We start from the raw sequence: 57,671 nt of genomic DNA, 5'->3' as shown, positions 1-57,671 counted from the left end.
TCTTCAGGCACCCACCGCTCTGTGCGACTTCGCGCGGCACAGCATTACGCAAGCGTTTGACGGTGAAACCAATCATCAGGCGCTGCATACGATGATGCCTGTTGAAGAATTCGTGACGCTGGTTACTCGCCTCAAGGGACAGTTCACTAACTGCCTGGAGGTCAAGGATATGATCCGCCGTTTCGTTGTGGAAATAGGCGCCGACCCTGCTGAATATCTATTTGATGTGCCGCGTATTCGTGTTGTGCCCAATTACAACTATCTCCATGCAGGTGTCAGCTACGCCTACAAACCGCATCGGGATACGTGGTATGGCAGCCTGGCTTGTCAAATCAACACCTGGATGCCGGTTTATACGATCCAGCCGGACCAGACGATGATGATCAACCCTGGGTACTTTTCCACCCCGGTAAAAAACTCTTCTGCCGAATGGAATCTGTCCGACTGGATCAATGTCCAGCGTTTCCTCGCCAAGGAAAACGTGAAGGAGGAAGTTCGCGTTCATCCGGTTCCTCTTGAAGAGATATCCACTCTTTCCGAAATCCGGATTGCTGCCAACGCTGGTGAGATTATTACGTTTTCGGGCGCGCATCTCCATGGCACGGTAGCAAATCACACCGAACAGACCCGTTTCAGTGTCGACTTCAGGCTCGTTCATATTGGTGACCTGCTCGCTGGAAACGGTGCGGTGAATGTCGATAGTGGCGTTAAAGACACCGAAGCAGGATTCAAAGATCTTATTCATGTCAGCGATTTTTCGCATTTTCAGGGAGTCAACCAATGACCAAGCGGCGCCTAACGGGACCCGAGGCCGAGTACAACGAAAAACGTGCTGACGTACTCAAGCGGGTAGATTCCCAATACGTGGCTGATGCACCTTTTGTGTTTGCCAACCGAATTGCCGTAACTGCTGCATTGTCGCGAATCGAGTTGTTCAAGATGGTCCAGGATATTCCGGGCGCCATCATCGAGTGCGGTGTGTACAAGGGCAACTCGTTGATGCTGTACATGCAGCTGTCGATGATTCTTGAACCCTACGCGATCAATCGTTCCATCATCGGTTTTGATACCTTCTCCGGTTTTGCGAGTATCGATGCTAAAGAAGATCCGACTGACATCAATGAGAGCATGTTTTCTGATACCGATGAGTCAATCATTCAGGACATGATCGATGCCAATGACCTGGTGCGCCCGGTCAACCGCATCCCGCGTTGCGAGATCATCAAGGGTGACATCATGGAGACCGTTCCGGCGTTCCCCAAGACGCGCCCGGACCTGGTGGTGGCAATGCTGATTCTCGACACCGATCTCTATTCATCCACGAAAGTGGCTCTGGAAACGTTCCTGCCTTTCATGCCTAAAGGTGCCATCGTGGTGCTGGATGAAGTTGCCTATCGGAACTTCCCCGGTGAAACGAGCGCGCTGCGTGAAGTGCTGGATCTGAACAAGGTCGAACTCAAGCGCCTGCCGTTTGACTCGTGTGTCGGGTACTTCCGGATCTGATTCAGCGGTCCTGGCTCCTTGACCTCTGCGTCGAGGAGCTCCGGATCAATACCCAGGCAAATCAAAGTCAATCAGGCCGCTCGGCATTCATCCAGATGTACCCCCTTCAGCACCCATTCCCGCAGCACCTGTCGCTTCGCCGGGGAACTACAGGCTCCGTATTCCAGCAGTTGGAGGCCCCAGCGCCACTGGTTTTTTGGCGTATGTTCGCTGCTCCGTTTGCCTGAAGTCTTGTAGACGAGCATTGAGTGCTTGAAATTCCGAACGGCTGGTGCGTATTTTGTACGCCTTGCCGCAGAGTCGGCCTGCACAAAAACGAAGGATTCGAGTCATGACCAGCGATGGCCACATTTCACTCGCGAAGCGATTGATGGGCATTGATGAAGTTGAATGTGTTACTCCCGATTTGAATGGCATTGCCCGCGGCAAGGTGATGACTGGCGAAGGGTTTCTGCAAGGGCGCAGATTGCAAATGGCCCGAGGTGTATTGCTGCAATGCATCATGGGCGGCTATCCGCCGTCGCGGTTTTACGGCAGCGATGATGGTGACGTGGCGATGATCGCCGACCCGCAGCAGATTCATCGCCTGCCGTGGAGCGCAGAGCCGCGAGCCTTGGCGATCTGTGATGCTGAAGAACTGAGCGGGCAGCCCTGCAGTCTGTCGACACGAGGGCAATTGAAGGCGGTGATCGCGCGCTATGCCAGGCACGGTTTGTCGCCAGTGGTGGCAACTGAACTGGAATTTTTTGTCTTCGCTCCCAATCCGGATCCGACTCACGCGTTTGTGCCGCCAGCCGGTCTGGATGGTCGCCGGGAGGAAGGTTTTTCCGCTTTCAGCATCAGTTCAAATAATGGCTTGCGGCCGTTTTTCACTGAGGTTTATGCCTGCATGGCCGCGCTGGATTTGCCCCGCGATACGTTCATGCATGAAATGGGTGTGAGTCAGTTCGAGATCAACCTGTGGCACGGCGATCCTTTGCTATTGGCCGATCAGACATTCCTGTTCAAGCATCTGCTCAAGGAAGTGGCACTCAGGCATGGCTTGATCGTGGTGTGCATGGCCAAGCCGTTGGCGCATACGCCGGGCAGTTCGATGCACATCCACCAGAGCGTCGTGGACTCTGCGTCGGGCCGCAACGTGTTCACCTCGGATGATGGCTTGCCGACCGACATGTTTCGGCATTTTCTGGGTGGTCAGCAGGCCTGCATGGCGGATCTCACGGCATTGTTCGCGCCCAATGTGAATTCCTACCAACGACTGTGTCATCCATTCGCGTCGCCCAATAACGCGTGCTGGTCCCATGATAATCGTGCCGCCGGCCTGCGCATCCCCGCCAGTACGCCAGACGCACGACGCGTCGAAAATCGCCTGCCAGGGGCTGATGCCAATCCGTATCTGGCGATTGCGGCGAGCCTTGCTGCAGGCCTCTATGGCATCGAGCACGGGTTAGAACCTGAGGCCGCCGTGCAAGGGGAAATTCATGTGCCTGACCATCTGTCACTGCCATGTACCCTGCATGCTGCTTTGGAACGTCTGAAACGCAGTCAGTTGGCCAAGGAACTGTTTGGTCATGAGTTCATCGAAGGCTACATCGCTTCGAAGACGATGGAGCTGACCAGCTTTTTCGACGAAATTACCCCCTGGGAGCGGCGTGTTCTGGCCGCCCAGGCTTAAGAATCGCTGTTTTGCGGTCACCCCGTGCGGGTGACTGCTTATTTTTGGAAAGTCGATGCGCCAAATCTGGAAATCTTTTCAAGGGCTCTACTTTGCTTCGCTGATGATGTTGATCGGCTCGGGTCTTTTAAGCACCTACCTTGCGTTGCGACTGGCGGCTGATCAGGTGGACAGCCTGTGGGTCGGTGCGCTGATGGCCGCCAACTATTTTGGTCTGGTGCTGGGCGGCAAGATTGGTCACCGGCTGATCGGCCGGGTTGGCCATATCCGCGCGTATGCAACCTGTGCGGGCATTGTCGGCGCAGCCGTCCTGGGCCACGGATTGATCGATTACCTGCCCGCTTGGCTGTTTCTGCGGATGATTGTCGGCCTGGGTATGATGTGCCAGTACATGGTCATCGAAAGCTGGCTCAACGAGCAGGCAGAAGCCAGGCAACGGGGCAAGGTGTTCAGCGGTTACATGATCGCCTCGTACCTTGGCCTGGTACTCGGCCAGTTGATCCTCGTTATCCATCCACAACTGGGCCTTGAGCTGCTGATGCTGGTCGCCATGTGCTTTGCGCTGTGTCTGGTGCCGGTGGCCATGACCCGCAGCATTCACCCGGCACCCATGCACCCGGCGCCGTTGGAGCCACGGTTTTTCATCGGACGTGTGCCGCAATCGTTGACCACGGTCTTGGGGGCTGGATTGATCATCGGCTCTTTTTACGGTCTGGCGCCGGTGTATGCGGCGGAGCAGGGGTTGTCGACCGAGCAGGTCGGTTTGTTCATGGGCTTCTGCATTCTGGCCGGGCTGTTGGTGCAGTGGCCGCTGGGTCTGCTGTCTGACCGTTATGATCGTGCAAGGTTGATGCGCGGTTTTGCCGGCGTGCTGGCTGTCGCCGCATTGCCGTTGGCGGTACTGCCAAGCGTGCCAATCGAAGCGCTGTTCATCATTGGCTTCGTTGCCTCACTGGTGCAGTTTTGCTTGTATCCACTGGCCGTGGCCTTTGCCAATGACCACGTTGAGGGCGAACGCCGGGTGTCGCTGACGGCGATGCTGTTGATGACTTACGGTATCGGCGCGAGCATCGGTCCGCTGGCAGCAGGCGTCTTGATGAAGATGTTCGGTGGCAACATGCTTTATGCGTTTGTCAGTTTTGCCGGGCTGGTTCTGGTGGTGCTGATCCGGCCGAAGGCTGTGACCCACATTCACCAGGTCGACAATGCTCCGCTGCACCACGTGGCAATGCCGGACAGCATGTCCAGTTCGCCATTGGTTGTGGCACTTGACCCGAGGGTTGATGAGCAGGTGGTTCAGGACCAGATGCAGACGACGGTCGATCCGGACGTTACGCCCGAAGAGCCTGTCGAGTCGGCAACTGAAACTGCTGCGCAGGACGAGCCTGCAACGGCAGCTAAACCGCAAGCAACGGCAGAGCTGGAAGGCGAGGAGATCAATCGGCCTTGAAGCAAAAGGCGCCGTCTGATGGGCGGCGCATCTGCTGATTTGAAGGCACAAAAAAAGGCGATTGCGGATGGAGCGCAATCGCCTTTTTTATGCTGCGTGTTTCGCCCGGAAAGATACTGCTCAGAAGTCGTCGTCTTTGTCGAAGCGGCGCGCTTCACGCTGCAACTGGTAGACAAAACGTTCGACCTGGCGCTGTACCAGCCCGCTCATATTATGGAAGCGCACGCCGGCGAAAGTGATGTTGACCCTTTCTTCATAATGCAGGTAACGCAGTTCCACAGGCGCAGTCATGGTGCCAAAGGGCAGTTGCGCAGCAAACCGCTCATAGACCTGGCCCAGCTGTATGCGTTCCGAGATGTCGCCTTCAAAGCGCAGCTTGCAGCCGGTCGCGGAAATATCCAGCAGTTTACCGCCCAGAGGCGACTTGAGCCTGTCACCGCCGATTTCAACGTTAACCAGTGAGGCGAGCTTGAGCGCTGCACGAAAGGCGTTGCGACGCTGGTGATAAATGACTTCGTCAGGCAGCGCGCCGCGGTAAAGTCGCTGGCCGTCATTGTCCGATATGGTCAATTGGCCACTACTTTCCCAGGCAATCCGCACGCCGTCATGAAAGCCCTCGACACGAAAGGGCTCGCCGCTGGTCAGGAAGCGTTCACCGTCACGAGGGATCATTTCGTCCAGGGCCATGGTGTTGGCTTCGCGATCTACCTCGATCAGGTAGCTTTGAAAACGCTGGGTGCGCTCATGAAAGGTAATGATCAACGGATCATGACTTTCAAGTAACTGCCGCAGGTTGGCGGCAATTTCCAAAGGTGTAGTTAAAACCTTTGGGGGCTGCGGAGCATCTTCCGCGCTTGAGCCATTCACTTTTTTCCATCTCCAGGCAAAATACGACAGCAACGCAATGATGGGCATTTTGCCAGCATGCAAAGCGCCTTGATACAGAAATTACGCTTGGCTTAACGGTCTTGGCTTGGCGCGCCCTGATGTCGAACCGCGGCTGTCATAAAGCGTTGGGGTATCGCCAGTCAGGATTCGCAACTGATGAGCCGTAGTGATTTGCTGATGCTGAATCGAGCCACCATTATTTTCGTTTGCCGCCTGACATTGCACAATCAGCGCGCTCAGTTCATCGCCGGCCTTGACCAGTTCTTCGCCGACCGCCGAATGACTTGCCAGCTCGACCAATCCTTTGCGATCCGGACTCAAGCCCATGGCGACCAACAACTGACTGCGCTTGCGGCCATGCTGCTCCAGCAGGATCACCATCGCCTGTTTCTGCGCGAGGATATGCTCCATCTCGGCCATGTCGCGACCGTGGAGGGCAATCGATTCGGCCTGCAAAAGCTCCAGCAATTGCCGGGCGGGCACAAAATCATCGGTGATCAGTTGCAGCAAAGTAGTGTCTTGCATCGCATGCTCTGGTTTTTAAGCGTCCAGAAAATCCACCGCGAGCACCGGGCTAGCGTTGGGCTTCGAAATTGAGCAGCTTGCTGGCTACCCGATTGCTGTCCACCTGATAACTGCCATCTGCAATTGCCTGCTTCAATTCCGCCACTCGGGCGCTGTTGACAGCAGGCTGATCGCGCAACGTATCGGTGATTTTTTTCAACTGCTGAGCCTCGCCGCTCAAATGAACGGATTCTCCGGTTTTGCCAGCTTCAACTGCTGCGCCGGTAGAGGCAGATTCGGTCTTGCCGGTTTCCTTGGTGTTGCTGGTGCGCGATGTACTGCCCACCGATGGCGCGTTGTTCAGCCTGCTGAAATCAATGACCATGATAAAAAACCTCTGGGTATTTGGACGCTTGCCATGGTTTCGACCAAATCCACGAAAACTTTAGTCCGAATGCGAAATGCATGTGAAACGCACGTGAGAATGGACCTCACATCACGGGACTTGTTTCGCAGTCTAGAAAAAACCAGCGTTCTCTACCAGCAGTCAGTTATTTCACCTGCTATTTACATAGGCACTTCCACTTGGCCGGGGCCGGTGACGCTGGCTTTTATGACCCTTTTCGAGTTGAGGTTGCGCACGCGAATCTGCTCGTTGAGTCCGCCGTCCGACAAGGCTTCGCCTGGCATGCGTACCGCCAGGGTGCCGCTGCGCGCGATAATTACCACCTGATCGCCTTTATGGATGAGTTGCGGCTGTTCCAGATAGGTCGGGGAAAGAACCTGATCCATAACCGCCGGTCGGACAGTTTTTTGCCCGACGGCCTGATCCAGCGAAGTGAGAAAACCTTGCCCGAGTTGGCCGATGTCGCGCTCGCGCAGGGCGACATCGTCTTCGCTGACCAGACTGTCACGCTTGAGCGGGCGCACAGCCGTCACGACGTTGCGAAACAAATGCACCTGGGCGGGCACGAACACCGTCCAGGGCGACGTGCCTTCGCAGCGAACCTTGACGTTGACGCGACCCACGGGCTTCGGGCTTTCCAGTGATGCTGTCAAATCCTTGTCGCAAAAAGGCATGCGTGTACGAGGATCCAGCTGCTTGACCTCGATTTCCGAACGGCCTTCGATTTGATTGGTCGCAAGATAGTCTTCAACAGTGAATTCAAGAAACCCTTGAGTGACGCCGATAAGCTGTTCAGGCAGTGTGAAAGTGTCGGCGCGGCTGAAACCGGCCAGACTAAACAGGCACAATGCTGCCATTACACAGAGCAGGCTGCGTTTTCTGAAAGATATGTGTCGGGAAATTGTCGTTTCTGTGTTCATAACGTATAAAAAGCAAGGGCCGTGCCGCTTCCCAAATGGGGTGGAGTGGTGATCGGTTGCTTTTGAAGGGGAGTCGGAGCATGGCCGGTGTAATGGATTCGGTGAACCAGCGCACACAGCTGGTTGGGCAGAATCGCCTTGAGCTGTTGTTGTTCCGTCTCGACGGCAAGCAACTGTATGGGATCAACGTGTTCAAGGTGAAGGAGGTGCTGCAATGCCCCAAGCTCACCGTGATGCCCAAATCCAACCGCATCGTGCGTGGCGTGGCAAGTATTCGCGGGGGAACGATTCCAATCCTCGATCTGGCCATGGCGACAGGCTCGTCCGGACAAATGAGTCTGGACAATACCTTCGTGATCATTACGGAATACAACACCAAGGTTCAGGGTTTCCTGGTGCATTCGGTCGAACGCATCGTGAACATGAACTGGGAAGAGATTCATCCGCCACCCAAAGGAACGGGTCGCGATCATTACCTGACGGCCGTTACCCGGGTCGATAATCAGTTGGTGGAAATTATCGACGTCGAGAAGATTCTTGCTGAAGTGGCGCCGATTTCCGAGGCGGTTTCTGCCGGTGTGATCGATACGGAAACCCAGCACAAGGCTATTTCGCTCAAGGTTTTGACCGTCGATGATTCTTCGGTGGCGCGCAAACAGGTCAGTCGTTGCCTGCAAACGGTCGGTGTTGAGGTCGTGGCGCTGAACGACGGTCGACAGGCACTGGAATACCTGCGCAAGCTGGTCGATGAGGGCAAGAAGCCCGAAGAAGAATTTTTGATGATGATCTCCGACATCGAAATGCCGGAGATGGACGGTTACACACTTACTGCCGAGATTCGTAATGACCCTCGGATGCAAAAGCTCCACATCATTTTGCATACTTCTCTGTCCGGCGTGTTCAATCAGGCTATGGTGAAGAAGGTTGGTGCAGATGACTTCCTTGCCAAGTTCCGACCTGATGATCTCGCAGCCAGGGTTGTGGATCGGATCAAGGCAGCAGATAACAGTTAAGGTTGGCGCTTTGGCCCGGCCCGGCGACGCGGCTTGTGCTGAACGGCAACAGACCCTGGGGACGTCGTCCCTGGTGGTTCACATGATTTGAGAGGCGGCATCTTTGTCTACGGGTAATTTGGATTTCGAACAGTTCCGGGTCTTTCTGGAAAAAGCCTGTGGCATCCTGCTGGGTGAGAACAAGCAGTACCTTGTTTCCAGCCGTCTCAACAAGCTGATGGAGCAACAGGGCATAAAATCCCTGGGTGAGTTGATTCAGCGCATTCAGGCCCAGCCTCGCAGCGGTTTGCGCGAGCAGGTCGTGGATGCCATGACCACCAACGAAACCTTGTGGTTTCGGGATACCTATCCGTTCGAAGTCATGAAGAACAAGGTGCTGCCGGAGTCCATCAAGGCGGCCCCCGGCCAGCGTTTGCGTATCTGGTCGGCAGCCTGTTCGTCCGGTCAGGAACCGTACTCGCTGTCGATGACCATTGATGAGTTCGAGCGCAGCAATCCGGGGCAACTCAAGGCGGGTGTGCAGATCGTTGCCACCGATCTGTCCGGTCTGATGCTCACCAATTGCAAGTCGGGCGAGTACGACAGCCTGGCGATTGGCCGGGGCTTGTCTCCGGACCGCTTGCAGCGTTATTTCGATGTCAAGACTCCGGGTCGCTGGGTGATCAAGGCGCCGATCAAAAGTCGCGTCGAGTTTCGCGCCTTCAATTTGCTGGACAGCTACGCGAGCCTGGGCAAGTTCGATATCGTGTTTTGCCGCAACGTGTTGATCTATTTCTCTGCCGAAGTGAAAAAAGACATCCTGTTACGCATTCACGGCACGCTCAAGCGCGGCGGTTATCTTTTTCTGGGCGCCTCCGAAGCGCTCAACGGTTTGCCGGATCATTACCAGATGGTTCAGTGCAGCCCGGGCATCATCTACCAGACCAAGTAGATTGGCCTGATCGATTAAAAAGGGGACCTTCGGGTCCCTTTTTCTTTCGCCGGATCCTGTTTGTTGGAGCGAGTGCGGCAATGGCAAAATTACGGCGCTCGGTTTGCCGCATTTGCCCCGGATAGCGGAAACACCTTGCCGCTTTTCTGACATTGCCGTGCCATGACAGGCCTCCGGCCCTTGGTTTACGGGGATTTCAGAACTGGCACGCTGATTGCTTTGTCACTGATACGAAAATCTGGTCAACCGGTAAAGGTTTCCCGACATGAGCATCAGCTTCGATAAAGCGTTAGGTATCCATGAGCAGGCCCTCAACTTCCGCGCCAAGCGTGCTGAAGTGCTGGCCAATAACATCACCAACGCCGATACGCCAAATTACAAGGCTCGTGATCTGGAGTTCTCTTCCGTGCTGGCCGCTGAAAACGACAAGGTCAAGAGCGGCACCTTTGCGCTGAACAAGACCAACAGTCGCCATATCGAAGCTGACGGCGTGGGCAACACCGACGGTTCGCTGATGTACCGCACACCTTCGGCACCGTCGCTGGATCAGAACACCGTGGACGCCCAGGTCGAGCAGGCCAGTTATGCCGAGAACGCCATTGGTTTCCAGGCCAGCTTCACCTTGCTCAACAGCAAATTCAAAGGGCTGGTTGCAGCCCTTCGCGGAGAGTAATTCATGTCTCTAGCCAACGTTTTTAACATCGCCGGCAGTGGCATGAGTGCGCAGACCACTCGCTTGAACACCACCGCCAGTAACATCGCCAACGCCGAAACCGTGTCTTCGAGCATGGATCAGACTTACCGGGCGCGTCACCCGGTGTTCGCCACCGTGATGCAAGGGCAGGGCAACAGCGGCGGCGGTTCGTTGTTTCAGGATCAGGGCGAAGCCGGGCAGGGCGTGCAGGTCTCCGGAATTATCGAAGATGCCTCCAACCTCGAAGCGCGTTACGAGCCAAATCATCCTTCCGCCGACAAGGACGGGTACGTTTACTACCCCAACGTCAATGTCGTCGAAGAAATGGCTGACATGATTTCTGCCAGTCGGTCTTTCCAGACCAACGCGGAACTCATGAATACCGCCAAAACCATGATGCAGAAAGTCCTGACCCTCGGTCAGTGATAAGGGGCGAAACAAATGGCCGTTGAAGACGTATCAAGCAGTTTTATCAGTGCATTGCAGAACCCCACGCCGACCGCGACCAACTCCGGTACCGCGCTCGGCAAGGATGCGTTCCTGCAGTTGCTGGTGACGCAGATGAAGAACCAGAACCCACTGGATCCGCAGGACAACACGGCGTTCGTCGCCCAGCTGGCGCAGTTCAGTAGCCTGGAAAGCATGCAGAACCTGACCTCGACGGTCGATTCGATTGCTACCAGCTACAAGTCGTCGCAAGCCTTGCAGGCGTCTTCCCTGGTTGGCCGTTCGGTGATCGTGGAGGCAGGTTCCACAGCGGTCGACACCACCAAGGGCATGACCGGTTCGGTTGTGGTTCCAGCGTCTTCTACCGCCACGACGGTCAAGATTTACGACACCAGCATGAACCTGGTCGACACGGTGGACTTGGGTACCCAGCCCGCCGGCAAGACGAGCTTCACGTGGGATGGCACCAACAGTGACGGCGTAGCGGCACCTGCCGGCAACTACAGCTTTGTCGCGAGCGGCAGTATTGATGGCAAGGGCACTTCGTTGGCCACTTACTTGCCGGCCACGGTCAATAGCGTGACCACTTCCACCAATGGTGGGGAAATGACTCTTAATCTGGCGGGCGGTAGCAGCATCGCTTTGTCCAAAGTGCAAACAATCGGAATTTAGAGCCGACTAGACGGCGTAGGAGTGTTACATGTCATTCAATATCGGTCTTAGTGGGCTCTATGCGGCAAACAAAAGTCTCGACGTCACCGGCAACAACATTGCCAACGTCGCGACCACCGGCTTCAAGTCTTCCCGTGTGGAATTTGCCGACCAGTACGCGCAATCCATTCGTGGTACGTCCGGCCAGACCAACGTCGGCAGCGGCGTAACCACCGCCGCCGTGTCGCAACAGTTCACCCAGGGTTCCCTGACCACCGGTACGGCCAACAGCCTGGACCTGGCGATCAACGGCAATGGTTTCTTCATGCTCAGCAACAACGGTGAAAAGCTCTACACCCGTGCCGGCGCATTCCATACCGACAAGGAAGGTTTTGTCGTCAATAGCTCCGGGCAGAATCTGCAGGGCTACAACGTCGATGCCAATGGCAACGTGGTGGTGGGTGCGTTGAGCAATCTCAAGGTCGACTCGTCGAATCTGGAGCCCAAAACAACCACTACGATCACCAACAAGGCCAACTTCAACTCGTCGGAAGCGATTCCAGCGGTGGCCACGTTCGATCCGACCGACACCAAGAGCTACAACGTTAAATACAGCACCCCGATTTACGATACCCAAGGCAATGCCCACACCCTTGATCAGTATTTCGTGAAGACTGACACCAATAAGTGGACCATGTACTCGCTGGTCGACGGCCGAAATATCACAGACCCGACTACTGCGGTTAATCCCCAGACCGACAAGGTTGAATTGACCTTCGATTCGTCGGGCGCATTGATCACCAGTGGCACCGGCGCGCCTGTCGTCGCCGGTGCCATGGGTCTTAACACCGATGGTACCTTCAAGGTGACTGGCTGGGTTCCTGGTGTTCAGGTCGGTACCGGCACGACCGCTACCTGGGCCAAAAACGGCGCTGACGGCGCAGCCAGCATCAAGCTGAACATGATGGCCTCCACTCAGACCGCTTCGGCATCGGGTTTGATCACTCAGGATCAGGATGGTTATGCCACTGGCCAGATCAGCGCCATGAGCGTTGATAACACCGGTAACCTGTTCGCGACCTACACCAACGGCAAATCCAAGGTGATCGGCCAGGTTTCCCTGACCAACTTCGCCAACGTGCAAGGCCTGGCGCCTGCCGGCGGCACCAACTGGCGCGAAACCTTCGCTTCGGGCGTACCGGTCAGCGGTGTGCCGGAGTCGGGCACGCTGGGCTACCTCACCGGTCAGGCGCTGGAAGATTCCAACGTCGACCTGACCGGCGAGCTGGTTAACCTGATCAAGGCGCAAAGCAACTATCAGGCGAACGCGAAAACCATTTCGACCCAGAGCACCATCATGCAGACCACTATTCAGATGACCTGATAACAGGGTTGTACTGATGGACAAAGAGCCCCTCTTCGGAGGGGTTTTTTTATGGGTGCTAGTTGCAGATATCAATAAAATAATAATCAGTCATTCATAAAGAAATAAGTGTCTTAAGTTATGGAGCTGTCGCACAATTTATATGGAAATTTCCTACTTGCGTTACTGCGAGAATAAAAACTCCTCAATGAAAGGCCGCGATTGCGGTTCGGGAGTTTTCATGTCGTTCAATGTTGCTATCAGTGGTATTCATGCTGCCAATAAAAGGCTTGAGACAGCGGGCAATAATATTGCCAACGTCGGGACACTCGGTTTCAAGTCATCTCGCGCAGAGTTCGCCGCGCTTTATTCCTCTGCACATTTGAGTAATGGGCGCAGCGCCGTAGGCGACGGCGTGCGCCTGGCCAATGTGTCGCAGAATTTCAATCAAGGCACTTCCATGACTACCGAGGGCAGGCCGCTGGACATGCGTATCCAGGGCAACGGCTTTTTCGTGGTCAGTGATGGCGGTGCCCTGGCGTATACGCGCGCCGGGGCGTTCCTGAAGGATGCCGAGGATTTCATTGTCGACAGCGAAGGCGGGCGCCTGCAAGGCTACGCAGCCAATGAGAAGGGCGAGATTATTGATGGGGTGCGTAGCGATCTGCGGATCGACACTTCCGCCATGGCCCCCAAGTTCACGACGCGGATATCGGACACGATCAATCTGAACGCTTCATCGCAATCTTTGGCAGCGCTGCCCAAGTTTGACGCAGGGGATGCGACCACTTATACCAAGGTGACGCAAACAACCGTTCAGGACAAAGGAGTCGGTGCAGTACCGCCCGCTGATCATCAACTCAGCCAATACTTCGTCAAGACGGATGAAGGTCAGTGGTCAATGTATGTATTGATCGATGGCCGCAATCCAATTGATCCTGCCAGTACCAGCGCGCTGCACGTTACGTTGAATAAAGCAGCGGATGGGACAGTCAGTTATTCCGGCAATACCGAACATATCAGGAAGCTCTCGGACACAGAGTTCACATTGAATGGCTGGAAGCCCGCGCAACAAACAGGTGGTTCATGGGCTGCCAGTCCTGCGCCAGCCAATGGGTCTGTTTCCCTGTCTCTGGAAAATGGTGCGCTCAATGCGCTGGATGATACTGACCCGGTAATGGTGCGCCCCGTTCCGGTGTTTGATGCCTCCGATATCAAAACCTACACCCATACGTTTCCTGCTGGCATCTTTGATAGCCAAGGCAATAAACACGAGCTCAAGCAATACTTCATCAAGGATGGCGTGAACAGTTGGCAGATGCAGCTCCTGGTCAATGACCGTAATCCCATGGACCCCGGCTCTAAACAACCGTTGACGGCGAATATCGTGTTCAACACCGACGGGTCATTGCGGTCGATCACTGGTTCTCCGGGATTGACTGCCAGCGGCGACGGCAAGCTTGAGCTGCAAGGCTGGGTGCCGGCCAAGGTGCGGGATCGTGGCACCAGTCGCGAGGAGTGGATATCCAATGGCGCGGTTGCCGGTGCGAACGGCATCACTCTCGATATGAGCAAACTCAGCCAATACAGCGCTGTAACGGCAAGGACTTCGCCGCAGGCCGATGGTCATGCGGCGGGTGCGTTGGCAGGGCTCAATCTTGAGCGTGACGGCACTCTGCGGGCCTCGTTCAGTAACGGGCTGACCCGCAACATCGGGCGGGTCATGCTCGCCAGTTTTGCCAACGAACAGGGTTTGCAACCGCAAAGCGATTCGCGCTGGACCGCAACCAATGCCTCCGGCATCGCCAATTACGGCACCCCTGGGGTCGGTACGCTGGGCAGTATTATCGGTGGGGCGCTGGAGGGTTCAAACGTCGAGCTCAGCGACGAGCTGATCGCGTTGATTCAGGCGCAAACGGCGTATCAGGCGAACTCCAAGTCGATCTCGACGGAAGTCACGGTGCTGCAGACGTTGATTCAGTCAACCTGATGAACAGGCAATGAGCCCTGCGGCAATCAGATTGAACAATCGGACTTGATAAAGGCGCCGTGCAAGCGAGTCCAGCCCTTCCCGGGGCTGGTTTGCGCGCAGACGACGCGGTCCGCACCCTGCCATTTGTAATAGCGGGCGTTCTGGGCCTGGGCGCTTATTGGGCCCAGCACCAGCAGTGCTGCGATGATCAATGTGAAACCAGTACGGCGGCTCATGAGGCACCTGCTGCGCTGAAGAGTGCGCTGTGACCAAGCCTATCACTGCGTGGCGAATTTCGTGCTCGCAATGCTGCGCCGCGACGAAGTTTTTTTGGCGGCGCCTCGGGTGGATTTGGCCAAATGCGGCAGTCTGCCGCCGCGTCGGCAGAGCGAATTTCGTCGGGGGTAGCGCCTGCGCCCGATATTGCTGGCGAATCAGTGCTTTGTACCAGGCCTGACAAGTTGGTTCGATAATTGCTTTGTCCCTACCAGAACAGCTACAGGCGGCAAGCGTCTGTCAGAGGAGGAAGACTTTGGACAAGTTGCTTTACGTCGCAATGAGCGGTGCATCTGAAAACGCCATTGCGCAAAAGGCTCATGCCAACAACCTGGCAAACGTCTCTACCAACGGTTTCCAGCGTGACCTTGAACAGGCGCGTTCGATGCCGGTGTTTGGTGAGGTTCAGCCATCGCGTGCCTACGCCATGAGCGAGCGTCCCGGGACTGACTTCAGTGGCGGCGCAATGATCGACACGGGTCGTGACCTCGACGTTGCGGTCAAGGGCGATGGCTGGATTGCCGTGCAGACACCTGATGGTGGCGAGGCCTACACCCGCACTTCGAGCATGAACATCGATGCCCTCGGCGTATTGCGTGATGGCAGCGGTTTGCCGGTTATGGGCAACGGCGGGCCTATCGCCGTGCCGCCTCAGCAGCAGATCGAGATCGGTGCCGACGGCACGATCAGCGTTCGCTCCCTGGGTGAAACGCCGACAGTGATGGCGCAGATCGATCGCATCAAGCTGGTAAGGCCCGACATAAAGAACATGGAAAAAGGCCCAGACGGCCTGATGCACACCAAGAGCGGGGCTGCCGCGCCGGCAGATGCCACCGTTCAGGTCGAATCAGGTTTCCTGCAGGCGAGCAACGTCAACGCCGTTGAAGAAATGACGTCGGTATTGACCTTGTCCCGCCAATTTGAATTGCACGTCAAGATGATGAAGACCGCTGAGACCAACGACGAGGCCATGGCTCGGGTCTTGCAGAACGTCTAACCATTGACAGCTTGCGTCGATAATCCGACGCACGAGGAGAGAAACAATGCTTCCTGCACTATATGTCGCCAAAACCGGTCTGGCCGCCCAGGACACTAACCTGACGACCATCTCCAACAACCTGGCCAACGTGTCGACCACCGGTTTCAAAAGTGATCGTGCCGAGTTTCAGGACCTGCTGTATCAGATCAAACGTCAGCCTGGCGCCCAGTCGACCCAGGACAGCGAATTGCCGTCCGGTCTGCAATTGGGTACCGGTGTGCGGATCGTTGGTACCCAGAAGAACTTCACTGCTGGCAGCCTGCAAACCACCAACAACCCGCTCGACCTCGCTGTAAATGGTCGTGGGTTTTTCCAGGTCATGCAGCCAGATGGCACCATCGCCTACAGCCGCGACGGCACCTTTCACCTGGACTCCAACGGCCAGATCGTAACCTCCAACGGCTACGCCCTTGAGCCTGCGATCGTGGTGCCGCAGAACGCCCAGACCTTCACGGTCGGGCAGGACGGTACCGTGTCGATCACCCTGGCGGGCGCCGTTGCGACGCCGCAGGTCATCGGCAACATCCAGACCTCTGACTTCATCAACCCGGCCGGTCTGCAGGCGCAGGGTGGCAACCTGTTTCTGGAAACCGCTTCCAGCGGCGCACCGCAAGTCGGCACGCCAGGCCTCAATGGTCTTGGCCCGGTTTTGCAGAACACCCTGGAAAACTCCAACGTCAGCACGGTTGAGGAACTGGTCAACATGATCACCACCCAACGCGCCTACGAGATGAACTCCAAAGTGATCTCGACTGCTGACCAGATGCTGCAGAACATCACGCAAAACCTGTAAGGCCTTGATGGATCTGTCCGGCCTGTTGCATCACCTGCTCAATCCGAAAGGGCGCCTGATTAAGCGTCTGCTACACCGCGAGGTTTAAGTGTCATGAAACGGCTTCCTGTTCTGCGGCTCTCTCTGTTGGTCGTTCCATTCTGTGGAATCGCGCTACTGGCTGGCTGCGTTGCCCCGGCTTCCAAGCCTAATGACCCTTATTACGCGCCGGTGTTGCCGCGCACACCATTGCCCGCTGCGGCGAACAATGGTTCGATCTATCAGGCGGGTTTCGAGCAGAACCTGTACGGCGACCGCAAGGCTTATCGGGTCGGTGACATCATCACCATCACCCTGTCCGAGCGGATGGCGGCGAGCAAGGCGGCCAGTTCCGGGATCAGCAAGAACAGCAGCAACAGCATTGGCCTGACCTCGTTGTTCGGTGCCGGTCTGAGCACCAACAACCCGCTGGGCAGCGGCGATCTGAGCCTGAATGCCGGTTATTCCGGCGACCGAGTCACCAAGGGTGACGGCAAGGCCGCGCAGAGCAATAGCCTGACCGGTTCGGTCACCGTGACCGTTGCCGATGTGATGCCCAACGGCATTCTGTCGGTGCGTGGCGAGAAGTGGATGACCCTGAACACCGGCGACGAACTGGTGCGCATTGCAGGTTTGATTCGCGCCGACGATATCGCCACTGACAACACCGTTTCCTCCACTCGTGTGGCGGATGCGCGCATTACGTATTCAGGTACCGGTTCGTTCGCCGATTCCAGTCAGCCGGGGTGGTTCGATCGGTTCTTCCTCAGCCCGTTGTTCCCTTTCTGATAGCGGGATAGACATGATCAATCTCAAGCAACTGATAGCGGCCGCACTGCTGTTGTCCGCCACGTTCGGTGTCCACGCCGAACGTTTGAAGGACATCGCCAGTATTTCCGGCGTGCGGACCAACCAATTGATCGGCTACGGCCTGGTCGTTGGCCTCAACGGTACGGGCGACCAGACCACGCAGACGCCGTTCACGCTGCAGACCTTCAACAACATGCTGGCGCAGTTCGGCATCAAGGTGCCGACCGGTTCCGGTACCGTGCAGCTGAAGAACGTTGCCGCCGTGGCGGTGTATGCCGACCTGCCGCCGTTCGCCAAGCCGGGCCAGATGGTCGACATCACCGTGTCGTCCATCGGTAACTCGAAAAGCCTGCGCGGCGGTGCGTTGCTGATGACGCCCATGAAAGGTGTCGACGGTAACGTCTACGCCATTGCCCAGGGCAACCTGGTGGTGGGCGGCTTCGATGCCGAGGGCCGTGACGGTTCCAAGATTACTGTCAACGTTCCGTCGTCCGGGCGAATTCCGGGTGGCGCATCGGTAGAACGCGCCGTGCCAAGCGGTTTCAACCAGGGCAATACCTTGACCCTGAACCTGAATCGCTCCGACTTCACCACCGCCAAGCGTGTGGTCGACAAGATCAACGACCTGCTTGGGCCGGGTGTTGCCCAGGCATTGGATGGCGGTTCCGTGCGGGTGACTGCGCCGCTCGATCCGAGCCAGCGTGTGGATTACCTGTCGGTGCTGGAAAACCTTGAGATCGATCCGGGTCAGACCTCCGCCAAAGTCATCATCAATTCCCGGACCGGCACTATCGTGATCGGCCAGAACGTAAAAGTATCGCCAGCCGCCGTGACCCACGGCAGCCTGACCGTGACCATCACCGAAGACCCGATTGTCAGTCAGCCCGGCGCCTTGTCCGGCGGTCAGACCGTGGTCGTGCCGCGCTCGAAGATCAATGCGCAACAAGAGCTGCACCCGATGTTCAAGTTCGGCCCTGGCACCACGCTGGATGAAATCGTCCGTGCGGTGAATCAGGTGGGCGCTGCGCCTGGCGACTTGATGGCCATTCTCGAAGCATTGAAGCAGGCCGGTGCGTTGCAAGCCGACCTGATCGTGATCTGAGGAACTGCGCATGGATATGCCTAAGAGCCCGATTTCCTCGGCCAGCGATTCAGGGGCGTACACCGACCTCAATCGTCTGAACTCGATGAAAAACGGTGACAAGAACAGCGAGGGCAACCTGAAAAAGGTGGCTCAGGAGTTCGAATCGCTGTTCGTCAGTCAGATGCTCAAGGCCATGCGTTCGGCCAACGAGGTGCTGGCCAAAGACAATCCGATGAACACCGCAGCGACGCGTCAATATCAGGACATGTACGACCAGCAGTTGGCGGTTTCCATGTCCACCAAAGGCGGCGGTATTGGCCTGCAGGATGTGTTGATGCGGCAGCTGTCGAAAAACAAGAGCGTGCCGGCTGCGACGGCGGAAACCGCGACGGCTGACGGCACGCCCGCACCCGCGAGGACCGCACTGGCCACCAGTGTTTATCAGCGCCCGCTTTGGGCCACGCGTTCGGCTGCAGCGGATCAGGCGGCAGCCGCAGCGGCGGCCACCGGCGAAGGACGCAACGACATGGCGCTGCTCAATGCGCGTCGTCTGTCGCTGCCGACCAGGCTGACGGATCGGCTGTTGGCCGGCATTGTGCCGAACACCGCCAATGCCTTGTCGCCCACCGCGCGCACGGCTGCCAATGTCGCTGGCACGGGTGTCAGCGGCAAAGGCAACGGCGACTGGACGCTGGACCCGAATCTCGCACCTGCCACACCAAGTTACGTGCGCAGCATGGCGCAGCCACCGCTGGCTCCGGCCAAGCGCGCGTTCAGCAACGCCGATCAGTTTGTCGCAACCATGTTGCCGCTGGCCAGGGAAGCAGCCGCCCGGATCGGCATTGATCCTACGGTGCTGGTGGCCCAGGCCGCGCTTGAAACCGGCTGGGGCAAATCCATCATGCGTCAGCAGGATGGCAGCAGCAGTCACAACCTGTTCGGCATCAAGGCGCAAGGCAGCTGGAAAGGCCCTGAAGCCCGGGCAATCACCAGCGAGTTCCGTGACGGCAAGATGGTCAAGGAAACGGCGGACTTCCGTTCCTATTCATCCTATGCCGACAGTTTTCACGACCTGGTCAGCCTGCTTCAGAACAACGATCGCTATAAAGAAGTCGTGAATTCGGCCGATAACCCGGAACAGTTTGTAAAAGAATTGCAGAAGGCTGGTTATGCCACTGACCCGGACTACGCCAGCAAGATTTCGCAAATCGCCAAGCAGATGAAGAGTTACCAGACTTACGCAGCCGCAACGGGCTCTTCCACTACTTTATAAGGCTTGAACCATGTCACTGATTTCAATTGGGCTCTCAGGGCTGACCGCAAGCAGCGCCGCGATGAACACCATCGGTAATAACACGGCAAACGTGGATACCGCCGGTTACTCGCGCCAGCAGGTCATGACCACCGCTTCGGCGCAGCAGAATCTGGGCGCCGGTTATATCGGCACCGGCACGACGTTGTCCGATGTGCGTCGGATCTACAACAGCTATCTCGATACCCAATTGCAAACCAGTACAGCGCTCAGTGCCGACGCGACTGCCTATTCGGGCCAGGCCAGCAAGACCGACACGCTGCTGTCCGACACCGCGACCGGTATTTCCCCGGCCCTTGCGTCGTTCTTCACCAATCTGCAAGGGGTCTCGACCTCGGCGACTGATACGACTGCGCGTTCGTTGTTCCTGCAGCAGGCCTCGGCGCTCGGCGCGCGATTCAACTCCATCGCAGCGCAGCTCAACACCCAGAGCTCAACCATCAATACCCAGCTGACGACGCTGGCTGATCAGGTCAACAACCTGTCGACTTCGATTGCCAAGCTCAACAAGCAGATCACGTCCAGCTCTGCTACCGGCGCCACGCCGAACAGCCTGCTGGATGCGCGCAATGAATCGGTCCGCAAGCTCAACGAGCTGGTCGGCGCCAAGGTGGTTGAAAACAACGGCAACTACGACGTCTACATCGGTACCGGTCAGGCGCTGGTGAGTGGCAGCACTGCCAATACCATGACTGCTGTGCCGAGCGCTGCCGACCCGGCGCAATACAGCGTGAAGATTTCCTCCGGTTCGACCACCACTGACGTGACCTCGGTCATCACCGGTGGCAGCGTTGGCGGACTGCTGCGTTACCGCAACGAAGTCATGACGCCTGCCATCAATGAGCTGGGCCGCGTGGCGCTGGTGCTGTCCGATCAGGTCAACAGCCAGCTGAATCAGGGTGTCGACAGCAACGGTGCGTTTGGCAGCAACCTGTTCAACAGCATCAATGACCTCAGCCAGATCACCCAGCGCAGCATCGGCAAGACCGGTAACACGCCAGGCTCAAGCAACCTGAACGTCACGATCACTGATACCAGCAAACTGACCGCCAGCGACTATTCGGTGACGTTCAGCGATAGCGACAATTACACGATCCGCAGCCTGCCCGATGGCACCGCCGTCGGCGCCGGCAAAGTCAGCGATCCGAGCACCACCCCAGCCGGTTTGGGTTTTCAGGTGTCGCTGCCTGCTGCAACCGTTCCACCCAGCACACCTTTTTCAGCCGGTGACTCATTCACGTTGACGCCGACCCGCAACGCTGCCGCAGCATTGACGACGGTTATCACTGACCCGAAAAACCTTGCTGCCGCTGCGCCATTGACGGCAACAGCAGGTGCCAGCAACAAGGGCAGCGGTACGTACACCCAGCCGACTCTGACCACCAAGGCCAATATCTACGACGCCGCTGGCACTGCGGATCTGCGCAACGCCATCAAGGACACCGCGCCGCTCAAGCTGCTGTTCGGCCCTGTTGCCTCGGGTTCGCAAAGCTATCAGTTGCTGGATGCGACGGGTGCCGCAGTGCTGGACAAAAACGGCGTCGCGGTCACCGGGACCATCGTTCCTGGCCAGAGCAATGTGCTGAGCCTGCAAGTGGGCTACACCGACTCCACGGGCGCGGCCAAGGATTACTCGTTTGACATGACGATTGCCGGCGCGCCGAGCGATAAAGACACGTACAACATTGCCCTCACCGGCGCCGGTTCGGCCGATAACCGCAATGCCATTTCCACCATTGCCTTGCAGACCAAACAAACGGTCGGCGTCAGTGGTACGACGGGTCTGAGCCTTGCGGGTGCCTACGGCTCGCTGGTATCGACCGTCGGGACCTACGCCGCGCAAGGCAAGACCGATACCACTGCAACCGCCGCGCTGCTGACCCAATCCAAAAGCGCGCGTGACGGAGTATCCGGCGTTTCCCTCGATGAGGAAGCCGCCAACCTGGTCAAATATCAGCAGTACTACACCGCTTCGTCGCAGATCATCAAAGCGGCACAAGCCATTTTCAGCACGCTGATCAACAGTCTTTAAGGAGTCGTAATTCATGCGTATTTCAACTGCCCAGTTTTACGAAACCAGCTCTGCCAACTACACGCGTACTTACGCCAATGTCATCAAGACCGGTGAAGAAGTCGCCAGCCAGGTCAAGTTGAATTCCGCCGCCGATGATCCTGTCGGTGCGGCGCGAGTACTGCAACTGGCTCAACAGAACTCGATGCTGACTCAGTACAAGTCGAACATCAGCACCATCGACACCAACATGACCAAGTCGGAAACTGCGCTGGAGAGCATCAAGACTGCGTTGCAGACCGCTTCCGAACTGATCATCAAAGCGGGCAACGGTACCTACACCGATGCGGATCGTGTCTCCAACGCCGCCGAGCTCAAAGAGCTGCAATCGCAGATCCTGAGCTTGATGAACAGCCAGGATGCCAGCGGCCAGTACCTGTTCTCCGGCTCCAAATCGTCGGTGCCTCCGTATTCGCAAAATCCTGATGGCACTTACGCTTACAATGGTGACCAGACGGCGATCAACCTAGCCATCGGCGACGGCTTGAGCATCGCCGGCAATACCACCGGTTGGGATGCCTTCGAGACTGCAATCAATACCACCCGGACGTCGGCCACCTTGACATTGCCGGCTGTTAATGACGGAAAAATCAGCCTGTCTGGCGGGCTTGTCACCTCAAACTCGAACTACAACAGTCAGTACGTCAGTGGTCAGCCTTACACCGTGACGTTTCTGAGCAGTACCCAGTACAAGATTACCGATGCCGCGCTTAATGATGTGACCGTAGACGCCAGCGGTACCGGCACTTTTTCCTCAACCGATGCTGCTACTCAGGTGATCAGCTTTCGCGGCGTGGACATGTCGTTGAATATCAATCTGACGGCGGCGGAGCGGGCCTCGACGACCGCCGCTGACAATGCGGTGAAGGATCATACCTTCGTCCTGGCGGCAACTCCGGACCAGATCAGTACCACCGCGAGCCCGGGCAATTCGGTACCTAATGCTGTGATTACCGGTGCGACAGTCGGGACTTCGGTCGCCGATCTGGCCGCCTACAACAACAGCTTCCCGCCCGGCGGCGCGATCATCAAGTTCACCAGCGCTACTGATTTCGATCTGTACGCGTCGCCAATGACCAGTTCCAGCACCAAGATTTCCAGTGGCAGCACCAGCCCGGCAACCAGCGCCTCGGGCATCACGTTCCAGGTCAGCGGCACCCCGGCTGTCGGCGACACCTTCGTGGTCAAAGGCGGTACGCAGCAAACGCAAAATATCTTGAATACCTTGTCCTCGGTGATAACCGCGCTAAATACCCCGGCGGATGGCAATCCCGTGGCCAGCCAGAAATTGCGCGCTTCCCTGGATTCTGCGCTGGGCAACGTCGTCAGCGGTAGAGAGCAGGTGTCCAAGGCAATTTCAGCCGGTGGGGCACGTCAGGCCAGTGCGATCGCCCAAGGCACCACCAACGATTTGCTCCAGGGCAACAACACCGTCGAGCAGGGCAAGATTGTTGACTCCGACCCGGTGGATGCAATTGGTCGCCTGACCATGCAACAGACCATGCTGACCGCTTCCCAGTTGGTGTTCACTCGGGTTTCCCAGTTGAATCTGTTCAGCAAGCTTTAAGCGCAAAAAAAGGCCGCAAGGACGCGGCGTATTACCGAGCATCAACCGTCTTTTTCAGCGGTTAATGGGCATCCTCCGCCAGGCCGGATGCCCGCCGCTCGCGAGTAAGCCCTGTGAATTCAGTACCCCGCGTCAGTATCGTCATCCCCGCTTTCAATCCGCGTTTTTTCCAGGCGGCTTTAGCCAGCGCCCTGAACCAGACCTATGCCAATCTTGAAGTGATCGTCTGCGACGACAGCCCTGACGGTCAGATTCATGCTGTCGTCGAATCGTTTGCCGCACGCTCTGACATTGCGCTGCGCTATGTGCGCAACTCCGGGCGGCTGGGCCTGGTTGGTAATCTGCGAGCGGGTCTGGAGGAAGCTCAAGGCGAGTTCATCAAGTTTCTCTGTGATGACGATCTGATCTTCCCGACCTGTATCGCTCAGCAAGCCCAGGCCCTGCAAGAAAATTCCGACTGTCATTTTGCCCTGGCACAGCGACTGTTTTGGGATGCCAACGATCTGCTTTTGCCGGGTCGCCTGGAGAACAGCCCGCTGTCACAGGAAAGCGGAGTATTCAAGGGTGATGACCTGCTGGCGATCATTGAAAGTTTTCCGGTCAACTTTCTGGGCGGTTTCAGCAGTGCGCTTTTTCGCCGAGCGGATCTGCTGGAATTGCTGCCGGCGCTGACCCAGCCAGACTTTTGCTTCACGGCAACCCTCGATTTTGCGCTGTATGTCTGCCTGTTACGCCGTGGCCACCTGGTGGTGCTCAACAATATCCTGAGTGTTGAACGCTTGTATCCCGAGCGCCTGATCCGCCAGCAGCCGATGCTTGATGCCGCGCAGGCCGAGCGCAAATGGCTGGTGCAGATGCTCAAGGCGCGTAGCGGCGAATCGGCTCCGGCTGCCGGATGGGTATCTTTCGTTTCTTTGACTCAGACTGCTCAGGTCCCGCGTGTCTGGGGAGAATTGCCGCTCTCCCGGACGCTGGGTAACAAGCAGGCGGCATTGCCTTACCGGGTCGGTGTTGATAGTCAGAGCTTTGGCCAGATGTACGCTCAGTGGTTGGCGTGCCGGACCCTGAGCGCCCCCCAGAAAAAGCTGCTGCCGGACACCTTGGCGGGTTGGCAGTGGCGCCCGAAAATAGTCCCGGTCGTCATCGACGATCAGGGCGGCAGCGCGCCCCTGGAACTGACCTTGCGCAGCATTGCCCAGCAACTTTATACGCCGGAGCTGGTGCTGGTGTTGTCGAGTGCCTGTAGCGAGATGCTGATGGAGGGACATGTTCTGCGCATGCCGTTGCAGCGCAATTGGCAGCAGCAGCTCAATGATCTTCTTGGCCAGCTTGATGGCGCCGACTGGATTTACCTGCTGCAAGCAGGTGATCGTCTGCCAGAGCCTGCCTTGCTGGTCATGGCCGAGCGAATTGTCGCGTATTCCGATATTCGCTGCATTTACACCGACGAAGGTGGTTTGCTCGATGGGGAGTCGACAGAGCCTGCGTTCAAGCCTGACTTCAATGTTGATATGTTGCGCAGCTTTCCCTATGTCGGACGAGCCTTGGCGTTCGAGCGTCAGGGGCTCCTGGACGCTGGCGGTCTTGACTCGGACTACGGCGTGTTGGCCGCCCACGACTTGCTTTGGCGGTTGGTTGAGGCTCACGGCAGCCAGTCGATCGAGCATATCGCGCAGGTGCTCGTCGAGTCGCAGTCCGGCTTCGCTCAGTGGCTGGGAAAGCCTGAGGTTATTGAGCAAAACCCTGTGGTGGTGCAAGCGCATCTGCAGCGTATGGGCATTGCCCACGAGATTCGCGCAGGCAGTTATGAATTGCTCAATCGCGTTGATTACCTGCATGCCGAACGGCCGCTGGTGTCGATTATCATCGCCAGCCAGGACCAGTTGGCGGCTGTGCAGCGTTGCGTCGAAAGCCTGCTGGAAAAAACCGTTTATGGTGAGTACGAACTGCTGTTGATCAACAATGGCAGTCAGCATACCGCCAGCGTTGCGTGGTTTGCTGCCATGTCTGAAATGGGCAGCGACCGCCTGCGGGTGCTGGATTACCCAACGCAGGGCAATATTGCCGCGCTGCGCAATTTCGCCGTCGGGCAGGCGCGGGGCGAATTTGTGTTGATGCTCAGCCCCTTCGCCGTGATCACCGAGCCGTTATGGCTTGATGAGCTGCTTAACCATGGGCAGCGCGCCGAGGTCGCGGTGGTTGGCGGCAAGGTGCTCAGTCCTGACGGAGCGGTTGTCCATGCGGGCCTGATTCTCGGATTGCAGGGGCCGGTTGGTGTGCCGTTTTACGGCGAAATGCTCAGTGCCGCCGGGTACATGCACCGTCTGCAAGTGGTACAGGATCTGAGCGCAGTCGGCCCTGATTGCCTGTTGGTGCGTAAACAGGTCTTCAATGAGCTTGGGGGCTTCGACGAACAGAATTTTGCGCATACCCTCAGTGAAGTGGACTTGTGTCTGCGTATCAGGCAGTCCGGGTATCTGGTGGTATGGACGCCCTATTCGCAACTGGTGCTCGGTGCCCAGCCGACACTTGCTCCGGACGCGCAGCGTGACCGGTTGCGCGAACAGGAACAGGAAAACTACTACAAGCGATGGCTACCGCTGATTGTCAGAGACCCTGCGTACAACCCCAACCTGGCCCTGCACATTGTGGGCGGCTCAAGTTTCAGTCTTGAGCCTGGATTGCTGACAGGCTGGAGCCCTTTCTCGCACAAACAACTGCCGTCGATATTGGCGTTGCCGGTCAATACGTCTGCGGTGGGTCACTATCGGGTCACACAGCCCTTGCTTGAGCTCGAGGCCGCAGGTCGCGCCATCGGGCAAATCCACTACGACCCGCCGAGCCTGATCGATGTCGAGCGCCTGCAGCCGGATGTCATCGTGACTCAGTGCCGCTACAGCGAGCCGGCAATAAACGAGATTGAGGTCTTCAAAAAATATTTTAACGCCCGGCGTATCTATGAGCTGGATGACTATGTCATCAAGGCGCCGAAGAAAAATTCGCATATTCGCAACATGCCGGACAGCATTGAGATGGAGCGCCTTGTGCGGCGCGGCATCGGGCTGTGTGACCGCGTCGTCGTGTCTACCTCGGCACTTGCTGATGCACTGTCGAGCATGCACCACGATATCCGGGTGGTGCCAAACATGCTGGCGCCGCATCTGTGGAACAACCTTCCTCGCAGCCGCCGCCGCGCCTCGAACAAGCCCCGCGTTGGCTGGGGGGGCGGCACCAGTCACCATGGTGACCTGGCGATCATTGCCGATGTCGTCCGTGAGCTTGCCGATGCAGTGGAGTGGGTGTTTTTTGGCATGTGCCCGGATGAGTTACGTCCCTACCTGCACGAGTTTCATCCCGCAGTGGGCCTTGATGCCTACCCGGCCAAGCTGGCCAGCCTCAATCTGGACCTTGCCCTGGCGCCGCTCGAGTTTCACATTTTCAACGAGTGCAAGAGCAACTTGCGCCTGCTTGAGTATGGGGCCTGCGGTTACCCGGTGATCTGTACCGACACGGCTGCCTATCGTGGGTATTTACCTTGCACACGGGTGATCAGCAATAGCACCTCGGAGTGGCTGGAAGCGATTCGCATGCATCTGGCCGACCCTGATGCCAGCTATCGCACGGGTGACAAGCTGCGCGAGGCAGTGATGCGCGACTACATGCTCCAGGGCGATAACCTCCGTTACTGGGAGCATGGCTGGCTGGATGACTGAACCCGACGCTGCATAGGTCTCCCGCTCGGGCAATCCGAGCTGGCGCGTTTCCTGCAAGATCCCTGAATATTTTCATTAGTCGCGGATTTCCGGCGCGACCTGGAAGGGCTTGTGCCGAATGGCGACGTATCTGGGTGACTTGCAAAGCTCGCTAGTAGCTTGGCCGAAGCCCTGTGCAGTAAACGAGGGAGCACGATGAAGGCAGTTATCCTGGCAGGTGGCTTAGGCACGCGTATCAGTGAAGAGTCACACCTCAAGCCCAAGCCGATGATCGAGATCGGCGGCAAGCCAATTCTTTGGCACATCATGAAGCAGTATTCGGCTCATGGTATTCATGACTTCGTGATTTGCCTTGGCTACAAGGGCTACGCGATCAAGGACTTTTTCGCCAACTACTTCCTGCACACCTCTGACGTCACCTTCGACATGTGCAACAACCGCATGGACGTGCATCAGAATTACAGCGAGCCGTGGCGCGTCACCTTGATCGATACCGGCGAAGACACCATGACCGGTGGTCGTTTGCGCCGGGCCAGCCGCTACGTACAGGACGAAGAAGCGTTCTGCTTCACCTATGGCGACGGCGTTTCCAATCTCGATATCAGTGCGCTGGTGGACTTTCATCTTTCCCACAAACAGTTGGCTACGGTCACCGCCGTGCAGCCGCCGGGTCGCTACGGCGCACTGGAACGCGATGGCGATCTGGTTCGGGGTTTCACGGAAAAACCCCGTGGCGACGGTGGCTGGATCAATGGCGGTTTCTTTGTGTTGTCGCCCAAGGTGCTGTCGCTGATCCCCGACGACGAGACCGTCTGGGAAGCCGAGCCTTTGATGGGCCTGGCTGAGCGCGGCGAACTGGCTGCGTTCCAGCACGATGGTTTCTGGCATCCGATGGACACCCTGCGCGACAAGAATTACCTCGAACAACTGTGGCAGAGCGGGGAGGCCCCGTGGAAGCAGTGGGACTGAGTTCGCAATTCTGGAGTGGCAAGCGGGTATTGCTTACTGGCCACACCGGCTTCAAAGGCAGCTGGCTCACGCTATGGCTGCAAAGCCTGGGCGCCGAGGTCAGTGGTTTTGCCCTGGCACCCTCCACCGAACCCAGCCTGTTCGAACTGGCGGGTGTGGCCGGTGGCATCAACGATCAACGCGGCGACCTGCGTGATCTTGGCGCCTTGCTGGAGCTGATCGCCGAGACGCGGCCGGAGATTGTCCTGCACCTGGCCGCCCAGCCATTGGTGCGCGAAGGCTATCGCGATCCGCTGGGCACCTATTCCAGCAATGTCATGGGCACCCTCAATCTGCTCGAAGCCATTCGCCAGATCGGCGGCGTGCGCGCCTGCGTTCTGGTGACCACCGACAAGGTCTACGCCAATCAGGAATGGCTCTGGCCCTATCGCGAGAATGAACCGCTGGGCGGGCATGATCCCTACAGCAGCAGCAAGGCCTGCTGCGAGTTGCTCGCCCAGTCCTATGCGGCGTCGTTCTTCGCTGCGGATCGCTACGCCGAACACGGCCTGGCCCTGGCCACCGCACGTGCGGGCAATGTGCTGGGCGGCGGTGATTTCGCCCCGGAGCGCTTGATCCCGGATGTACTCAAGGCCTGGTCGGCGAATGAGCCGGTGACCTTGCGTTACCCGCAGGCCGTGCGCCCGTGGCAGCACGCGCTGGAACCGCTGGCAGGTTATCTGTTGCTGGCTGCCGGCTTGTACGAACACGGGCCGGCATTTGCCGGTGCCTGGAACTTCGGCCCCGGCGAAAAGGATATGTGCAGCGTCGGTGAAGTGGTGGAGCTGCTGGCCAGCCGCTGGCCTCGCGGACCTGGCGTGCGCGTCGAACCGAGCGAACTGCACGAAGCTGGCCTGTTGCGTCTGGACAGCAGTCGCGCCCATCAGCTGCTGGCCTGGAAGCCGCGCTGGTCGCTGCAACAATGCCTGGAGCACACGCTGGATTGGCACCTGGCCTGGAAATCCGGCCAGAACATGCGTGAGATCACCCTGGCTCAGTTGAGCCTGTATCGGGAGCAGCCGTGAGCGAATTCCTGTTGAAGGCATTGCCGTTGCCGGGACTGTTCAGCGTGCAGCACAAGCGTCACGAGGACACTCGCGGGCATTTTTCCAGGTTGTTCTGCGAGGGCAGCCTGAGCGGCTTTGACCAGCCGTTTCATATTCGCCAGATCAATCATTCCTGCACGCGCGAGCAAGGCAGCGTGCGTGGCCTGCACTATCAGGACGGCGAACATCCGGAAGCCAAGCTGATTACCTGCCTGCGCGGCGAAGTCTGGGATGTGGCGGTGGATTTGCGGGCGGATTCGCCAACTTTTCTGCACTGGCATGCCGAGCACCTGCGTGCCGGTGATGGCCGCAGCCTGCTGCTGCCGGCGGGGTTTGCACATGGCTTCCAGACCCTCACCGAGGATGCCGAATTGTTGTACCTGCACAGCGCTGACTATGCGCCAGAGCATGAGGGCGGTCTGTCGGTACATGACCCTCGTCTGGCGATTGCCTGGCCGTTGGCTGTCAAAAATCTGTCAGCAAGGGATGCGTCCCATCCACTGCTGGATTCCCGGTTTTGTGGAGTGCACGTATGAACTGTCGCGGCTGCGGCACCCTTTTGAATCTGCCGCTGATCGATCTCGGCACTGCGCCGCCATCCAATGCGTATCTGCGTCCGGAACAGCTGGAAGTCGCCGAGCAATGGGTGCCTTTGAAAGTCCAGGTCTGCCAGTGCTGCTGGCTGGTACAGACCGAGGATTACACCAGCGCCGAAAGCCTGTTCGACGCCGAATATGCGTACTTCAGCTCGTTCTCCAGCACCTGGCTGGAGCATGCCGAGCGCTATGTGGCAAGCATGGTCGAGCGCTTCGGCTTGAATGCCGAGAGTCGCGTGGTGGAAATCGCCGCCAATGACGGTTACCTGCTGCAGTACGTTGCCAGGCGCGGCATTCCTTGTCTGGGGATCGAACCTACCCGCAGCACTGCCAAGGCGGCGCGGGAAAAGGGCCTGGAGATTCGCGAACTGTTTTTTGGCCGCGCGACTGCGTTGCAGCTGGTCGAAGACGGTTGGGCAGCGGATCTCATAGCGGCCAATAACGTGCTGGCCCACGTGCCGGATATCAATGATTTTCTCGCTGGTTTCGCGGTGCTGCTCAAGCCGGAGGGCGTCGCCACCTTCGAGTTTCCGCACCTGCTGGCGCTCATGGCGGGCGCGCAGTTCGACACGCTTTATCACGAACACTATTCCTATCTGTCACTGACCGCGGTGCAGACGTTGTGCGAGCGCAATGGGCTGGAAATCTTTGATGTCAGCCACTTGCCGACGCACGGTGGCTCGCTGCGGGTGTTCGTGCAACGTGCGGACGGCATCCGTCGCGCTCAGCAGCCCGCCGTGCAGCAGGCACTGGCCGCCGAATCGCTGGCTGGCGTCACCCAGCCAGCGTTCTACGCAACCCTGGCGCCGGCCGCTGAACGCATCAAACACGAACTGCTGCGTTTTCTGCTGCAGGCCAAGGCTGAAGGCAAGCGGGTCGTAGGTTACGGCGCGGCCGCCAAGGGCAATACCTTGCTTAACTATGCCGGGGTCAAACCGGACCTGCTGGCATGGGTGGTGGATGCCAACCCGCACAAGCAAGGCAAGTTCTTGCCGGGCAGTCGAATTCCTGTGGTGGGCCCCGAGCGCATCGCGCTGGAAAAGCCGGACTATGTGCTGGTCCTGCCGTGGAATCTGCTGGACGAAGTCAGCGCGCAGCAAGCCACTATCCGTGAATGGGGCGGGCGCTTCGTGATCGCGGTGCCCGAGCTGCGCATTCTGTGAGTAGCATGCAGATATTGGTGACGGGCGCGACCGGGTTTGTCGGGCGTCACCTGGTCAGCGCCTTGGTGGCACGAGGCTGTCGCGTTCGTGCGGTGGCGCGCAGCCGGGATACTGCGCAGACCCTGTCCTGGTTTGAGGATGTGGAGTTCATCGCTGCCGATGTCCATGCCCCCGACCTTGATGTGCTGGCCCTGACTCAAGGGATTGACGCCATGGCGCACCTGGCCTGGCCTGGCTTGCCGAACTACAAGGGTCTGTTTCACTTTGAGCACAACCTGTTTGCTGACTATTCGTTCATCAAACGTGTGGTTGAGGCCGGTGTGCCTCAGGTGATGGTCACGGGTACCTGTTTCGAGTACGGCATGCTCAGCGGCCCACTGGATGAACAGACTGCGCCACAGCCGATCACGCCTTACGGGCTGGCCAAACATACCCTCCGTCTGTTCCTTGAAAGCCTGCAAACGACACAACCTTTTACGCTTCAGTGGGCTCGATTGTTTTACCTGCATGGCCAGGGACAAAACCCCAACAGCCTGCTGGCAAGCCTGGACCGTGCCGTCGATGCGGGTGACAGCACGTTCAATATGTCAGGTGGTGAACAACTGCGTGATTACCTCGCCATCGAGACCGCTGCCGGTTATCTGGCAGACATGCTTGAGCGTCGGCAAGCCAACGGCGTGTTCAACTGCTGCAGCGGCGTGCCGACTTCGGTCAGGGCGCTGGTTGAGCGGCGGTTGCGAGAACGGAATTCATTGATGGCATTGAATCCTGGATTTTATGGTTATCCCGCATACGAACCGATGGCGTTCTGGGGTACTACCGAGCGGATGCATCAGATGTTAAGTCAGGCGCAGGATTGAGGAGTCAAGCATGGTGCATGAGTTATACCGGGTCACCGATTTGCCTGTGCTGCAGAACCGCACGTTTGCCGACGCAGCTGCGGCTCGCCAGTCAGCCCGCGCAGACATTGTGCTGGTCCAGGATGAACTGAGCGGGCTGATCTTCAATCAGGCGTTCGATCCTGTCCGGCTCAGCTACGACAGCGACTACCAGAACGAGCAAGCCTGGTCGGGACAATTCCAGCAGCACTTGAACGATGTCGAGCGCATCATTGCGCGATATTTCACAGGCCAGAGCCTGATTGAAGTCGGCTGTGGCAAGGGCTACTTCCTTGAGCTACTGCGCGGGCTTGGCTACGCCGTCACCGGCATTGACCCTGCCTATGAAGGCGAAAATCCCGATGTGATCAAAGCGCCTTTCACCCGGGGCCTGGGTTTGGCTGCCGACGCAGTCGTGCTCCGGCACGTGCTTGAACACATTGCCAATCCTGTGGACTTCCTCGCGGAAATCGCCGATGCCAACCAGGGGGGGCGCATCTACATCGAAGTGCCTTGCTTTGACTGGATCCTTGAGCACCGCGCCTGGTTCGATGTGTTCTATGAGCACGTCAACTATTTCCGTCAAGACGACCTGCGTCGGCTCTTCGGGACAGTGTATGAGTCTGGACATCTCTTCGGTGGGCAGTACCTCTATATCGTTGCTGACCTGTCGAGCCTGCGTATCACACCCGGTGAAAAAGTGCCGCGTCTCGAAATGCCGGTTGATTTCACCAGCAGTATCGAGCGCGCGGTACGCATCATCCAGGCTGCTCCCGCGCAAGGTTCCGCGATCTGGGGTGCTTCGTCCAAAGGGGTCATCTATTCGTTATTCCTGCAGCGTGCCGGGGTAGCGGTCGACCAGGTGGTGGATATCAATCCGAGCAAGCAAGGCCGTTACCTGCCCGGCAGCGGCCTGCGCGTCTCTTCGCCGCAGGAAGCGTCGGCATTACCCGATGGTGCTCACGTGTTTGTCATGAATTCCAACTATCTGGAAGAAATAAAGCGGGCAACTGAAGGGCGTTTCACCTATCACGCTGTCGACAGCGCTTCTTTCAAATAACTGTATTGAGGTCAACCAATGACGCAGTCCGAAAATGAAATATTCGAATCCCAGTGCCAGGCAGAAGTCACCGCGCAGGGGCAGGATGCAAAACTGACAGGTCTGGCGCAGGAATTCTTCAACGAGTCGGCACGCCACAAATATAGCTACCACTTTTCCTGGATGGGCCGGCCGATTATCCAGCTGCCTCAGGACATGATGGCAATGCAGGAGATCATCTGGGACGTCAAGCCAGACCTGATTATCGAATGCGGTATCGCCCACGGTGGTTCGATTCTTTATTACGCCTCGATCCTCGAACTCCAGGGTCATGGCGAAGTGTTGGGTATCGACAGGGACATTCGGCCGCATAACCGCGAAGCCATCGAAAGTCACCCGATGTTCAAGCGCATCAGCATGATCGAGGGTTCAAGCATCGATCCTGCGGTGGCCGATCAGGTTCGTTCAGCCGCAGCGGGTAAGAAAGTCATCGTGGTCCTGGATTCCAATCACACCCACGATCATGTGCTTGAAGAGCTTCGTCTTTATGCGCCGCTGGTTTCCGTGGGGAGTTACTGCGTCGTCATGGACACGGTCGTCGAGGACATGCCTGAGGAAGCGTTCCCGGATCGTCCTTGGGGCAAAGGTGACAACCCAAAAACCGCCGTCTGGGCCTATTTGAAAGAAAGCCAGGACTTCAAAATTGACGAAGCGATGCACAATAAGCTGCTGATTACTGTCGCCAGGGACGGTTACCTGCGTCGTATTCGTTAAGCCTTGTTGCGTCGTCGTCGAACGTTTTAATCATTTACCGGTTGTGTGGGGAAGTTTTATGCAAGGCATGTCCAGATCTGAAAACACTTTGCCATTGAGCGAATTGCTGACGGTGGTGTTGGTCAGTCACAACCGTCCAGCGTTCCTGCGCCGTGCCGTGCAGTATTACAGCGCGCTGCCTTGCAAGATTCTGGTTCTGGATTCATCGTCCCTGCGCAACGAAGCCGTGGCGGGTCTGTTTGAGTCAGTTGATTATCAACACCTGCCGCAGTTCGGTTATTGGGGCGTGCAGACCAAGCTGGACTACGGCGTTCAGCAGGTGACTACGCCTTACATGGTGTTTGCCGCCGATGACGACTTCATCGTCCATGACGCCCTTGAACAATCGGTTGGTTTTCTGCAAGCCAATGCGGATTACGGCATGTGCCATGGCTATTGCCTGATGTATCTGACGCTGGCCAATAGCGTCAGCTATTACCGACGGGACAAGAAGGTCGGTGAGGATTACGCATCGGAGCTGGCGCAGGATCGGATTCTGGACTTCATGGGTGAGTACATTCCGCCGTTCTATGCCGTTCACCGTACTTCGCTGCTGCGCGACTGGCACGACGCAATCCCCGACGGAACCATTTTCCAGTGGCAGGAAATCGGTCATGCCTGGTACATGCTGGCGCGGGCCAAGGCGCGGATCCTGCCGATCCCTTACGTCGTGCGTGAGATCAATTACATTGCCTCGGAACATGCCACCGAGATTTTTCATACCCTGACCTTTACCGATCCCAAGTCGGTCGCTGATCGTGAGCGATTTGCTGGCGTGCTGGCGGCGCTGCCCACCGAGGTCCAGACCGACGATCCACAGCAGGCCGTCGCCTCCGTCCTGGAGAGTTTCGAGGTGTTGGCCGACAACCTGCGCCATCGCCGCTCCTTGACTGCCGAGCTGATTTTCGAGTCCGGCTGGAGTAGCACAACGCAGCAGACCGAGCGGCGCTTTGGACCCCGGCAGTACGTGGAGATGCCATTTTACAATCAGCCGTTTTTTGATTTGCTGAGTGAATACGAATTCATGCTGCACACCATGCCTGCCGGTCGGGTGCAGCTTGAAGGGCTGGAAGGGATCTGGACACGCCAGCAGGAGCTGATGCGTCCACGTAACAACGATACGCCGGAGAGCGTTGTCGATCGACTGTGGCTGGCGCTGGACTGCAATATGTTCAACCGTGAGGTGGTCAGCCGCCTGGCGCACCAGCTGACTGTCATTGGCGACGACGATGAGGCACGGAAATTTCTGGCTTGGGAAGCGCGCCTGAACACATTGCCTGACCCTGACAATCGCCAGACCTTCGATGCCACGCGCTCCGGTCGTGTGCTCAAGTGGCTGGACGCACGCAACCCTGATGCCACTGAGTTGCAGCTGATCAGCGACGCTGTACGCGCCCGTGAAGACGGCCCTCGGTTCGGGCTGCTGGTGTTGAACCTCAACGGCGATGTGACCGCTCTGCAGGTCACTCTGGACAGTTTGCTGGAAGGCCACTGCAAAGCCTTCAAGATCGTGGTGTTCACGACCGCAGAACCGCCAGCGGCAACCACCGCCGACAACACCCTGCACTTTGTCAAAGTCAGCCAGGCGAACTACGTTGACAAGCTTAACCAGAGCGTGCGCCAGCTAACCTGCGAGTGGCTGTTGTTGGCAAACGCGGGCGATCAGTTCACTGCAAGCGGTCTGTTGCGGGCAAGTCTGGAATTGCTGGCGGCGCCACAATGCCGCGCGGTCTATGCCGATGAGATTCATCGTCAGGCCAATGGTGCCCTCGTCGATGTATTCCGTCCGGATTTCAACCTGGATCTGCTCCAGAGTCTGCCGGACTTGATGGCTCGACATTGGTTGATTCGTCGCGACGTTCTGATCGAAGCAGGCGGCTACTCGGCAGAGTTCGCCAATGCGCTGGAATTCGATTTGCTGCTGAGGATCATCGAGCAGGGCGGGATGGCCTGGCTGGCTCATATGAGTGAGCCGTTGCTGATCTGTGACGCGCCAGTGCTGGAAGAGAACGTCCAGCAGCGGCTGGCATTGAGTCGCCATTTGACGGCCCGTGGCTACAAGGCCCTGATCACCTCTGAGTCGGCAGGAACCTGGCAGATCGATTACCGCCACAGCGAACGCCCGCTGGTTTCCATCATTGTCCACGGCCAGTCCGAACTGGTCGATTTGCAGCGTTGTGTGATCAGCATTCTGCAGCGCACCCGTTACACAAAATTCGAAGTGCTGATCGGCGACAACGGTGACTTGGCGCCCGAAACACTGGAATGGCTGGCGGCTCAGCAGCAACCGAACGGCCGTATCAGGCTGATCGAATCCAAAAACGTGTTCGGTGCACCTGCGCTGATCAACCACTTGGCTCGTCAGGCCAAGGGTGAATACCTGATCCTGCTGGCGTCTGACAGTGAAGTGGTTAGTCCTAACTGGGTGGGCAGCCTGCTCAATCAGGCCATGCGCCCTGAAGTCGGCGTGGTCGGCGGCAAACTCATCGATTCCAATAGCAAGGTAACCCAGGGCGGATTGATTCTGGGAATGAACGATGGCGTGGGTTCGGCTTTCGTGGGCGCCAGGGATGTTCCAGGTTATATGCATCGCCTGATCCAGACCCAGAACTACTCGGCTGTCTCCTCGACCTGCATGATGATTCGCAAGGCGCTTTTCGACGCCGTTGAAGGCTTCAACGAAGATGATTTTGCCGAGGCGTTCGCCGATATCGACCTGTGCCTGAACATCGGCCAGGCAGGTTACCTGGTGGTTTGGGTGCCTCAGGTTCAGATTACTCATCCGGGCGTACTCCCTGATGCGCCGCGGGCGCTTGCTGCCTTGCGGGACAAGTGGGCGGGTTTCTTCGACAGCGATCCGGCTTACAACAAGAACCTGAGTTTGACCGGCAACGGTTTCGACCTCGGCACCCCGAGTGCAGTGAACTGGGCGCAATTGCTCGCGTAGGTTCGACACAGGTCAGAGGATTCAAGGATGTTCAACGGCAAATCCATTTTCATCTCCGGCGGTACCGGCTCGTTCGGCCGCCAGTTCATCCGCACCCTGCTTGAGCGCTACGAGCCCAAGCGGGTAGTGGTGTTCTCCCGGGATGAACTCAAGCAGTACGAAATGCAGCAGGAATTTTCCGCGCCGTGCATGCGGTTTTTTCTGGGCGATGTGCGCGATGCCGACCGCTTGCTGCAAGGCATGCGTGGCATCGATTACGTCGTACATGCCGCAGCGCTCAAACATGTACCGGCTGCGGAGTACAACCCGACGGAATTCATCCGCACCAACGTCAATGGCGCGGAGAACATCATCGCTGCGGCCATTGCCAATGGCGTGAAAAGCGTGATTGCGCTGTCCACCGACAAAGCGGCCAGCCCGATCAACCTGTACGGCGCTACCAAGTTGCTGTCGGACAAATTGTTCGTCGCCGCCAATAACATTGCCGGGGATCAGCCGACGCGTTTCGCCGTGGTGCGTTATGGCAACGTGGCCGGTTCCCGGGGCTCGATCGTGCCGTTCTTCAACAAGCTGATTGCCGGTGGCGCGACGGAATTGCCGATCACCGATCCGCGCATGACCCGCTTCTGGATCACCCTGGATCACGGCGTGGATTTCGTGATGCAGAGTTTTGCGCGCATGCATGGCGGCGAAGTGTTCGTGCCGAAGATTCCGTCAATTCGCATCGTCGATCTGGCCCAGGCCATGGCCGCCGAGCTGCCGCACAAGCATATTGGTATTCGTCCCGGTGAAAAACTCCACGAGTTGATGGTGCCGCTGGACGACGCGCGCATGACCCTGGAATTTGCCGATCACTACACCATCGTGCCGTCGATCCGCTTCAATAACATCGATGCCGATTTCAGCCTCGATGCGAGCGGTGAGCAAGGCAAGGCGGTGGCCGACACATTTGAGTACCGCTCGGATATCAACCCGCACTTCCTGTCAGTCGGCCAGATCGGCGAACTGCACGCCGACATTCAGCCATGATTCCCTACGGTCGCCAGAGTCTTGATCAAGCTGATATCGACGCAGTAGTCCAGGTGCTGCAGTCAGACTGGCTGACCCAGGGGCCGACGCTTGCGCGCTTCGAAGTCGCCATGGCTGCGCGCGTTGAGGCCGGGTTTGCCGTAGCGGTGTGCAATGCCACGGCGGCGCTGCACATTGCCTGTCTGGCAGCGGATCTAGGGCCGGGCGATTGGCTGTGGACGACACCCAACACGTTTCTCGCTTCGGCCAATTGCGGACGCTATTGCGGCGCCAATGTGGATTTTGTCGACATCGATCCACTGACCTGGAATCTCGATGCCCAGGCGCTGGCGCTCAAACTGGAAGCCGCCGAGCGCGCCGGGCGACTGCCCAAAGTCTTGGTGGCTGTGGCGTTTTCCGGGCAGAGCTGTGACATGCGCAGCATTGATCAATTGGCCACACGCTACGGCTTCACCGTGATCGAAGATGCGTCTCACGCCGTGGGGGCCGCTTATGCCGGGCGTCCGGTGGGCTGCGGCGAGTTCGCGGCGATGACCGTGTTCAGTTTTCACCCGGTAAAGATCATCACCACCGGGGAGGGCGGTATGGTCATGACCAATCGTCCCGAGCTGGCCGAGCGCCTGCGCCGCCTGCGCAGCCACGGCATGACCCGTGACCCGGAGCACATGGACGAACCCAGCCATGGCCCGTGGTATTACCAGCAGGTCGAGCTGGGCTTCAATTACCGGATGACCGACATTCAAGCTGCGTTGGGTTTGTCACAACTGAGCAAGCTGGATGCGTTCATTGTCCGGCGTCGCGAGCTTGCCGCTCGCTATCAAACGGCGCTGGCCGGGTTGCCGCTGACCTTGCCCTGCGCCCAGGCCGACGCTGAGTCGGCCTGGCATTTGTACGTCGTGCGCCTGCACACCGAGCGCCTGAGTTTGAGCCATCGGGAGGTTTTCGAAGCCTTGCGTGCAGCCGGGATCGGCGTCAATCTGCACTACATTCCCGTCCACTTGCAGCCGTACTACCGGGAGCTGGGGTTCAAGTCAGGCGATTTCCCTGAAGCTGAGCGCTATTACGCACAAGCCTTCAGCCTGCCGATCTTCCCGGCCATGAGCGAAACCCAGCAGGACTACGTGATCGAGCAGTTGCAGCGTTTGCTCACCCCCGGCAAGGCGTAACGCTCGGCCCCCACTGAACTGATGGTAAATCCGATATGCGTGAATTGACTGACCAGGAGGAGTTTTGGGGCCGGGACTCGCAGTTTCCAGCCGGCGACGTCACCCGGTTTCTCTTGGGAAAACGTGCGTGAGCGCGGTAGCCATTATTCCGGCGCGGGGCGGCAGCCAGCGCATCCCGCGCAAGAATCTCAAGCTGTTCAATGGCCAGCCGATGATCGTCTGGTCGATTCGCGCGGCCCTGGCCAGTGGGGTATTTGATCGGGTCATGGTCAGCACCGACGATGCGGAAATCGCCGCTATCGCCCTGGCCCATGGCGCCGAGGTGCCGTTCATGCGTCCCGCCGAGCTGGCCGATGCGTTTACCGGCACCCTTGCGGTCATGCAGCATGCAATCGGCGCGTTGGCAGACCAAAGGCTGGAGTTTGATTTCGTGTGCTGCATCTACGCCACTGCGCCGCTGTTGCAAACGCGTTATTTGCGTCAGGGCTTGGAAATGCTGCAATCTGCTCCGGAAAAATCCTACGCATTCCCGGTGTGCAGTTTTGGCTTTCCGGTGCAGCGTGCTCTGCTGGTCGAGCCCGGCGGGGCGTTGACACCGATGTATCCGCAGTTCCGCGAAACCCGATCACAGGATCTTCCGGCTGCCTATCAGGACGCCGGTCAATTCTATTGGGGGCGCAGCGATGCCTGGCTGCGCGGCGACGTGGTGTTCTCCGACCTGAGTCTGCCGATCATCCTGCCACGCCATCTGGTTCAGGACATCGACACCGAAGAGGATTGGCGGCGTGCGGAATTTCTCTACGCGGCGCTCAAGGCGAGCGGGGAGCTGGAAGGGTGAGAGTGCTGATTCGTGCGGACGCGTCGCTCAATATTGGCAGCGGTCATATTGCGCGCTGCATGGCACTGGCTGATGTGCTGCGCAACAGCGGGGCAGACGTGAGCTTCGCCTGTCGCCTGTTGCCAGGGCATTTGTCGAGCCGGCTTCAGGCTCAGGGTTACACCGTTCATGCCTTGCCGGCGGACTATGCCAATGAGCAGCCGGGTATCGACATCGAAGCGTTATTGCCTTGCCAGGAGGATATCAGCGCGCTGGCTCAGGCGCTGCCCGCTCAAGCGCGCTTTGACTGGCTGATTGTCGATCACTACGGGCTTGCCGCCGACTGGGAAACCGCAGCGCGTCGATTTGCGCCACGTGTCATGGCCATTGACGATCTGGCCAATCGCGCTCATTCGGCTGATGTGCTGCTCGATCAGAACTTTTCCGGAACGCCCCAGGCCTACGCGCCGTGGCTCACTGCTCAATGCCAAGCGTTGCTGGGTCCGCACTTCGCCTTGCTGCGTGAGGAATTCCAGCGTGAGCCGATCGAGATCCGGCCCAGGGTCAAACGTGTCATCGTCAATTTCGGCGGTTTCGACGCGGCCGGGCAATCATGGATCGCGATGCAGGCTTTGCTGGCTTATCCGCAGCTGGAAGTGGAGTTCATCGCCGGGATCGACAATCCCGATTGGCTCGCCATGCAGGCGTTGGCCGAAGGGCGCTTGAACTGGCGCCTGCAAATCCAGGTCAGCGACTTTTCGCGCTTGATGGCCGAGGCTGATCTGTTCATCGGTGCCGGTGGCGGCACGACGTGGGAGCGGGCCGCGCTGGGATTACCGACCATCTGCGTCGCAGTGGCCGCCAATCAGAAGGCCAATGCTGAACAGCTGGCCGAGGCGGGTGCGCATCTTTATATCGGCACCCGGGAAAAGTTCAGCGTGCAGACCCTGCGTCAGGCGATTGACCACCTTATGAATAATCCGGAGCTGCGCCAGAGTCTGGCATCACAGTCCCGAAAGTTAGTGGACGGGAAGGGCGCCCGTCGTGTTGCGGCAGTGCTGGCAGCTGCCATTCCCGGTTTTTTTGCGAGTGAACAGCGATGACTGGTTTCAAGATTGGCTCACGTTCCATCGGAGCGGATGCTCCACCTTTTGTCATCGCCGAAATGAGCGGTAACCACAATCAATCCCTGGAGCAGGCTCTGCGCATCGTCGAGGCTGCTGCCAAGGCCGGAGCTCATGCGCTGAAGCTGCAAACCTACACCGCCGACACCATGACCCTTGATATTGATGAGGGCGAGTTCTTCATCAAAGACCCCAACAATCTTTGGGCGGGATCTTCGCTGTATGCGCTGTACGAAAAAGCCCATACGCCCTGGGAGTGGCATGCGCCGATTTTCGCCCGTGCCAAAGAGCTGGGGATGTTGGCGTTTTCCACTCCGTTCGATGAGAGCGCGGTAGACTTCCTCGAAAGCCTGGATGTGCCGGCCTACAAGATCGCCAGCTTCGAAAACACCGACCTGCCGCTGATTCGCCGGACTGCGGCGACCGGCAAACCGCTGATTATCTCCACCGGAATGGCCAGTATTGCCGAGCTGGATGAAAGCGTGCGTGCCGCGCGTGCCGCAGGCTGCCGCGACCTGGTGCTGCTCAAATGCACCAGCACTTATCCGGCCTCCCCACAAAACAGCCACATTCGGACCATTCCCCATCTGCGCGAGCTGTTCGGTTGTGAAGTCGGCTTGTCTGATCACACCATGGGCGTTGGCGTTTCCGTGGCGGCGGTGGCCATGGGCGCAACGGTCATCGAGAAACACTTCACCCTGGACCGCACCGACGGCGGAGTGGATGCCAGTTTTTCCCTGGAACCTGCGGAAATGGCCAGCTTGGTCATTGAAACCGAACGCGCCTGGCAAGGGCTGGGGCATGTGCAGTATGGCGCGACCCAGGCGGAACAGAATTCACTGCAATACCGGCGCTCGTTGTACGTCGTGCGCGATATGCTCGCCGGCGAAACGTTCAGCAAGGACAACGTGCGCGCCATTCGTCCCGGTCGGGGGCTGGCACCCAAACATATCGATGCGGTGCTGGGGCGAAAGGCCCGGCAGCCGTTGAGCCGGGGTACTGCGCTGGAGTGGGAAAGCGTCGAGTAGGCGGCAGATTGGCGTGACACCTTGAAGTCAGCAGGCGATTTTCGGCACGATAACAGCCGTTGCCGGTGGCATGCGCGGCAGTAAAAGCGCATAAAACTTAGTGACCTATGAGTCACAACGCGCATCTTCACTGTATCGTGCTCGCGGGCGACGACGACGTAAGGCTGATTTCACGGTTCTCCGGGATCGGTCAAACGTCCCCGCAGCCCTTTATTCAAGGGCAAAAAAGCCTTCTGATTACAATGCCCCGCCATCGAGCGCGCGGTGATATTCAGCTATTTATTATTGGGAAGCCATGATGATTGGCATAAAAAGCATAGCGAGTTACGTGCCCGCGGCTGGCGTTGACAACTACGCGCAGGGTGCCAAATTCGGCAAGGATGACGAGTTCATCCTGGGCAAGATCGGCTCGGCTTTCCTGCCACGTAAAGAAGACGGTCAGGAAACATCCGATTTGTGCGTCGAGGCGGTCAATGCCTTGTTCGCCAACAATCCGCAACTCAAGCGCGAATCCATCGATGTGCTGATCGTTGTCACGCAGAACGGTGATGAAGAAGGTCTGCCGCATACCGCTGCCATCGTCCAGGACAAGCTGGGCCTGTCGACTAATGTCGCAGCGTTCGATATTTCCCTGGGTTGCTCTGGTTACGTCTACGGCATCTATGCGCTCAAAGGTTTCATGGAGGCCACCGGTCTGAAAAACGGCCTGCTGGTTACTGCTGATCCGTATTCAAAAATTGTCGATCCGGAAGACCGCAACACCACCATGTTGTTTGGTGATGCTGCGACCGCCACCTGGATGGGCGAGGACGCCCAATGGCAGCTGGGCAAGGCCAAATTCGGCACTGACGGCTCCGGCGCGCCGCACCTGAAGGTCAGCAACGGCGTGTTCTTCATGAACGGTCGCCAGGTGTTCAACTTCGCACTGCTCAAAGTCCCGGCGCACCTGCACGAATTGCTCGACGAATCCGGCCTGCAATCCACTGATATTGATGCCTTCTGCATCCATCAGGGCAGCGCGGCGATTGTTGATGCAGTCGCGCGGCGTTTCGAGGGCGAGCCCGAGAAGTTCATCAAGGATATGCTGGAAACCGGCAACACCGTGTCTTCCAGCATTCCGCTGCTGCTGGAACGGCACGCCATGGATTCAAGCTGGAAGCGAGTCGCCTTGAGCGGTTTCGGGGTGGGCTTGTCCTGGGGTTCGGCGATCATTTATCGCCCGTAATCGCATATGCAGCAAAAATGGCGCGCAAGGTGAGTTAATCTTGAGCGCTATTTTTTTGCCTTCGTTTCAGGTGAGGCTTCATGACCGACAGCTTTGAGCGCAATGCCGCAGTGCTGCAGAACCGCTGGCCGGATGTCTTCGCCCGTCTGCAGGCTGAAGACGACGTCTCGTCTCAGGCCGGGTTGGTCGAGGGGCTGCAATCAACCCTGAGTCTCAACGGTATTCAGCTCACCAGTCGTCATGACCGAATCGCCGAGGCGCGTTTACAGGCCGCCAGTTTGCCGCAGGCCAGTGAAGTGCTTCATCTATATGGCACCGGGCTTGGCGATTTGCCGCGCGTTCTGCTGGAGCAACACAGCGCGTCGCGTTTGCAGGTGCATATCCTCAACGGTGCGTTGTTTGCTCTGGTGCTCAGGCTGACCGATCAGGATGACTGGTTGAGTGATCCGCGCATTGAGCTTGGCTACGCTGCCGACTGCCGGGAAATCCAGTTGCCGTTTTTCGCCTTGCCCGCCGAGCTGGAGCTGGCCGACGAAAACAATGCGCGGATTCGTGATCGGCTGGTCAGCGAAGTCCACCTGCACTTCAACAATCGCGAATTCGATCCACAGTCGCCGCAGATTCTGCAGCGCCTTGAGGAGAGTTTCGATCTGGTCAGCAGTGATCCTGACGTTGCCGAGCTGTTCGGCTCGCAATCGGGTCGGGAAATCTACGTGATTGGCACCGGCCCTAGTCTTGAGCAGCACTTCGAAAAGTTGCTGGCCATCCGCACTCGGGCGCAGCGCCCGTTGTTCATCTGCGTCGACACCGCTTACCAACCGCTGATTGCCCAGGGTATCCGGCCTGACCTGGTGGTGACCATCGATCAGCGCATTTCTGATCGCCATCTACCCGCGACGGATTCGGCGGGCATCCGCCTGGTCTATCTGCCTTTAAGCGATCCGCGGGTTCTATCGGCCTGGCAGGGTGAGCGTTATGTCGGTTTCTCGCCGAGCCCGATGTATGCGCAACTGCGCCAGCGGGTGCAACGGGGCGTTCTGGCCTCCGGTGGCAGTGTCATTCATCCGGCGGTGGATCTGGCGGTGAAAATGGGCGCGGCGCAGATCACTTTGTTTGGTGTGGACTTCGCTTATCCAATGAACAAAAGCCATGCTGGCTGGCACGCCGGGGAGCTTGGGGGGACGGTGGATCAAGCCAGGCAGTGGGTGCTCGATGGCCATGGTCAGCGGGTCAAGACCCAGCTCAATTTCCGGCGTTACCTTGGCGAGCTTGAACGTTACATTCAAGCGCATCCGCAGGTTCGTTTCCTTAATAGCAGCCGGTCGGGCGCACTGATCGCGGGCACCGGTTTTCATCCAGAGTTCAGCCAATGAACAGCATCGAATCGTGTGTACTCGCCAGCATCGAATGTGCCGGGCGGTTTCGCCTTGGCCGCAGCGTCGAGGCGGCTCTGGATATGCTGGAAGTGTTCGAAACTGCAGCCGGTTTGTTTGAACACAGTTCGCCGGCGGTCCGGCAGCAATGGTCGCAACTGCTGGTGGCGATGCTGGCCTGTCAACAGTCACAGGACTGGTTGGGCCTTGCCGACTACATGCAGTACGAATTAACGGAACTGGTTCACAGTTAATGACTTGCTGTATCTACGGCGCGGTGGCCGATATATAGAACTTCGCTTGTTTGTCTGCACTCCAGACTCGCTTTTTTAATCTTTACAAATGGCTAAGTCCTTGTTTTCCGGGGAGGTGGCCGCTTGATGGCATTATTTTTATAAATTGCCCTAAAGCAAAGTCCGATCCCGACGATAACTATTACGAAGGTTCTCTGTGCCAACCCGGCTGTTGCCAGGGCCGGAAGCCGCAGCACCCAACCAACGAGGAATTTCATCATGGCTTTAGGCGTAAACACTAACGTTGCTTCCCTCTCCGTTCAGAAGAACTTGGGCAAAGCATCCGACGCTCTGGCAACCTCCATGAGCCGCCTGTCTTCCGGTCTGAAAATCAACAGCGCCAAAGATGACGCTGCCGGCCTGCAGATCGCAACTCGTATCAGCAGCCAGATCCGCGGCCAGACTGTAGCAATCAAGAACGCCAACGATGGCATCTCGATGGCTCAGACCGCTGAAGGCGCTCTGCAAGAGTCCACTAACATTCTGCAACGTATGCGTGAACTGGCTGTACAAGCGCGCAACGGTACTAACGGCACTGCTGACCAGACCGCTACCAACGCAGAATTCGGTCAGATGTCTGACGAATTGACTCGTATCTCTGCAAGCACCAACCTGAACGGCAAGAACCTGCTTGACGGTACTGCCGGCACCATGACTCTGCAAGTGGGTTCGAACACTGGTAGTGCTAACCAGATCAGCCTGACCCTGAGCAGCAAGTTTGACGCCGTCAGCCTGTCTGTAGGTAGCGGTACCACTGTTCTGACTGGTGCTACCAGCGCAGCAGCTGCATCGGCAATCGACGGCGCGATCACTGCAATTGATGCTGCATTGGCAACGATCAACGCCACTCGTGCAAACCTGGGTGCTTCGCAGAACCGTCTGACCAGCACCATCTCCAACCTGCAAAACGTAAACGAAAACGCCACTGCTGCACTGGGTCGTGTACAAGACACTGACTTCGCCGCAGAAACCGCTAACCTGACCAAGCAGCAAACTCTGCAACAGGCTTCCCAAGCTGTTCTGGCCCAGGCTAACCAGTTGCCTTCCGCTGTACTGAAGCTGCTTCAGTAATTTTCGGAATGAGTTTTGGCGGAGGAGTGTGCTAGTCGTGCTCTTCCGCTTTTTACGTTGAGGAGGTGTTGGGAATGGACATGAGCGTGAAGTTGGGCTTGTCTTACCAGGCCATCAAGCCGGCGCCCGCTGTAGTAGAACAAACGGCCGCCGCTCCTCAAGCAGTTGCGGTGCCTGCGCCAGCGGCTGCTGCGGATTCGTCCGCAAGTAAAGACTCATCGAAGGAATCCGACGCTGAAAAGTCGGAAAAGCTCAAGACAGCTGTACAAGAGATCGAAAAGTTCGTGCAGTCGGTAAGACGCAATCTCGAATTCTCCATTGATGAAGCATCCGGAGAAGTCGTGGTCAAAGTGATCGCCAGTGATACGGGAGAAGTCGTCAGACAGTTACCCTCGGCGGAAGCTTTGAAAATTGCTGACAGCCTTCACAATGCGCATAGCTTGTTGTTTGATGCCAAGGTTTGATGGCATGGATCGTGTAGGCTGTAGTTCTGTGTTGTGTCGTCGTCAAAAGACCGACGAAACCTGAAGGAGAAGCACATGGCAAGCCCAATCAGTACTTCCACGGGCCTCGGCTCGGGTCTGGCAATCAAGGAGATCGTTGCTTCCCTGGTTGATTCGGACAAATACGCCAAGCAGACCCAGATCACCAAGCAGACGTCGCTGACGACGACCAAGTTGTCGGGTGTCAGTACATTGAAGTCGGCGCTTGATGCGTTCCAGACCGCGATGACCAATCTCGGCAAAGCGGACACGCCAGCGTTTAATGGCTTTTCGGCAACTTCGTCTCTTACCACCAGCATTACCGCGACCACTACCAACTCGGCAGTGGCAGGTACGTATGCGATGGAAGTCACCAAGCTTGCGACCAGTTCCAGCGTTGCATCTGCCTCGTTCGATGCGGCGGCAGCTAGTGCTATTCCGAGTGGTACCCTGACTATCACTCAAAATACCACTGACACTGCCTTCGAAATTCCGGCGGGCTCCACGTTGCAGCAGGTTCGCGACCTGATCAACGCCAAGACCTCGACCAGTGGCGTATCGGCGAACATTATTTCCGACGGTACCGGTTCGCGCCTGGTGTTTGGCTCTACCAAGACCGGCACAGGTACGGATATCACCACCAGCAGCACCATCCCGGGCCTGACGATTGGCTCCGGCGATGTACTTGACCCCAATTCGGCGACAAGCGCAGGCAGGATCGGCAAGGCGCCGATCGATGGCGAGATGTTGATCGGCGGTCTGAAAGTCACCAGTTCGACCAATACTTACAGTTCAGCGCTGACCGGGGTGACCATTACTGCGGTTGCCGAGGGCAAATCCACGGTTACCGTGGCAGGCAACACCGACGGTTTGAAAACATCGTTGCAGACGTTTGTTGATGCGTACAACAACGTGGTCAAGACCATCAACTCGCTGACCAAGGCCACCGCTGATGCCAACGGCGACCTGACGGTGTCGGCGGCAATGACTGGCGACTCCTTGCCGCGCGACCTACTGGCCACCTTGCGTGAGCAGTTGATCACACCTGGTCCTGGCAGCAAGTTGTCGACCCTGGCGCAGTTGGGTATCCAGACTGCTCAGTCCGGCGGTACGCTTACCTTCGATGCTGGCAAGTTCACCAAGGCAATGAACGACAAAAGCCTGGGCAGTGAAGTGCAGCAAATGTTCTCCGGCACTAACGCGGAAAATGGCTTGCTGGCGCGTATGAAAAAAGCCATCGAACCGTATAACAAAACCGGCGGTACTCTCGACGAACGCACCAAATCGCTGAACAAGACCAGTACCGATCTGAAAGCGCAGCAGACTGCCCTCGATATTCGTGTGGCTAACCTGACTTCAACGTTGACAGCCAAGTACAACGCGATGGATTTGTTAGTGGGGCAGATGAAGTCGACGCTGTCGAGCATCACCTCATTCTTCGATACCCTGAATGCTCAGGCATCTGGCTGACATTTGCTGCGTCATCCAGCCCGGCTGCGATTTATCGCACGCCGGGTTTTTGGCTTCTGGTCTAAAGTTTTCCGACAGTGCGTCGATACATTGAATATACGAACTCTTCCAGCTTTGACGAGGTTGATCATGAACCCGATGTTAGCCCTTCGGCAGTACCAGAAAGTGAATGCCCATGCGCAAACGTCCGAGGCCACCCCTCATCGTCTGGTGCAGATGCTGATGGAAGCAGGGCTGGATCGCATTGCCCAGGCCAAGGGCGCCATCGGACGCAAGGATATTCCTGCAAAAGGCGTATTGATCGGCAAGGCGATAGAAATCGTCGGCGGCCTGCGTGAAGGCCTGGATATGGAAAAATCGGCTGATACGCTGACCCGTGTGGACAATCTTTACATCTACATGATGCAGCGCCTGGCTGAAGCCAATATAAAAAGCGATCCACTGATCCTTGACGAAGTCAGCAGCTTGCTGGGCACTGTCAAGGAAGGCTGGGACGCAATCGCTGCTCATTAAGCTGTGCTGAGGAGACCAACATGAGTGCTGCACTCAAGCGTATCGAAGAAACCAAGGAAGCGCTGGTGGGCGCGCTGGCTGAGCGTGACTGGGATGCTATTGGCAAACTTGATCTGGCATGCCGTGCCTGTGTGGACGACATGATCAGTGAAGCAACGCCCAATGCGCCGGAACTGCGCAGTAATCTGGAGGAGCTGCTGACGGTCTACCGGCAGTTAATCGATACTGCAACCGACGCCCGGCAGGCGATCGTCGACGAGATGTCGCAGATCCAGCAAGCGAAAAACGCGGCGAAGGTTTACCATCTGTTCGGTTGAAGCTCGTTGATCGAAAAGAAGTGCGCCATAAATTTGACTGTGTACGGTTTTTTGACTTAACTAGTGATGTTTGCCATTTTCTGGCGTCTCAGTAATCGTACCGGCTGAGAATTGCCAAGCTTGCCCTTGTGGGGCATAGAGTTGACTAGGGAAGTTGCTATTGCATGTGGCGTGAAATCAAGATTCTGCTGATCGATGACGATAGCCAGCGCCGCCGTGACTTGGCGGTCATTCTGAATTTTCTTGGCGAAGAAAATTTGGCCTGCTCCAGCCAGGACTGGCAACAGGTTGTCGGCTCTTTGACCTCTACCCGAGAAGTACTCTGCGTGCTCGTCGGCAGCGTAAACGCGCCGGGCAGTCTGCAAGGGCTTCTTAAGACAGTGGCTGCGTGGGATGAGTTCCTTCCCGTCTTGCTGATGGGCGAAATTTCTTCCGTAGACCTGACTGACGATTTGCGCAGGCGCGTGCTTTCCTCGCTGGAAATGCCGCCCAGCTACAGCAAATTGCTCGATTCCCTGCACCGTGCCCAGGTCTATCGTGAGATGTACGATCAGGCCCGCGAGCGCGGTCGTCATCGTGAACCCAACCTGTTTCGTAGCCTCGTCGGCACCAGTCGTGCGATTCAGCATGTGCGCCAGATGATGCAGCAGGTCGCAGACACTGACGCCAGCGTGTTGATTCTGGGTGAGTCCGGGACTGGCAAGGAAGTTGTCGCGCGCAACCTGCACTATCATTCCAAACGCCGCGACGCGCCGTTTGTGCCGGTCAACTGTGGCGCGATCCCGGCCGAGTTGCTGGAAAGTGAACTGTTCGGTCACGAGAAGGGCGCCTTTACCGGGGCGATCACCAGTCGTGCCGGGCGTTTCGAACTGGCCAACGGCGGCACGCTGTTCCTTGACGAAATCGGCGACATGCCGCTGCCGATGCAGGTCAAGCTGCTGCGGGTTCTGCAGGAACGTACCTTTGAACGCGTGGGCAGCAACAAGACCCAGAGCGTCGATGTGCGCATCATTGCTGCAACTCACAAGAATCTTGAGTCCATGATCGAGATCGGCAGCTTCCGTGAAGACCTTTACTACCGCCTGAACGTGTTCCCGATCGAAATGGCGCCGCTGCGCGAGCGGGTCGAAGATATTCCGTTGCTGATGAACGAGCTGATTTCGCGCATGGAGCACGAAAAACGCGGCTCGATCCGCTTCAACTCTGCGGCCATCATGTCGCTGTGTCGCCATGGCTGGCCGGGCAACGTGCGTGAATTGGCCAACCTGGTGGAGCGCATGGCGATCATGCATCCCTATGGCGTGATTGGCGTGGCTGAGTTGCCAAAGAAATTCCGTTATGTCGATGACGAAGACGAACAACTCGTCGACAGTCTGCGCAGTGATCTTGAAGAGCGCGTGGCCATTAATGGTCATACGCCGAACTTCTCGTCCGGCGCCCTGTTGCCGCCGGAAGGCCTGGACTTGAAGGACTACTTGGGTGGGCTGGAGCAGGGCTTGATCCAGCAGGCACTGGACGACGCCAACGGTATCGTCGCGCGTGCTGCCGAACGTCTGCGGATCCGTCGCACGACCCTGGTTGAGAAAATGCGCAAATACGGCATGAGCCGACGTGAAGGCGATGAACAGGCAGATGATTGACGCTTGCTGAATCGCGAAAAAATCAAACCTCTGAATTTTCAGGGGTTTTTTTTCGGCACGAGGATTGCTAAGTCTCTTGGAACATACCGTTTAATGACGGTTCGCCACGCGAGAGATGACTTATGCCCCAGGCCGCCAAGATGACCCCTGACCTTGCCCATGCAGTCCTGCCGTCCCTTGAGCTGGAAAGTCGTCAGGGGCTTGAGCAGGCGTTTTCGCTGTTCAATCAGATGTCGGCGCAGTTGACTGATTCCTACAGCTTGCTGGAAGCACGGGTCACCGAGCTCAAGGGCGAACTGGCGGTGGTCAGCGCGCAGCGCATGGAGGAGCTGGCGGAGAAAGAGCGCCTGGCATATCGCTTGCAGAATCTGCTCGACCTCCTGCCCGGCGGGATCATCGTGATCGATGGCATGGGCAGGGTGCGCGAAGCCAATCCGGCGGCCATCGATTTGTTGGGTCAACCGCTGGAGGGCGAGCTGTGGCGGCATGTCATCAGTCGCTGTTTTGCTCCGCGCGACGATGACGGCCACGAAGTTTCCCTCAAGGATGGCCGACGCCTGTCCATTGCCACCCGCTCGCTGGATGCCGAGCCGGGTCAGCTGGTATTGCTTAACGACCTGACAGAAACCCGTCATCTGCAGGATCAACTGGCGCGTCATGAGCGTTTATCGTCGCTGGGGCGGATGGTGGCTTCCCTCGCACACCAGATTCGCACACCGCTGTCTGCCGCCTTGATCTACGCCAGTCATTTGACTGAACAGGAGCTGCCGCTGGAAACCCAGCAACGTTTTGCCGGGCGGCTCAAGGAGCGTCTGCATGAGCTTGAACATCAAGTGCGGGACATGCTGGTGTTTGCTCGTGGCGAATTGCCGCTTACCGATCGTCTCTCGCCGCAGCAGCTCTTCGCCGCCCTGCAGGATGCGGCCTTGACGCACACTCAGGATGTGCAGGTGCGTTGGCAGTGCGATCTTTCAGCAGGTGAGTTGCTGTGCAATCGCGACACGCTGGTCGGTGCGCTGCTGAATCTGATCGAAAACGCGGTGCAGGCTTGCGCCGGTCAGCCACGCTTGAAAATTCATGCCTACCGCCGGGGCAACACGCTGCGGCTGTGCGTCAGTGACAACGGCAGCGGTATTGATGCTGCCGCTCTGGCGCATATCGGTGAGCCCTTTTTTACCACCAAGACCACCGGCACCGGCCTTGGCCTGGCGGTGGTGACAGCGGTCACCCGCGCCCATCGCGGCACCGTTCAGTATGCCTCGCGTGTAGGTCGCGGCACTTGCGCGCTGGTCACGTTGCCATTGATGAGTGCGCCATCCAGCGTCGTGGACAATAACTGATGACGATTAAGGTGTTATTGGTCGAAGACGACCGTGCGTTGCGCGAAGCGCTGGGGGAAACTCTGGAATTGGCCGGGCATGAATATCACTGCGTCGGATCAGCTGAGGATGCGCTGGTCGCCGTCGCGCGCGAGCCGTTCAGTCTGGTGATCAGCGACGTCAATATGCCTGGCATGGATGGCCATCAGTTGCTCGGGCTGTTGCGCTCGCGGCATCCGCAATTGCCGGTTCTGCTGATGACCGCGCATGGCGCGGTCGAGCGCGCCGTGGATGCGATGCGCCAGGGTGCGGCGGATTATCTGGTCAAACCGTTCGAGCCCAAGGCCATGCTGGCGTTGGTTGCCCGGCATGCGCTGGGACGTCCTGGCCCGGATGACGGCGATGGGCCGATAGCCGTCGAGCCGGCCAGCGCGCAGCTGTTGAATCTGGCCAGTCGCGTGGCGAAAAGCGATTCGACGGTGCTGATATCCGGCGAATCAGGCACCGGCAAGGAAGTGCTGGCGCGATTCATTCACCAGCATTCGCCCCGTGCCGACAAACCTTTCATCGCCATCAACTGTGCAGCGATCCCGGACAACATGCTCGAAGCCACGTTGTTCGGCCATGAAAAGGGCTCGTTCACTGGCGCTATCGCTGCGCAAGCCGGCAAATTCGAACAGGCTGACGGCGGCACTATCCTGCTTGATGAGATTTCCGAAATGCCCATGGGGCTGCAGGCGAAATTGCTGCGCGTGCTCCAGGAGCGAGAAGTCGAGCGGGTAGGGGCGCGCAAGCCCATCACGCTGGATATTCGCGTGTTGGCAACGACCAACCGTGATCTGGCTGGGGAAGTGGCAGCCGGTCGGTTTCGTGAAGATCTGTTTTACCGGTTATCGGTATTTCCGCTGGCCTGGCAACCGCTGCGCCAGCGAACCGCCGATATTCTGCCGCTGGCCGAGCGTTTGCTGGCCAAACACGTCAATAAAATGAAACACGCGGCGGTGCGTCTGTCGGCCCAGGCGCAGGCCTGTCTGGTGGGTTATGCCTGGCCCGGCAATGTCCGTGAGCTGGACAACGCGGTGCAGCGAGCGCTGATTCTGCAGCAGGGCGGCGTCATCGAAGCGGAAGATTTCTGCCTCGCGGGCCCGGTCTCCTGCGCGCCGTTGCTGGCGTTGAACGTCGCCCCGGTGGGCGTTACCGCGCCGGTCTTGCCCGTTTCCCAGGGCGCAGCAATCGGCGATGGCACCGCAAGCGACGGGGGTAACGCGCTGGGCGACGATCTGCGCCGACGTGAGTTTCAGATGATTATTGACACCCTGCGTGCCGAGCGCGGTCGTCGCAAGGAGGCTGCCGAGCGCTTAGGTATCAGCCCGCGTACGTTGCGCTACAAATTGGCGCAGATGCGCGATGCGGGCATGGACGTCGAAGGTCATTTATTTGCGACGTAACATTCGCGCTACAAAGGTCGGTCACTCTCTTGGCAGCCCTGCCGTCCAGCATAGTCGGGGCTTTTGACCGGCTCATCCGATGGATTCGAGACCATTCCCACAGCTTTTCCAGGGATGACTCCCCGGTCATTATTCAGCTTCAAACGCACTAATGGCCATTGGCTGCCATCTAGCTGGCACCCTTGTTGCTTTGACATCCATGACCGCTGAATCAGTGTCAAAAATTTGCGGCCCTCACGAGAGATATTTCCATGAGCCAAGGTGTTGAATTTAATCGCTTGATGTTGGATATGCGCTCCATGCAAATGGATGCCATGGCCGCCCCGAAGGCTGCCGCCACGCCGGAAGTCGGCTCCAGCAGCTTTGCCGACATGCTTGGTCAGGCCGTCAACAAGGTTGCTGACACCCAACAGGCGTCCAGCCAGTTGGCCAGTGCCTTCGAAATCGGCAAGAGCGGCGTCGATCTCACCGACGTGATGATTTCCTCGCAGAAAGCCGCCGTGTCCTTTCAGGCGCTGACTCAGGTTCGTAACAAACTGGTTCAAGCGTACCAAGACATCATGCAGATGCCGGTTTAAGGACATATTGAGTCATGGCAGAAACACTCGCCGATAGCGTTCCGGCCAAGGCAGGCGCCCCAGCGGGCAAGTCGCCCGTGTTCGGTCTCGCTTTCCTGGACAATCTTTCCGAGATGCCCATGCTGCGTCAGGTCGGCCTTATGGTCGGCCTCGCCGCCAGCGTGGCGATTGGCTTTGCCGTGGTGCTCTGGTCGCAGCAGCCCGATTATCGTCCGTTGTACGGCAGTCTCGCCGGCCTGGACGCCAAGCAGGTCATGGACACCCTGACAGCCGCCAATATTGCCTACACCGTGGAGCCCAACTCCGGAGCGCTGTTGGTCAAGGCCGATGACGTGCAGCGGGCGCGCATTCAGCTCGCGTCGGCAGGTGTGGTCCAGCAGGACGCCAACGTCGGTTTCGAGATTCTCGACAAGGATCAGGGCCTGGGGACCAGCCAGTTCATGGAAGCCACGCGTTATCGTCGTGGTCTGGAAGGCGAACTGGCGCGTACGATTTCTGCACTCAACAACGTCAAGGGTGCCCGCGTGCATCTGGCGATCCCGAAAAGCTCGGTCTTCGTTCGTGACGACCGCAAGCCCAGCGCATCGATTCTGGTCGAGCTGTACGCCGGTCGTTCGCTTGAGCCAAGCCAGGTTGTGGCGATCATCAACCTGGTGGCAACCAGCGTTCCCGAGCTGAACAAGTCGCAGATCACGGTCGTTGATCAGAAGGGCAATCTGCTTTCTGATCAGGCGGAAAATTCCGAATTGACCATGGCCGGCAAGCAGTTCGATTACAGCCGTCGTATGGAAGGCATGCTCACCCAGCGCGTGCAGAATATTCTGCAACCGATCCTGGGCAATGATCGCTACAAGGCTGAGGTTTCCGCCAATGTGGATTTCAGCGCGGTGGAATCTACTGCCGAAAGTTTCAACCCGGATCAGCCTGCCTTGCGCAGCGAGCAGTCGGTCAACGAACAACGCTCCACCAGCAGTGGCGCCCAGGGTGTACCGGGTGCGCTGAGCAATCAGCCTCCAGGTCCGGCAACCGCGCCGCAAACCACGGGTGGTGCCGCAGGTGGTGCCGCCGCTGCTATCGCGCCGGGTCAACCGCTGCTCGATGCCAACGGCCAACAGATCATGGACCCGGCTACCGGTCAGCCTGCGCTCGCGCCTTACCCGGCTGACAAACGCATCCAGTCCACCAAGAACTTCGAGCTTGACCGTTCCATCAGCCACACCAAGCAGCAGCAGGGGCGTCTGACCCGGTTGTCGGTTGCGGTCGTTGTCGATGATCAGGTCAAGGTCAACGCGGCCAACGGCGAAACCACTCGCAGCCCCTGGAGTGCCGAAGATCTGAATCGCTTTACGCGTCTGGTGCAGAACGCAGTCGGTTTCGACGCCAGCCGTGGTGATACGGTGAGCGTGGTCAACGTGCCGTTTTCCGCCGAGCGCGGCGAAACGATCCCGGATATCCCGTTCTACTCGCAGCCATGGTTCTGGGACATCGTCAAACAAGCCATGGGTGTGATTTTCATCCTGGTGCTGGTGTTTGGTGTGTTGCGCCCGGTGCTCAACAACATCACCAACGGCAAGAGCAAGCAGCTCGCCGGTTTCGACGACGATATGGGCGGTCTGGGTGGCATGGGCGGCGCGGACGAATTGTCCAACGACCGTGTCAGCCTCGGCGGCCCGCAGAGCATTCTGTTGCCTAGCCCGACCGAGGGTTATGACGCACAGCTGAACGCAATCAAGAGTCTGGTGGCCGAAGATCCGGGTCGAGTGGCCCAGGTCGTGAAAGAGTGGATTAACACTGATGAGTGATCGAGCCGTCGTAGCCAAGCTGAGCAAAGTCGAGAAAGCGGCAGTCCTGCTACTGTCCCTGGGTGAAACCGATGCGGCGCAAGTCCTGCGCCACATGGGCCCCAAGGAGGTCCAGCGCGTGGGCGTGGCCATGGCGCAGATGCGCAATGTGCATCGCGAGCAGGTCGAAGAAGTCATGACCGAATTCGTCGAGATCGTCGGCGATCAGACCAGCCTCGGCGTGGGTTCTGACGGGTATATCCGCAAGATGCTGACTCAGGCGTTGGGCGAAGACAAAGCCAACGGCCTGATCGATCGCATTCTGCTGGGTGGCAATACCAGCGGCCTGGACAGCCTGAAGTGGATGGAGCCGCGCGCGGTTGCCGACGTGATCCGCTTCGAACACCCGCAGATTCAGGCCATTGTCGTGGCCTATCTCGACGCCGATCAGGCAGGCGAAGTGCTTGGCCATTTCGACCACAAGGTGCGTCTGGATATCATCCTGCGCGTGTCGTCGCTGAACACCGTGCAGCCGGCCGCGCTGAAAGAATTGAACCAGATTCTGGAGAAGCAGTTCTCCGGCAACGCCAATACTTCACGTACCACGCTGGGCGGCATCAAGCGTGCTGCGGACATCATGAACTTCCTCGACAGCTCGATGGAAGGCACGCTCATGGATTCGATCCGCGAAGTCGACGAAGACCTCTCGGTGCAGATCGAAGACCTCATGTTCGTCTTCAACAACCTGGCGGACGTGGACGACCGTGGCATCCAGGCGCTGCTGCGCGAAGTTTCTTCGGATGTACTGGTGCTGGCCCTTAAAGGCTCGGACGAGGCGATCAAGGAAAAGATTTTCAAGAACATGTCCAAACGCGCCGCCGAACTGTTGCGCGACGATCTGGAAGCCAAAGGGCCGGTTCGCGTCAGCGACGTGGAAACCGCACAGAAAGAAATCCTCACCATTGCGCGCCGTATGGCCGAGGCCGGGGAGATTGTGCTCGGCGGCAAAGGTGGCGAGGAAATGATCTAAGGTCTTTTTAATGTCCAGCTCCAGCAAAGAACCGGCCAGCGAGCTTATTCGCGCCAAAGACGTCGGCGGTTACGACGTCTTTTCCCTGCCAAGTTTCGATCCGCATCAAGAGCCTGAACCCGAACCTGAGGTCTTGCCGGTTGAAGAAGAACCGGCCGAGATGGAAGAAGTGCCGCTGGATGAAGTCCAGCCGATGACCCTTGAGGAACTGGAAAGCATTCGCCAGGAGGCCTACAACGAAGGCTTCGCTACCGGTGAAAAAGAAGGCTTTCACAGTACGCAACTCAAGGTTCGCCAGGAAGCCGAAGTGGCCCTGGCCGCCAAGCTTGCCAGCCTCGAACAGTTGATGGCGAACCTGCTCGAACCCATCGCCGACCAGGACACGCAAATCGAAAGAGGCGTGGTGCTGCTGGTCGAGCACATTGCCCGCAAAGTCATTCAGCGTGAACTGACCACTGATTCCAGACAGATCGGTAATGTATTGCGTGATGCTCTGAAGCTGTTGCCCATGGGCGCGCAAAACGTGCGCATCTTCATCAATCCGCAGGACTTCGCCCAGGTCAAGGCGCTGCGCGAGCGGCATGAGGAAACCTGGCGTATCCTGGAAGATGACACCCTGCAAGCGGGTGGTTGCCGGATTGAAACCGAACACAGCCGGATCGATGCCAGCATCGAGACAAGAATTTCCCTGGCCATGGCCAAGATGTACGACCAGATGCACGAGCAGGCGCTGCATCCGGCTGCGGCCGATGTGAGCATTGATCTTGAGCAGGCCGCTGCTGGCTCTAATGTCGCCAACCCTGACGCCGAGAGTTCCGACAACGAGAAGCCCGATGCGCCTTGATCGCACCAGCTTCGGCAAGCGTCTGGATACCTACGCCGAAGCCATCGACCTGCCGGTCCAGCCCGTTGTAGAAGGCCGCTTGCTGCGCATGGTCGGCCTGACCCTCGAAGCTGAAGGGTTGCGGGCGGCCATGGGCAGTCGTTGCGTGGTGATCAACGATGACAGCCATTCTCCGGTAGAAGTCGAAGCCGAAGTCATGGGCTTTTCCGGTGGCAAAGTATTTCTGATGCCGGTCGGCAGCGTTGCCGGTATCGCTCCCGGCGCGCGGGTCGTGCCATTGGCCGATACCGGTCGCCTGCCCATGGGCATGGCCATGCTCGGACGCGTGCTCGATGGCGCGGGTCGCGCACTGGACGGCAAGGGCGGCATGAAAGCCGAAGACTGGGTGCCGATGGACGGCCCGACCATCAACCCACTCAAGCGCAACCCGATCAGCCAGCCGCTGGACGTGGGAATTCGCTGCATCAACGGATTATTGACAGTCGGGCGTGGTCAGCGTCTTGGCTTGTTCGCCGGTACCGGCGTCGGCAAGA

Annotated in this window: 52 protein-coding genes and 1 pseudogene (2 of these 53 running past the window's edge); 48 read left to right on the top strand and 5 right to left on the bottom strand. The window is 58.0% G+C overall.

Annotated elements, in window-relative coordinates:
- The 4 genes from ACP7E4_RS10195 to ACP7E4_RS10180 all read left to right on the top strand — a co-directional run.
- Positions 1-784, top strand: partial view of a hypothetical protein gene (locus ACP7E4_RS10195; protein ID WP_426113077.1) — the 3' portion only. It extends 83 nt beyond the left edge of the window; only the last 784 of its 867 coding nucleotides appear in the window; the start codon falls outside the window, past its left edge; it ends in the stop codon at positions 782-784.
- On the top strand, positions 781-1,503 hold the full coding sequence (locus ACP7E4_RS10190; RefSeq protein ID WP_426113079.1) for a TylF/MycF/NovP-related O-methyltransferase: 723 nt from the start codon (positions 781-783) through the stop codon (positions 1,501-1,503). Before ACP7E4_RS10195 ends, ACP7E4_RS10190 begins: the two co-directional genes overlap by 4 nt.
- A 433-nt stretch (positions 1,504-1,936) precedes the next feature.
- A complete protein-coding gene (locus ACP7E4_RS10185; RefSeq protein ID WP_426113576.1) occupies positions 1,937-3,178 on the top strand; it encodes a glutamine synthetase family protein in 1,242 nt (413 codons plus the stop codon).
- A 55-nt stretch (positions 3,179-3,233) separates the two neighbouring features.
- Positions 3,234-4,628: an MFS transporter gene (locus ACP7E4_RS10180; RefSeq protein ID WP_426113081.1), complete on the top strand. Its 1,395-nt coding sequence runs from the start codon at positions 3,234-3,236 to the stop codon at positions 4,626-4,628.
- 120 nt (positions 4,629-4,748) lie between these two features.
- On the opposite strand, the gene ACP7E4_RS10175 is transcribed toward ACP7E4_RS10180, so the two are convergent.
- From ACP7E4_RS10175 to flgA, 4 genes are all read right to left on the bottom strand, one after another.
- Positions 4,749-5,495 carry a flagellar brake protein gene (locus ACP7E4_RS10175; protein WP_426113083.1) on the bottom strand — a complete coding sequence of 249 codons (747 nt, stop codon included), beginning with the start codon at positions 5,493-5,495 and terminating at the stop codon, positions 4,749-4,751.
- 81 nt (positions 5,496-5,576) lie between these two features.
- The gene (locus tag ACP7E4_RS10170) at positions 5,577-6,041 is read right to left on the bottom strand and encodes a flagella synthesis protein FlgN (RefSeq protein ID WP_426113085.1); all 465 of its coding nucleotides are present in this window, start codon (positions 6,039-6,041) and stop codon (positions 5,577-5,579) included.
- Positions 6,042-6,090: 49 nt separating this feature from the next.
- Positions 6,091-6,405, bottom strand: coding sequence for a flagellar biosynthesis anti-sigma factor FlgM (gene flgM, locus ACP7E4_RS10165; RefSeq protein ID WP_426113088.1), 315 nt, complete (start codon positions 6,403-6,405; stop codon positions 6,091-6,093).
- A gap of 182 nt (positions 6,406-6,587) precedes the next feature.
- Positions 6,588-7,346: a flagellar basal body P-ring formation chaperone FlgA gene (flgA, locus tag ACP7E4_RS10160; RefSeq protein WP_426113090.1), complete on the bottom strand. Its 759-nt coding sequence runs from the start codon at positions 7,344-7,346 to the stop codon at positions 6,588-6,590.
- Between the two features lie 80 nt (positions 7,347-7,426).
- On the opposite strand from flgA, the gene ACP7E4_RS10155 reads away from it, so the two are divergent.
- The 7 genes from ACP7E4_RS10155 to ACP7E4_RS10125 all read left to right on the top strand — a co-directional run bounded on the left by ACP7E4_RS10155 (position 7,427) and on the right by ACP7E4_RS10125 (position 14,435).
- The gene (locus ACP7E4_RS10155) at positions 7,427-8,359 is read left to right on the top strand and encodes a chemotaxis protein CheV (RefSeq protein WP_426113092.1); all 933 of its coding nucleotides are present in this window, start codon (positions 7,427-7,429) and stop codon (positions 8,357-8,359) included.
- A 103-nt stretch (positions 8,360-8,462) separates the two neighbouring features.
- Positions 8,463-9,290, top strand: coding sequence for a protein-glutamate O-methyltransferase CheR (gene cheR / locus ACP7E4_RS10150; protein WP_426113094.1), 828 nt, complete (start codon positions 8,463-8,465; stop codon positions 9,288-9,290).
- Between the two features lie 265 nt (positions 9,291-9,555).
- Positions 9,556-9,963 (top strand): flagellar basal body rod protein FlgB, encoded by a 408-nt coding sequence (gene flgB / locus ACP7E4_RS10145; protein WP_020290774.1) that lies wholly within the window; start codon positions 9,556-9,558, stop codon positions 9,961-9,963.
- Between the two features lie 3 nt (positions 9,964-9,966).
- Positions 9,967-10,410, top strand: coding sequence for a flagellar basal body rod protein FlgC (gene flgC, locus ACP7E4_RS10140; protein WP_020290773.1), 444 nt, complete (start codon positions 9,967-9,969; stop codon positions 10,408-10,410).
- Between the two features lie 15 nt (positions 10,411-10,425).
- Positions 10,426-11,103 (top strand): flagellar hook assembly protein FlgD, encoded by a 678-nt coding sequence (locus tag ACP7E4_RS10135; RefSeq protein ID WP_426113097.1) that lies wholly within the window; start codon positions 10,426-10,428, stop codon positions 11,101-11,103.
- A gap of 28 nt (positions 11,104-11,131) precedes the next feature.
- Complete coding sequence (flgE, locus tag ACP7E4_RS10130) at positions 11,132-12,466, top strand: flagellar hook protein FlgE (RefSeq protein WP_426113099.1); 1,335 nt, start codon at positions 11,132-11,134, stop codon at positions 12,464-12,466.
- Positions 12,467-12,686: 220 nt separating this feature from the next.
- On the top strand, positions 12,687-14,435 hold the full coding sequence (locus ACP7E4_RS10125) for a flagellar hook-basal body complex protein (protein ID WP_426113101.1): 1,749 nt from the start codon (positions 12,687-12,689) through the stop codon (positions 14,433-14,435).
- Between the two features lie 26 nt (positions 14,436-14,461).
- Here ACP7E4_RS10125 and ACP7E4_RS10120 read toward each other — a convergent pair whose 3' ends face one another.
- The gene (locus ACP7E4_RS10120; RefSeq protein ID WP_426113103.1) at positions 14,462-14,653 is read right to left on the bottom strand and encodes a hypothetical protein; all 192 of its coding nucleotides are present in this window, start codon (positions 14,651-14,653) and stop codon (positions 14,462-14,464) included.
- A gap of 296 nt (positions 14,654-14,949) precedes the next feature.
- Between ACP7E4_RS10120 and ACP7E4_RS10115 the strand changes: the two genes are divergently transcribed.
- The 37 genes and pseudogenes from ACP7E4_RS10115 to fliI form a co-directional block, all read left to right on the top strand.
- On the top strand, positions 14,950-15,690 hold the full coding sequence (locus ACP7E4_RS10115; RefSeq protein WP_426113105.1) for a flagellar basal body rod protein FlgF: 741 nt from the start codon (positions 14,950-14,952) through the stop codon (positions 15,688-15,690).
- Positions 15,691-15,736: 46 nt separating this feature from the next.
- Positions 15,737-16,525 carry a flagellar basal-body rod protein FlgG gene (flgG, locus tag ACP7E4_RS10110; RefSeq protein WP_020290767.1) on the top strand — a complete coding sequence of 263 codons (789 nt, stop codon included), beginning with the start codon at positions 15,737-15,739 and terminating at the stop codon, positions 16,523-16,525.
- 93 nt (positions 16,526-16,618) lie between these two features.
- On the top strand, positions 16,619-17,332 hold the full coding sequence (gene flgH, locus ACP7E4_RS10105) for a flagellar basal body L-ring protein FlgH (protein WP_426113107.1): 714 nt from the start codon (positions 16,619-16,621) through the stop codon (positions 17,330-17,332).
- Positions 17,333-17,345: 13 nt separating this feature from the next.
- Positions 17,346-18,455, top strand: a complete 1,110-nt coding sequence (locus ACP7E4_RS10100) for a flagellar basal body P-ring protein FlgI (protein ID WP_426113109.1) — start codon at positions 17,346-17,348, stop codon at positions 18,453-18,455.
- A 10-nt stretch (positions 18,456-18,465) separates the two neighbouring features.
- The gene (gene flgJ, locus ACP7E4_RS10095; RefSeq protein WP_426113111.1) at positions 18,466-19,710 is read left to right on the top strand and encodes a flagellar assembly peptidoglycan hydrolase FlgJ; all 1,245 of its coding nucleotides are present in this window, start codon (positions 18,466-18,468) and stop codon (positions 19,708-19,710) included.
- Positions 19,711-19,720: 10 nt separating this feature from the next.
- A complete protein-coding gene (flgK, locus tag ACP7E4_RS10090; protein WP_426113113.1) occupies positions 19,721-21,781 on the top strand; it encodes a flagellar hook-associated protein FlgK in 2,061 nt (686 codons plus the stop codon).
- Between the two features lie 13 nt (positions 21,782-21,794).
- Positions 21,795-23,387 carry a flagellar hook-associated protein 3 gene (locus ACP7E4_RS10085; protein WP_426113115.1) on the top strand — a complete coding sequence of 531 codons (1,593 nt, stop codon included), beginning with the start codon at positions 21,795-21,797 and terminating at the stop codon, positions 23,385-23,387.
- A gap of 113 nt (positions 23,388-23,500) precedes the next feature.
- A complete protein-coding gene (locus tag ACP7E4_RS10080) occupies positions 23,501-27,100 on the top strand; it encodes a glycosyltransferase (protein WP_426113117.1) in 3,600 nt (1,199 codons plus the stop codon).
- A 195-nt stretch (positions 27,101-27,295) separates the two neighbouring features.
- Complete coding sequence (gene rfbF / locus ACP7E4_RS10075; protein ID WP_426113118.1) at positions 27,296-28,069, top strand: glucose-1-phosphate cytidylyltransferase; 774 nt, start codon at positions 27,296-27,298, stop codon at positions 28,067-28,069.
- On the top strand, positions 28,051-29,133 hold the full coding sequence (rfbG, locus tag ACP7E4_RS10070; RefSeq protein WP_426113119.1) for a CDP-glucose 4,6-dehydratase: 1,083 nt from the start codon (positions 28,051-28,053) through the stop codon (positions 29,131-29,133). The genes rfbF and rfbG overlap by 19 nt, the downstream gene beginning before the upstream one ends.
- Positions 29,130-29,690, top strand: coding sequence for a dTDP-4-dehydrorhamnose 3,5-epimerase family protein (locus ACP7E4_RS10065; protein WP_426113121.1), 561 nt, complete (start codon positions 29,130-29,132; stop codon positions 29,688-29,690). Before rfbG ends, ACP7E4_RS10065 begins: the two co-directional genes overlap by 4 nt.
- Entirely contained in the window at positions 29,687-30,913 is a 1,227-nt protein-coding gene (locus tag ACP7E4_RS10060; protein WP_426113123.1) for a methyltransferase domain-containing protein, read from the top strand. Before ACP7E4_RS10065 ends, ACP7E4_RS10060 begins: the two co-directional genes overlap by 4 nt.
- Positions 30,914-30,918: 5 nt before the next feature.
- A complete protein-coding gene (locus tag ACP7E4_RS10055; RefSeq protein ID WP_426113125.1) occupies positions 30,919-31,773 on the top strand; it encodes an NAD-dependent epimerase/dehydratase family protein in 855 nt (284 codons plus the stop codon).
- A gap of 10 nt (positions 31,774-31,783) precedes the next feature.
- Positions 31,784-32,851, top strand: coding sequence for a class I SAM-dependent methyltransferase (locus tag ACP7E4_RS10050; protein WP_426113127.1), 1,068 nt, complete (start codon positions 31,784-31,786; stop codon positions 32,849-32,851).
- An 18-nt stretch (positions 32,852-32,869) separates the two neighbouring features.
- Positions 32,870-33,604 carry a cephalosporin hydroxylase family protein gene (locus ACP7E4_RS10045; RefSeq protein ID WP_426113129.1) on the top strand — a complete coding sequence of 245 codons (735 nt, stop codon included), beginning with the start codon at positions 32,870-32,872 and terminating at the stop codon, positions 33,602-33,604.
- A gap of 58 nt (positions 33,605-33,662) precedes the next feature.
- Complete coding sequence (locus ACP7E4_RS10040; RefSeq protein WP_426113131.1) at positions 33,663-36,590, top strand: TIGR00180 family glycosyltransferase; 2,928 nt, start codon at positions 33,663-33,665, stop codon at positions 36,588-36,590.
- 27 nt (positions 36,591-36,617) lie between these two features.
- Positions 36,618-37,619 carry a UDP-N-acetylglucosamine 4,6-dehydratase (inverting) gene (pseB, locus tag ACP7E4_RS10035; protein ID WP_426113133.1) on the top strand — a complete coding sequence of 334 codons (1,002 nt, stop codon included), beginning with the start codon at positions 36,618-36,620 and terminating at the stop codon, positions 37,617-37,619.
- The gene (pseC, locus tag ACP7E4_RS10030) at positions 37,616-38,785 is read left to right on the top strand and encodes a UDP-4-amino-4,6-dideoxy-N-acetyl-beta-L-altrosamine transaminase (protein WP_426113135.1); all 1,170 of its coding nucleotides are present in this window, start codon (positions 37,616-37,618) and stop codon (positions 38,783-38,785) included. Before pseB ends, pseC begins: the two co-directional genes overlap by 4 nt.
- Positions 38,786-38,912: 127 nt before the next feature.
- Positions 38,913-39,623: a pseudaminic acid cytidylyltransferase gene (pseF, locus tag ACP7E4_RS10025; protein WP_426113137.1), complete on the top strand. Its 711-nt coding sequence runs from the start codon at positions 38,913-38,915 to the stop codon at positions 39,621-39,623.
- Positions 39,620-40,675 (top strand): annotated as a pseudogene (gene pseG, locus ACP7E4_RS10020) (UDP-2,4-diacetamido-2,4,6-trideoxy-beta-L-altropyranose hydrolase); the annotation flags it as partial. The gene pseF and the pseudogene pseG, both read left to right, overlap by 4 nt.
- A gap of 26 nt (positions 40,676-40,701) precedes the next feature.
- A complete protein-coding gene (gene pseI / locus ACP7E4_RS10015) occupies positions 40,702-41,754 on the top strand; it encodes a pseudaminic acid synthase (protein ID WP_426113139.1) in 1,053 nt (350 codons plus the stop codon).
- Between the two features lie 298 nt (positions 41,755-42,052).
- Positions 42,053-42,979 (top strand): ketoacyl-ACP synthase III, encoded by a 927-nt coding sequence (locus tag ACP7E4_RS10010; protein WP_426113141.1) that lies wholly within the window; start codon positions 42,053-42,055, stop codon positions 42,977-42,979.
- Between the two features lie 80 nt (positions 42,980-43,059).
- Positions 43,060-44,352, top strand: a complete 1,293-nt coding sequence (locus ACP7E4_RS10005) for a motility associated factor glycosyltransferase family protein (protein ID WP_426113143.1) — start codon at positions 43,060-43,062, stop codon at positions 44,350-44,352.
- Complete coding sequence (locus tag ACP7E4_RS10000; RefSeq protein WP_426113145.1) at positions 44,349-44,606, top strand: hypothetical protein; 258 nt, start codon at positions 44,349-44,351, stop codon at positions 44,604-44,606. The genes ACP7E4_RS10005 and ACP7E4_RS10000 overlap by 4 nt, the downstream gene beginning before the upstream one ends.
- Positions 44,607-44,864: 258 nt before the next feature.
- Positions 44,865-45,716, top strand: a complete 852-nt coding sequence (locus ACP7E4_RS09995) for a flagellin domain-containing protein (protein WP_426113147.1) — start codon at positions 44,865-44,867, stop codon at positions 45,714-45,716.
- Between the two features lie 74 nt (positions 45,717-45,790).
- Positions 45,791-46,180 carry a flagellar protein FlaG gene (locus ACP7E4_RS09990; RefSeq protein WP_426113149.1) on the top strand — a complete coding sequence of 130 codons (390 nt, stop codon included), beginning with the start codon at positions 45,791-45,793 and terminating at the stop codon, positions 46,178-46,180.
- A 75-nt stretch (positions 46,181-46,255) separates the two neighbouring features.
- A complete protein-coding gene (gene fliD / locus ACP7E4_RS09985; protein WP_426113151.1) occupies positions 46,256-47,668 on the top strand; it encodes a flagellar filament capping protein FliD in 1,413 nt (470 codons plus the stop codon).
- Positions 47,669-47,797: 129 nt separating this feature from the next.
- A complete protein-coding gene (gene fliS, locus ACP7E4_RS09980; RefSeq protein WP_426113153.1) occupies positions 47,798-48,181 on the top strand; it encodes a flagellar export chaperone FliS in 384 nt (127 codons plus the stop codon).
- A 20-nt stretch (positions 48,182-48,201) separates the two neighbouring features.
- Positions 48,202-48,498 (top strand): motility-related protein FliT, encoded by a 297-nt coding sequence (locus ACP7E4_RS09975; RefSeq protein WP_020290740.1) that lies wholly within the window; start codon positions 48,202-48,204, stop codon positions 48,496-48,498.
- Between the two features lie 164 nt (positions 48,499-48,662).
- Complete coding sequence (fleQ, locus tag ACP7E4_RS09970; protein WP_426113156.1) at positions 48,663-50,138, top strand: transcriptional regulator FleQ; 1,476 nt, start codon at positions 48,663-48,665, stop codon at positions 50,136-50,138.
- A 122-nt stretch (positions 50,139-50,260) separates the two neighbouring features.
- Entirely contained in the window at positions 50,261-51,478 is a 1,218-nt protein-coding gene (locus ACP7E4_RS09965; RefSeq protein WP_426113158.1) for a sensor histidine kinase, read from the top strand.
- The gene (locus ACP7E4_RS09960; protein ID WP_426113160.1) at positions 51,478-52,905 is read left to right on the top strand and encodes a sigma-54-dependent transcriptional regulator; all 1,428 of its coding nucleotides are present in this window, start codon (positions 51,478-51,480) and stop codon (positions 52,903-52,905) included. Before ACP7E4_RS09965 ends, ACP7E4_RS09960 begins: the two co-directional genes overlap by 1 nt.
- Before the next feature lie 251 nt (positions 52,906-53,156).
- Positions 53,157-53,483: a flagellar hook-basal body complex protein FliE gene (gene fliE / locus ACP7E4_RS09955; protein ID WP_020290736.1), complete on the top strand. Its 327-nt coding sequence runs from the start codon at positions 53,157-53,159 to the stop codon at positions 53,481-53,483.
- A 14-nt stretch (positions 53,484-53,497) separates the two neighbouring features.
- Entirely contained in the window at positions 53,498-55,285 is a 1,788-nt protein-coding gene (gene fliF, locus ACP7E4_RS09950) for a flagellar basal-body MS-ring/collar protein FliF (RefSeq protein WP_426113162.1), read from the top strand.
- Positions 55,278-56,294 carry a flagellar motor switch protein FliG gene (fliG, locus tag ACP7E4_RS09945; RefSeq protein ID WP_020290734.1) on the top strand — a complete coding sequence of 339 codons (1,017 nt, stop codon included), beginning with the start codon at positions 55,278-55,280 and terminating at the stop codon, positions 56,292-56,294. The genes fliF and fliG overlap by 8 nt, the downstream gene beginning before the upstream one ends.
- A 10-nt stretch (positions 56,295-56,304) precedes the next feature.
- Positions 56,305-57,138, top strand: coding sequence for a flagellar assembly protein FliH (gene fliH, locus ACP7E4_RS09940; protein ID WP_426113164.1), 834 nt, complete (start codon positions 56,305-56,307; stop codon positions 57,136-57,138).
- Positions 57,128-57,671, top strand: partial view of a flagellar protein export ATPase FliI gene (gene fliI / locus ACP7E4_RS09935; protein WP_426113166.1) — the beginning only. The gene runs 815 nt beyond the window's last position; only the first 544 of its 1,359 coding nucleotides appear in the window; its start codon is at positions 57,128-57,130; the stop codon falls past the right edge of the window. The genes fliH and fliI overlap by 11 nt, the downstream gene beginning before the upstream one ends.

The organism is Pseudomonas sp. DSP3-2-3 (genome assembly GCF_049898225.1).
Lineage (GTDB): Bacteria > Pseudomonadota > Gammaproteobacteria > Pseudomonadales > Pseudomonadaceae > Aquipseudomonas.
This window is presented reverse-complemented; position numbering and strand designations above follow the sequence as displayed.

Bases quoted from the DNA above. Each gene is read 5' to 3' on its own strand.
- ACP7E4_RS10120 (WP_426113103.1), bottom strand. From the start codon at position 14,653: ATGAGCCGCCGTACTGGTTTCACATTGATCATCGCAGCACTGCTGGTG.
- flgK (WP_426113113.1), top strand. From the start codon at position 19,721: ATGTCACTGATTTCAATTGGGCTCTCAGGGCTGACCGCAAGCAGCGCC.
- fleQ (WP_426113156.1), top strand. From the start codon at position 48,663: ATGTGGCGTGAAATCAAGATTCTGCTGATCGATGACGATAGCCAGCGC.
- fliD (WP_426113151.1), top strand. From the start codon at position 46,256: ATGGCAAGCCCAATCAGTACTTCCACGGGCCTCGGCTCGGGTCTGGCA.
- ACP7E4_RS10135 (WP_426113097.1), top strand. From the start codon at position 10,426: ATGGCCGTTGAAGACGTATCAAGCAGTTTTATCAGTGCATTGCAGAAC.
- ACP7E4_RS10055 (WP_426113125.1), top strand. From the start codon at position 30,919: ATGCAGATATTGGTGACGGGCGCGACCGGGTTTGTCGGGCGTCACCTG.
- ACP7E4_RS10180 (WP_426113081.1), top strand. From the start codon at position 3,234: ATGCGCCAAATCTGGAAATCTTTTCAAGGGCTCTACTTTGCTTCGCTG.
- fliS (WP_426113153.1), top strand. From the start codon at position 47,798: ATGAACCCGATGTTAGCCCTTCGGCAGTACCAGAAAGTGAATGCCCAT.
- ACP7E4_RS10190 (WP_426113079.1), top strand. From the start codon at position 781: ATGACCAAGCGGCGCCTAACGGGACCCGAGGCCGAGTACAACGAAAAA.
- ACP7E4_RS09965 (WP_426113158.1), top strand. From the start codon at position 50,261: ATGCCCCAGGCCGCCAAGATGACCCCTGACCTTGCCCATGCAGTCCTG.
- ACP7E4_RS10040 (WP_426113131.1), top strand. From the start codon at position 33,663: ATGCAAGGCATGTCCAGATCTGAAAACACTTTGCCATTGAGCGAATTG.
- ACP7E4_RS10125 (WP_426113101.1), top strand. From the start codon at position 12,687: ATGTCGTTCAATGTTGCTATCAGTGGTATTCATGCTGCCAATAAAAGG.
- pseB (WP_426113133.1), top strand. From the start codon at position 36,618: ATGTTCAACGGCAAATCCATTTTCATCTCCGGCGGTACCGGCTCGTTC.
- ACP7E4_RS10000 (WP_426113145.1), top strand. From the start codon at position 44,349: ATGAACAGCATCGAATCGTGTGTACTCGCCAGCATCGAATGTGCCGGG.
- ACP7E4_RS10010 (WP_426113141.1), top strand. From the start codon at position 42,053: ATGATTGGCATAAAAAGCATAGCGAGTTACGTGCCCGCGGCTGGCGTT.
- fliF (WP_426113162.1), top strand. From the start codon at position 53,498: ATGGCAGAAACACTCGCCGATAGCGTTCCGGCCAAGGCAGGCGCCCCA.
- ACP7E4_RS09995 (WP_426113147.1), top strand. From the start codon at position 44,865: ATGGCTTTAGGCGTAAACACTAACGTTGCTTCCCTCTCCGTTCAGAAG.
- ACP7E4_RS09975 (WP_020290740.1), top strand. From the start codon at position 48,202: ATGAGTGCTGCACTCAAGCGTATCGAAGAAACCAAGGAAGCGCTGGTG.
- fliG (WP_020290734.1), top strand. From the start codon at position 55,278: ATGAGTGATCGAGCCGTCGTAGCCAAGCTGAGCAAAGTCGAGAAAGCG.
- ACP7E4_RS10155 (WP_426113092.1), top strand. From the start codon at position 7,427: ATGGCCGGTGTAATGGATTCGGTGAACCAGCGCACACAGCTGGTTGGG.
- ACP7E4_RS10185 (WP_426113576.1), top strand. From the start codon at position 1,937: ATGACTGGCGAAGGGTTTCTGCAAGGGCGCAGATTGCAAATGGCCCGA.
- flgG (WP_020290767.1), top strand. From the start codon at position 15,737: ATGCTTCCTGCACTATATGTCGCCAAAACCGGTCTGGCCGCCCAGGAC.
- ACP7E4_RS10170 (WP_426113085.1), bottom strand. From the start codon at position 6,041: ATGCAAGACACTACTTTGCTGCAACTGATCACCGATGATTTTGTGCCC.
- ACP7E4_RS10005 (WP_426113143.1), top strand. From the start codon at position 43,060: ATGACCGACAGCTTTGAGCGCAATGCCGCAGTGCTGCAGAACCGCTGG.
- flgM (WP_426113088.1), bottom strand. From the start codon at position 6,405: ATGGTCATTGATTTCAGCAGGCTGAACAACGCGCCATCGGTGGGCAGT.
- ACP7E4_RS10045 (WP_426113129.1), top strand. From the start codon at position 32,870: ATGACGCAGTCCGAAAATGAAATATTCGAATCCCAGTGCCAGGCAGAA.
- ACP7E4_RS10060 (WP_426113123.1), top strand. From the start codon at position 29,687: ATGAACTGTCGCGGCTGCGGCACCCTTTTGAATCTGCCGCTGATCGAT.
- flgC (WP_020290773.1), top strand. From the start codon at position 9,967: ATGTCTCTAGCCAACGTTTTTAACATCGCCGGCAGTGGCATGAGTGCG.
- ACP7E4_RS10085 (WP_426113115.1), top strand. From the start codon at position 21,795: ATGCGTATTTCAACTGCCCAGTTTTACGAAACCAGCTCTGCCAACTAC.
- ACP7E4_RS10100 (WP_426113109.1), top strand. From the start codon at position 17,346: ATGATCAATCTCAAGCAACTGATAGCGGCCGCACTGCTGTTGTCCGCC.
- pseC (WP_426113135.1), top strand. From the start codon at position 37,616: ATGATTCCCTACGGTCGCCAGAGTCTTGATCAAGCTGATATCGACGCA.
- fliE (WP_020290736.1), top strand. From the start codon at position 53,157: ATGAGCCAAGGTGTTGAATTTAATCGCTTGATGTTGGATATGCGCTCC.
- fliH (WP_426113164.1), top strand. From the start codon at position 56,305: ATGTCCAGCTCCAGCAAAGAACCGGCCAGCGAGCTTATTCGCGCCAAA.
- flgB (WP_020290774.1), top strand. From the start codon at position 9,556: ATGAGCATCAGCTTCGATAAAGCGTTAGGTATCCATGAGCAGGCCCTC.
- ACP7E4_RS09960 (WP_426113160.1), top strand. From the start codon at position 51,478: ATGACGATTAAGGTGTTATTGGTCGAAGACGACCGTGCGTTGCGCGAA.
- ACP7E4_RS10050 (WP_426113127.1), top strand. From the start codon at position 31,784: ATGGTGCATGAGTTATACCGGGTCACCGATTTGCCTGTGCTGCAGAAC.
- ACP7E4_RS09990 (WP_426113149.1), top strand. From the start codon at position 45,791: ATGGACATGAGCGTGAAGTTGGGCTTGTCTTACCAGGCCATCAAGCCG.
- flgE (WP_426113099.1), top strand. From the start codon at position 11,132: ATGTCATTCAATATCGGTCTTAGTGGGCTCTATGCGGCAAACAAAAGT.
- pseI (WP_426113139.1), top strand. From the start codon at position 40,702: ATGACTGGTTTCAAGATTGGCTCACGTTCCATCGGAGCGGATGCTCCA.
- flgJ (WP_426113111.1), top strand. From the start codon at position 18,466: ATGGATATGCCTAAGAGCCCGATTTCCTCGGCCAGCGATTCAGGGGCG.
- rfbF (WP_426113118.1), top strand. From the start codon at position 27,296: ATGAAGGCAGTTATCCTGGCAGGTGGCTTAGGCACGCGTATCAGTGAA.
- flgH (WP_426113107.1), top strand. From the start codon at position 16,619: ATGAAACGGCTTCCTGTTCTGCGGCTCTCTCTGTTGGTCGTTCCATTC.
- flgA (WP_426113090.1), bottom strand. From the start codon at position 7,346: ATGAACACAGAAACGACAATTTCCCGACACATATCTTTCAGAAAACGC.